General features: G+C 47.3%; 57 protein-coding genes and 1 riboswitch (2 of these 58 cut by a window edge). Of the genes, 44 read left to right on the forward strand and 13 right to left on the reverse strand.

What is annotated here, in order from left to right:
- The 4 genes from MKY35_RS06005 to MKY35_RS06020 form a co-directional block, all read left to right on the forward strand.
- Window positions 1-1,010: the 3' portion of a sugar phosphate nucleotidyltransferase gene (locus MKY35_RS06005; protein WP_029516201.1), read on the forward strand. It extends 367 nt beyond the left edge of the window; the window shows 1,010 of its 1,377 coding nt (coding positions 368-1,377); its start codon lies off the left edge, out of view; its stop codon occupies window positions 1,008-1,010.
- A 156-nt stretch (window positions 1,011-1,166) separates the two neighbouring features.
- Window positions 1,167-1,247, forward strand: a riboswitch (cyclic di-GMP riboswitch).
- A gap of 13 nt (window positions 1,248-1,260) precedes the next feature.
- Window positions 1,261-2,862: a glycosyl hydrolase gene (locus MKY35_RS06010; protein WP_342445876.1), complete on the forward strand. Its 1,602-nt coding sequence runs from the start codon at window positions 1,261-1,263 to the stop codon at window positions 2,860-2,862.
- A 48-nt stretch (window positions 2,863-2,910) separates the two neighbouring features.
- A complete protein-coding gene (locus MKY35_RS06015) occupies window positions 2,911-5,208 on the forward strand; it encodes a hypothetical protein (protein WP_322251289.1) in 2,298 nt (765 codons plus the stop codon).
- A gap of 309 nt (window positions 5,209-5,517) precedes the next feature.
- Window positions 5,518-5,700, forward strand: coding sequence for a hypothetical protein (locus MKY35_RS06020; protein WP_029516204.1), 183 nt, complete (start codon window positions 5,518-5,520; stop codon window positions 5,698-5,700).
- A 53-nt stretch (window positions 5,701-5,753) separates the two neighbouring features.
- On the opposite strand, the gene MKY35_RS06025 is transcribed toward MKY35_RS06020, so the two are convergent.
- Complete coding sequence (locus MKY35_RS06025) at window positions 5,754-6,122, reverse strand: helix-turn-helix transcriptional regulator (protein ID WP_025720479.1); 369 nt, start codon at window positions 6,120-6,122, stop codon at window positions 5,754-5,756.
- Window positions 6,123-6,448: 326 nt separating this feature from the next.
- Here MKY35_RS06025 and MKY35_RS06030 point away from each other — a divergent pair, with 326 nt between their 5' ends.
- From MKY35_RS06030 to MKY35_RS06105, 16 genes are all read left to right on the forward strand, one after another.
- Window positions 6,449-7,198, forward strand: coding sequence for a Wzz/FepE/Etk N-terminal domain-containing protein (locus MKY35_RS06030; RefSeq protein ID WP_029516205.1), 750 nt, complete (start codon window positions 6,449-6,451; stop codon window positions 7,196-7,198).
- A complete protein-coding gene (locus tag MKY35_RS06035; RefSeq protein WP_342445877.1) occupies window positions 7,179-7,865 on the forward strand; it encodes a CpsD/CapB family tyrosine-protein kinase in 687 nt (228 codons plus the stop codon). The genes MKY35_RS06030 and MKY35_RS06035 overlap by 20 nt, the downstream gene beginning before the upstream one ends.
- Before the next feature lie 85 nt (window positions 7,866-7,950).
- Window positions 7,951-8,649 (forward strand): sugar transferase, encoded by a 699-nt coding sequence (locus MKY35_RS06040; protein WP_029516207.1) that lies wholly within the window; start codon window positions 7,951-7,953, stop codon window positions 8,647-8,649.
- Between the two features lie 36 nt (window positions 8,650-8,685).
- Entirely contained in the window at window positions 8,686-9,624 is a 939-nt protein-coding gene (locus MKY35_RS06045) for a GDP-L-fucose synthase (RefSeq protein WP_069012566.1), read from the forward strand.
- A 21-nt stretch (window positions 9,625-9,645) separates the two neighbouring features.
- A complete protein-coding gene (gene gmd, locus MKY35_RS06050; RefSeq protein WP_029516209.1) occupies window positions 9,646-10,635 on the forward strand; it encodes a GDP-mannose 4,6-dehydratase in 990 nt (329 codons plus the stop codon).
- A gap of 78 nt (window positions 10,636-10,713) precedes the next feature.
- Window positions 10,714-12,057 (forward strand): flippase, encoded by a 1,344-nt coding sequence (locus tag MKY35_RS06055; protein WP_039269547.1) that lies wholly within the window; start codon window positions 10,714-10,716, stop codon window positions 12,055-12,057.
- Entirely contained in the window at window positions 12,044-13,306 is a 1,263-nt protein-coding gene (locus MKY35_RS06060) for a hypothetical protein (RefSeq protein WP_029516211.1), read from the forward strand. Before MKY35_RS06055 ends, MKY35_RS06060 begins: the two co-directional genes overlap by 14 nt.
- 698 nt (window positions 13,307-14,004) lie before the next feature.
- On the forward strand, window positions 14,005-15,237 hold the full coding sequence (locus MKY35_RS06065; protein WP_342446613.1) for a glycosyltransferase family 4 protein: 1,233 nt from the start codon (window positions 14,005-14,007) through the stop codon (window positions 15,235-15,237).
- Window positions 15,234-16,475 carry a glycosyltransferase family 4 protein gene (locus tag MKY35_RS06070; protein ID WP_342445878.1) on the forward strand — a complete coding sequence of 414 codons (1,242 nt, stop codon included), beginning with the start codon at window positions 15,234-15,236 and terminating at the stop codon, window positions 16,473-16,475. The genes MKY35_RS06065 and MKY35_RS06070 overlap by 4 nt, the downstream gene beginning before the upstream one ends.
- Entirely contained in the window at window positions 16,453-17,262 is an 810-nt protein-coding gene (locus MKY35_RS06075; protein WP_342445879.1) for a WecB/TagA/CpsF family glycosyltransferase, read from the forward strand. Before MKY35_RS06070 ends, MKY35_RS06075 begins: the two co-directional genes overlap by 23 nt.
- A gap of 51 nt (window positions 17,263-17,313) precedes the next feature.
- Complete coding sequence (locus tag MKY35_RS06080) at window positions 17,314-18,654, forward strand: UDP-glucose/GDP-mannose dehydrogenase family protein (RefSeq protein WP_342445880.1); 1,341 nt, start codon at window positions 17,314-17,316, stop codon at window positions 18,652-18,654.
- Between the two features lie 14 nt (window positions 18,655-18,668).
- A complete protein-coding gene (locus tag MKY35_RS06085; protein ID WP_342445881.1) occupies window positions 18,669-19,646 on the forward strand; it encodes an LCP family protein in 978 nt (325 codons plus the stop codon).
- Window positions 19,647-19,777: 131 nt separating this feature from the next.
- Window positions 19,778-20,269, forward strand: a complete 492-nt coding sequence (locus MKY35_RS06090; RefSeq protein ID WP_029516217.1) for a hypothetical protein — start codon at window positions 19,778-19,780, stop codon at window positions 20,267-20,269.
- Window positions 20,270-20,377: 108 nt separating this feature from the next.
- Window positions 20,378-21,298, forward strand: a complete 921-nt coding sequence (locus tag MKY35_RS06095) for an ABC transporter ATP-binding protein (protein WP_029516218.1) — start codon at window positions 20,378-20,380, stop codon at window positions 21,296-21,298.
- Window positions 21,291-22,073, forward strand: coding sequence for an ABC transporter permease subunit (locus tag MKY35_RS06100; protein ID WP_342445882.1), 783 nt, complete (start codon window positions 21,291-21,293; stop codon window positions 22,071-22,073). Before MKY35_RS06095 ends, MKY35_RS06100 begins: the two co-directional genes overlap by 8 nt.
- Before the next feature lie 240 nt (window positions 22,074-22,313).
- Complete coding sequence (locus tag MKY35_RS06105; RefSeq protein WP_029516220.1) at window positions 22,314-23,399, forward strand: AI-2E family transporter; 1,086 nt, start codon at window positions 22,314-22,316, stop codon at window positions 23,397-23,399.
- A 39-nt stretch (window positions 23,400-23,438) separates the two neighbouring features.
- On the opposite strand, the gene MKY35_RS06110 is transcribed toward MKY35_RS06105, so the two are convergent.
- Entirely contained in the window at window positions 23,439-23,900 is a 462-nt protein-coding gene (locus MKY35_RS06110) for a polymer-forming cytoskeletal protein (protein ID WP_039269562.1), read from the reverse strand.
- A 45-nt stretch (window positions 23,901-23,945) separates the two neighbouring features.
- Window positions 23,946-24,977, reverse strand: coding sequence for a M23 family metallopeptidase (locus MKY35_RS06115; RefSeq protein ID WP_029516222.1), 1,032 nt, complete (start codon window positions 24,975-24,977; stop codon window positions 23,946-23,948).
- A 122-nt stretch (window positions 24,978-25,099) separates the two neighbouring features.
- On the opposite strand from MKY35_RS06115, the gene cls reads away from it, so the two are divergent.
- Both cls and MKY35_RS06125 read left to right on the forward strand, forming a co-directional pair.
- Window positions 25,100-26,530 (forward strand): cardiolipin synthase, encoded by a 1,431-nt coding sequence (cls, locus tag MKY35_RS06120; RefSeq protein ID WP_342445883.1) that lies wholly within the window; start codon window positions 25,100-25,102, stop codon window positions 26,528-26,530.
- A 192-nt stretch (window positions 26,531-26,722) separates the two neighbouring features.
- Window positions 26,723-27,667, forward strand: coding sequence for a YitT family protein (locus MKY35_RS06125; protein WP_029516224.1), 945 nt, complete (start codon window positions 26,723-26,725; stop codon window positions 27,665-27,667).
- 69 nt (window positions 27,668-27,736) lie between these two features.
- Here the strand turns inward: MKY35_RS06125 and ligD are convergent, their stop codons facing one another.
- Window positions 27,737-28,639: a non-homologous end-joining DNA ligase gene (ligD, locus tag MKY35_RS06130; RefSeq protein ID WP_342445884.1), complete on the reverse strand. Its 903-nt coding sequence runs from the start codon at window positions 28,637-28,639 to the stop codon at window positions 27,737-27,739.
- Window positions 28,640-28,852: 213 nt separating this feature from the next.
- On the opposite strand from ligD, the gene MKY35_RS06135 reads away from it, so the two are divergent.
- From MKY35_RS06135 to MKY35_RS06170, 8 genes are all read left to right on the forward strand, one after another.
- Window positions 28,853-30,121: a sulfotransferase gene (locus MKY35_RS06135; RefSeq protein ID WP_342445885.1), complete on the forward strand. Its 1,269-nt coding sequence runs from the start codon at window positions 28,853-28,855 to the stop codon at window positions 30,119-30,121.
- Complete coding sequence (locus MKY35_RS06140) at window positions 30,118-32,043, forward strand: asparagine synthase-related protein (protein WP_342445886.1); 1,926 nt, start codon at window positions 30,118-30,120, stop codon at window positions 32,041-32,043. Before MKY35_RS06135 ends, MKY35_RS06140 begins: the two co-directional genes overlap by 4 nt.
- Before the next feature lie 53 nt (window positions 32,044-32,096).
- Entirely contained in the window at window positions 32,097-32,225 is a 129-nt protein-coding gene (locus tag MKY35_RS06145) for a paeninodin family lasso peptide (RefSeq protein WP_134902123.1), read from the forward strand.
- Between the two features lie 207 nt (window positions 32,226-32,432).
- Entirely contained in the window at window positions 32,433-33,443 is a 1,011-nt protein-coding gene (locus MKY35_RS06150) for a serine kinase (protein WP_342445887.1), read from the forward strand.
- A complete protein-coding gene (locus MKY35_RS06155) occupies window positions 33,430-33,732 on the forward strand; it encodes a lasso peptide biosynthesis PqqD family chaperone (protein WP_039269571.1) in 303 nt (100 codons plus the stop codon). Before MKY35_RS06150 ends, MKY35_RS06155 begins: the two co-directional genes overlap by 14 nt.
- Before the next feature lies 1 nt (window position 33,733).
- Complete coding sequence (locus MKY35_RS06160) at window positions 33,734-34,219, forward strand: lasso peptide biosynthesis B2 protein (protein WP_342445888.1); 486 nt, start codon at window positions 33,734-33,736, stop codon at window positions 34,217-34,219.
- Between the two features lie 28 nt (window positions 34,220-34,247).
- The gene (locus MKY35_RS06165; RefSeq protein ID WP_342445889.1) at window positions 34,248-35,741 is read left to right on the forward strand and encodes a nucleotidyltransferase family protein; all 1,494 of its coding nucleotides are present in this window, start codon (window positions 34,248-34,250) and stop codon (window positions 35,739-35,741) included.
- Between the two features lie 142 nt (window positions 35,742-35,883).
- Window positions 35,884-37,734 carry an ABC transporter ATP-binding protein gene (locus MKY35_RS06170; protein WP_342445890.1) on the forward strand — a complete coding sequence of 617 codons (1,851 nt, stop codon included), beginning with the start codon at window positions 35,884-35,886 and terminating at the stop codon, window positions 37,732-37,734.
- Between the two features lie 22 nt (window positions 37,735-37,756).
- Here the strand turns inward: MKY35_RS06170 and MKY35_RS06175 are convergent, their stop codons facing one another.
- Window positions 37,757-38,671 carry a Ku protein gene (locus MKY35_RS06175; protein WP_342445891.1) on the reverse strand — a complete coding sequence of 305 codons (915 nt, stop codon included), beginning with the start codon at window positions 38,669-38,671 and terminating at the stop codon, window positions 37,757-37,759.
- Window positions 38,672-38,881: 210 nt separating this feature from the next.
- Here MKY35_RS06175 and MKY35_RS06180 point away from each other — a divergent pair, with 210 nt between their 5' ends.
- Genes MKY35_RS06180 through MKY35_RS06190 form a run of 3 tightly spaced genes read left to right on the forward strand, consistent with a single transcriptional unit; the run spans window position 38,882 to window position 40,337 of the window.
- Window positions 38,882-39,121, forward strand: a complete 240-nt coding sequence (locus MKY35_RS06180) for a hypothetical protein (protein WP_029516234.1) — start codon at window positions 38,882-38,884, stop codon at window positions 39,119-39,121.
- Window positions 39,122-39,173: 52 nt separating this feature from the next.
- Window positions 39,174-39,353 (forward strand): H-type small acid-soluble spore protein, encoded by a 180-nt coding sequence (locus MKY35_RS06185; RefSeq protein WP_029516235.1) that lies wholly within the window; start codon window positions 39,174-39,176, stop codon window positions 39,351-39,353.
- Between the two features lie 3 nt (window positions 39,354-39,356).
- A complete protein-coding gene (locus MKY35_RS06190; RefSeq protein WP_342445892.1) occupies window positions 39,357-40,337 on the forward strand; it encodes a hypothetical protein in 981 nt (326 codons plus the stop codon).
- A 197-nt stretch (window positions 40,338-40,534) separates the two neighbouring features.
- Here the strand turns inward: MKY35_RS06190 and MKY35_RS06195 are convergent, their stop codons facing one another.
- The 5 genes from MKY35_RS06195 to MKY35_RS06215 form a co-directional block, all read right to left on the reverse strand.
- Window positions 40,535-41,191, reverse strand: a complete 657-nt coding sequence (locus tag MKY35_RS06195; protein ID WP_029516236.1) for a 3-oxoacid CoA-transferase subunit B — start codon at window positions 41,189-41,191, stop codon at window positions 40,535-40,537.
- Window positions 41,188-41,853, reverse strand: coding sequence for a CoA transferase subunit A (locus tag MKY35_RS06200; RefSeq protein ID WP_029516237.1), 666 nt, complete (start codon window positions 41,851-41,853; stop codon window positions 41,188-41,190). The genes MKY35_RS06195 and MKY35_RS06200 overlap by 4 nt, the downstream gene beginning before the upstream one ends.
- Before the next feature lie 41 nt (window positions 41,854-41,894).
- Window positions 41,895-42,635: an acetoacetate decarboxylase gene (locus MKY35_RS06205; protein WP_342445893.1), complete on the reverse strand. Its 741-nt coding sequence runs from the start codon at window positions 42,633-42,635 to the stop codon at window positions 41,895-41,897.
- A 55-nt stretch (window positions 42,636-42,690) separates the two neighbouring features.
- Window positions 42,691-43,875 (reverse strand): acetyl-CoA C-acetyltransferase, encoded by a 1,185-nt coding sequence (locus MKY35_RS06210; protein WP_209949652.1) that lies wholly within the window; start codon window positions 43,873-43,875, stop codon window positions 42,691-42,693.
- Between the two features lie 589 nt (window positions 43,876-44,464).
- The gene (locus MKY35_RS06215) at window positions 44,465-44,995 is read right to left on the reverse strand and encodes a cysteine hydrolase family protein (protein WP_342445894.1); all 531 of its coding nucleotides are present in this window, start codon (window positions 44,993-44,995) and stop codon (window positions 44,465-44,467) included.
- A 134-nt stretch (window positions 44,996-45,129) separates the two neighbouring features.
- Between MKY35_RS06215 and tsaE the strand changes: the two genes are divergently transcribed.
- The 4 genes from tsaE to tsaD are packed head-to-tail and all read left to right on the forward strand — an operon-like array spanning window position 45,130 to window position 48,043.
- Window positions 45,130-45,609 (forward strand): tRNA (adenosine(37)-N6)-threonylcarbamoyltransferase complex ATPase subunit type 1 TsaE, encoded by a 480-nt coding sequence (tsaE, locus tag MKY35_RS06220; RefSeq protein WP_071639895.1) that lies wholly within the window; start codon window positions 45,130-45,132, stop codon window positions 45,607-45,609.
- A gap of 3 nt (window positions 45,610-45,612) precedes the next feature.
- A complete protein-coding gene (gene tsaB, locus MKY35_RS06225) occupies window positions 45,613-46,449 on the forward strand; it encodes a tRNA (adenosine(37)-N6)-threonylcarbamoyltransferase complex dimerization subunit type 1 TsaB (protein WP_342445895.1) in 837 nt (278 codons plus the stop codon).
- Between the two features lie 17 nt (window positions 46,450-46,466).
- Window positions 46,467-46,982 (forward strand): ribosomal protein S18-alanine N-acetyltransferase, encoded by a 516-nt coding sequence (gene rimI, locus MKY35_RS06230; protein WP_029516243.1) that lies wholly within the window; start codon window positions 46,467-46,469, stop codon window positions 46,980-46,982.
- A complete protein-coding gene (gene tsaD / locus MKY35_RS06235; protein WP_023987471.1) occupies window positions 46,979-48,043 on the forward strand; it encodes a tRNA (adenosine(37)-N6)-threonylcarbamoyltransferase complex transferase subunit TsaD in 1,065 nt (354 codons plus the stop codon). The genes rimI and tsaD overlap by 4 nt, the downstream gene beginning before the upstream one ends.
- 548 nt (window positions 48,044-48,591) lie before the next feature.
- Here tsaD and MKY35_RS06240 read toward each other — a convergent pair.
- Entirely contained in the window at window positions 48,592-50,556 is a 1,965-nt protein-coding gene (locus MKY35_RS06240) for an ATP-binding cassette domain-containing protein (protein ID WP_342446614.1), read from the reverse strand.
- Window positions 50,557-50,826: 270 nt separating this feature from the next.
- Here MKY35_RS06240 and MKY35_RS06245 point away from each other — a divergent pair, with 270 nt between their 5' ends.
- The 7 genes from MKY35_RS06245 to groL all read left to right on the forward strand — a co-directional run bounded on the left by MKY35_RS06245 (window position 50,827) and on the right by groL (window position 56,184).
- Window positions 50,827-51,480 (forward strand): 5-formyltetrahydrofolate cyclo-ligase, encoded by a 654-nt coding sequence (locus tag MKY35_RS06245; RefSeq protein WP_029516246.1) that lies wholly within the window; start codon window positions 50,827-50,829, stop codon window positions 51,478-51,480.
- A 38-nt stretch (window positions 51,481-51,518) separates the two neighbouring features.
- The gene (gene moaC / locus MKY35_RS06250; RefSeq protein WP_029516247.1) at window positions 51,519-52,007 is read left to right on the forward strand and encodes a cyclic pyranopterin monophosphate synthase MoaC; all 489 of its coding nucleotides are present in this window, start codon (window positions 51,519-51,521) and stop codon (window positions 52,005-52,007) included.
- 114 nt (window positions 52,008-52,121) lie between these two features.
- Window positions 52,122-52,604: a MogA/MoaB family molybdenum cofactor biosynthesis protein gene (locus MKY35_RS06255; protein WP_013309212.1), complete on the forward strand. Its 483-nt coding sequence runs from the start codon at window positions 52,122-52,124 to the stop codon at window positions 52,602-52,604.
- A gap of 103 nt (window positions 52,605-52,707) precedes the next feature.
- Complete coding sequence (locus MKY35_RS06260; RefSeq protein ID WP_209949648.1) at window positions 52,708-52,965, forward strand: twin-arginine translocase TatA/TatE family subunit; 258 nt, start codon at window positions 52,708-52,710, stop codon at window positions 52,963-52,965.
- 109 nt (window positions 52,966-53,074) lie between these two features.
- Window positions 53,075-53,842, forward strand: a complete 768-nt coding sequence (gene tatC, locus MKY35_RS06265; RefSeq protein ID WP_103048885.1) for a twin-arginine translocase subunit TatC — start codon at window positions 53,075-53,077, stop codon at window positions 53,840-53,842.
- A gap of 358 nt (window positions 53,843-54,200) precedes the next feature.
- Window positions 54,201-54,482 (forward strand): co-chaperone GroES, encoded by a 282-nt coding sequence (gene groES / locus MKY35_RS06270; RefSeq protein WP_007429271.1) that lies wholly within the window; start codon window positions 54,201-54,203, stop codon window positions 54,480-54,482.
- A 73-nt stretch (window positions 54,483-54,555) separates the two neighbouring features.
- The gene (gene groL, locus MKY35_RS06275; RefSeq protein WP_013309215.1) at window positions 54,556-56,184 is read left to right on the forward strand and encodes a chaperonin GroEL; all 1,629 of its coding nucleotides are present in this window, start codon (window positions 54,556-54,558) and stop codon (window positions 56,182-56,184) included.
- Between the two features lie 98 nt (window positions 56,185-56,282).
- On the opposite strand, the gene MKY35_RS06280 is transcribed toward groL, so the two are convergent.
- A complete protein-coding gene (locus MKY35_RS06280) occupies window positions 56,283-56,960 on the reverse strand; it encodes a site-specific integrase (RefSeq protein ID WP_342446615.1) in 678 nt (225 codons plus the stop codon).
- Between the two features lie 280 nt (window positions 56,961-57,240).
- Window positions 57,241-57,671, reverse strand: partial view of a sugar O-acetyltransferase gene (locus MKY35_RS06285; RefSeq protein WP_342445896.1) — the 3' portion only. The gene runs 199 nt beyond the window's last position; only the last 431 of its 630 coding nucleotides appear in the window; its start codon lies beyond the right edge, outside the window; its stop codon occupies window positions 57,241-57,243.

Genomic DNA, 57,671 nt, shown 5'->3' on the forward strand with positions numbered 1-57,671 from the left:
CTTTCTTCGCCTCCGTAGCCCAACTGGAACATACGCTTCAGGAGAGTGAAGGCAAGCTTGCATTAATCGGGGTTGTCCCTTCCTATCCTTCAGAGAAATATGGTTACATTATTCCGAAAAACGATGCCACCCAAGGTAGCACTGGCTACCGCGAAGTGAGCCATTTTCAAGAGAAACCCGACCGGGAGCAGGCGGAGCGTCTGATTGAACGCAATGCTCTATGGAACTGCGGGGTTTTTGCGTTCAAATTAAGTTATTTGCTGGATATCTTGGCATCCAAGGGATTGCCGCTGAATTATGAAGAAATGCAAAAGCAATACGCATCTCTGGAAAAAATCAGTTTTGACTATGAAGTAGTCGAGAAGGAAAAGGATATTGTAGTTCTTCCATATGATGGTTTTTGGAAGGATTTGGGCACCTGGAATACGCTCACAGAGGAAATGTCTAATCAACAAGTGGGCAGAGGTGTAGTAACGGAGGATTGCGTCAATACGAGTCTTATTAACGAGTTGGACATTCCTGTGGCGATCATTGGAACGAATGATCTGATTGTAGCCGCTAGCCCGGATGGCATTCTTGTGACCAATAAGGCAGAAAGTCCTCGCATTAAAGAAGTGCTCAAGGCTCATGATCAGCGTCCAATGTATGAAGAACGTCGTTGGGGGCAGTATCGGGTTGTGGATTATGTCAAATATGACGAGGGTAACGAGGTATTGACCAAACGAATCCGCGTACGAAAAGGCAAAAATATCAGCTACCAGCTTCATTTCAAACGGAGTGAAATCTGGACCATTATTAGCGGTGAAGCGGAAATTATTTTGAATGAGAAGCTACACAAAGTAAAGGCTGGTGATGTAGTCCGCATTCCTGAAGGGACGAAGCATAGCATTTTGGCTGTGACCGATGTGGATTTTATTGAGGTGCAGACTGGCTCTGAATTGGTTGAAGAGGATATTGTCCGCTTTTGTATGGATTGGAATGAAATTTCCCGTCACCAATTTATCTCATAATTATTTTCGTAAAAACGAAAAAAAAGACGAATTCATGAAAATTCATGGCCCAAACTGTCGAATTTGGGCGAAAACCTGTAAATTCATGAACATGACCTATTAAATTTTGGTAAAATAAAGTCGATACTTAGGGTAAGAAGGAATCCAAACTCCTTCCAACGATAAACGCAGCCCTGTCGAAAGGCAGGTACGCAAAGCTAAAGGGCCTTCCACAAGGATGGCAGCCTGGCTACCGAAAGGAAGAGCGAAAGTGAGATTCAATTTTATTCCTCTGTATCGACTGATACGTCATGTACTCCCCGTTGTTATGCTTTTTTCATTGTTGCCCGTCGGTTTTGGTGATTCTCTGTCTGTGGCGAATGCCGCTTCATTACAACCTGTTAATTTGGACGCTTCTACTCAGGCCCGTGAACTATACAATTATTTACTCAACATCTCAGGGAAAAAAATAGTCACCGGTCAGCATGATTATTTGGAAAGTCCGGATGAATTAAGTAACAAGGTCCAAAAAATCAGTCAGGCATATGTAGGTGTACACGGCTATGAGATGGGAGCTATCTCTGGTCAATCTGACGCTACGGAAGCAGCACAACGTAAAAATGTCGTCGATAGTGCTATCCGTTGGGACAGATCCGGTGGTATTGTGACGATGACTTTTCATGAAGCGCTACCAGGTAGGCCACTGACTTGGGCCAATGTACAGGCGAAAGTAAGTCAGACAGAGTTCAACAAATACGTGACCCCAGGTACTACGCAGTATAACCTCCTCATTGCCGATCTGGATAAGGTAGCTGTATCGTTAAAGCAGCTTCGTGATGCAGGGGTTCCGGTTTTGTGGAGACCTTACCACGAGATGAATGGCGACTGGTTCTGGTGGGGAAACAAAAATAATTTCAATCAGCTATGGAATATCATGTACGACCGTTTTACCAATACACATCAATTGAACAATCTGCTGTGGGTATGGAGTCCGAATGCGCCCAATTCGTATACTGTCCCGTACACCCCGAAATACCCGGGGGATGACAAAGTGGACATCTTGGCAGTAGATATTTACAACAATGATTTTAAGCAAAGTCATTACGAAGGTCTGCTTGGGCTGGCACGGAATAAGCCGATTGCCATTGGGGAGCACGGTGAGATGCCTAGTTCTGAGGTGTTGCAGGCTCAACCTAAATGGGTATATTCCATGACTTGGGGCAAGATGCTGACTGAGAATAACACAACAAATCAAATTCAGGATTATATGAATGATTCGAGGAGTTTGACGCGGGATGATGTGAAGAATGGATTGGAAACGATTCAACCACCTGGGACAGATATACCGACCTTACCGGACGAGGGACAAAGTGAGCCTATCCCGGCTCCGCCAGTAGTGATCGTTCCCCCAGCTCCGACTCCTCCTTCTGTTCCTGATGTGGTATATGTGAATGGGTTGCGTGGCGAATATTTTAACAATATGAATTTGAATGGAAGTCCTGTTTTGATCCGTACAGATAGCAAGCTGGACTACAACTGGCGTGCCAATGCAGCTGACCCTAAGGTGAATGCCGATCAGTTCTCGGTTCGCTGGACGGGTAAAATCAAACCGCAATATAGCGAGACCTATACGTTCACCACGATATCCGATGATGGTATCCGTGTATGGGTAGACGGCAAGTTGGTGATTGACAGCTGGTTCAAACAAAGCTGGACAGAGCGTAAAGGCAGTATGACTTTGGAAGCAGGCAAAATGGTAGATTTAAAAGTAGAATACTATGATGAAAAAGGCGACGCGATGGCACGTCTAATGTGGGAAAGTCAGCATGAAGCGAAAGCGGTGATTCCCGGAAACGCTTTGTTTCTTCCTTGATTAATACTCTTTCCCGGTCCAAAAATTTGAGGAGAGAGGGTCGATCATATGATAAAAAAATGGTTATCCCATAGGTATACAGTAGTTTTATCTGGACTACTAGCGATCGTAGCTATAGCGATGATCGCTTGGTTTATATACACGCCTTCAAGAAGCGCAGAATTGCAGACGGATAAAGTAGCAGCTGCCAGTCCAGTATGGAAGCTGGGGCAGAGGGATGACTCTTCAGCGGAATTCAAAGGTGTGGTCGGCAGGGATAATATCGACATTTCTACAGCAGCTGCCTCTACCGAATCATCTGCTAAAGGAGCAATGTCAGCGTTGTCGGTAGCAGAAGAGAGTACAACAGTTCCGGTATTGCTCAGCAGTGGAGATATTCCTCCCGGTTTGAATGCGTCCACGAACCCTGAACTGACACTCCAGTATAAGCTGAATCAGATTCCTCCCAATGGTATGATATTCCGTGTTCGGATTTTAGATGCGGGCAAAGCAGTCCCACAAATGGCTGTATTTTCAAATCAACAGCTGTCCGGTATTATTCAGATTGCCGGAGTATCCGGTACTGGGAGTGCTTATAATTTCAAAAACAACTACGAGCTGTATATACCCAAAGAGCAATTGCAAAGCGGTGTTAACGTACTCAAGCTAAAGACAGCGCGCTGCCTATACTGCTCCTCTGCAGAAGATAAAAATGTGTGGTGGACTTGGGATGACTTGAGCTTGGAGACGTTAGCTTCACCTGCGACCGAACCGGTACACGGTAAATATATACTGACCGGAACAAATGTGAACAATAAAGAATTTTATTATGATCAGGGTGCAGTTAAGCATTTACCATACGTTCTCAAATGGCTGGGAATTGCTTATAGTGGCAATGTCATGAGGGTCACCTGTGCCAGCAATGTGGGCAAGGCATGTACAGACGTGGATGATTACTATCAAACGTTAAAGCAGTATAATATGCAATCGTCTGCTTTGTATTTATATACAGGTGATATCAAGCTGCAAAAAGATGGTTCTCTGCCAGAAACGGCCAAGCAAAAGTTGCGCGATTATGTAAAAAAATACGGTTCTTATCTTCAATATTATGAAGTAGATAACGAACCTGGATTATTTAATCGCTCCAAGGCGGTAAATCTGGCTGTAGCTAAGTGGTTGAATACGGAAGGGAAGCAATTGGCACCGCATCTCAAAACGGTAGCGCCGGGTTGGGCCTACTGGCCGACGTACTCTACCAAGGCGTGCAAAAATCAAACCGGAGGTACGCAAAAATGCGGTGATCCGGATGGATGGGAGCGAGACCCGGCGCAGCGTAAACAGCTGGAGGAAGTCACCGACCTGACCAACGGACACGCCTACGGTGAATCGTATAATGAAGAGGGCGGGGGCAGCTTCATTCAAAATTTGAAAACCTTCGGCGGTTCGAGCGACGGACTGGCGAAGAAGATGCTGAACACGGAGTTCGGTACCAATGATACGCATCGAGATAATCCAGATTACGGGGCTAGTCAGCCACAAGCAGCCGCATTCGACCGGATTATGCGTTCACAAATTGGGTTTGCCGATATGTTTATCCAGCACGCTGCTTTTTATAAAGATTATACGCTGTTTAAAACAGACTTCGATCTGCAAAGTCATAACCCGGCCAACACAGAAATTTATCCGTTCGGGCAGGGACAGGACACTCGTGTTAAGATCATGAGACGCTTGAGTCTAGCCTATGCCACGCATGGAAAACCTCTGACTTATACAGTGCTGAATCCAGAGGATACCAAGGATAAAATGGTGTATGTGCGTGCGGTGGATACGTCCAAGCTTAAACCGCTGGCAGGTAGCGGCGCTACTTCAAATAAATTGCTGGTGAATCTAGTGAATTTCGAATCCACCACGCAGACCGTTCGTGTACGGGTGACAATGCCGAATGCCGGTTTGTACACGGGTGAACGTTTTGGAGCGGGTTCCACTTACAGTCAGGCACAGCGTTCCATATCAGGGCTCAAGGCTTCTCCTGCCCTTGATTTTGAAGAAAAGCTGGGTCCTGGCGAAGCGGTACAATATATTTTGGAATTAAAAAGTACAGATCAGACCGCAGCTTCAGCTCCAACAGGGGTGAAGGCTGCCTCTGTTCAGGATGGAGCGGTAGAGATTAATTGGCTTCAGGCAGAAGGCGTATCTTCCTATGATGTGCTGCGTGCTGACGGAACCGACGGGGCCTATCAGGTGATTGCCTCGCAAGTAGCGGGAAGCACGTATACAGACCGCACGGTAAAAGCCGGAGGCCACTATGTCTACAAAGTCCGAGCGACCGGAGGTACTCAGGTTTCCCAGGCAGCCGAGGCCGCTTAATCAGATCGGAATGCATATAGGACCTTAGAGTTCGAATACCTAACATCATTTCGAAATAAAACAAAAAAGAACCTATCAGGAGAAAATAGGACCTGACAGGTTCTTTTTTGTTGGAAAATCGTTCTGATTTGCCAATACTTTACGTATAATGAAGAAAAAAATAAGAAAATCCTTTTTTATTCTCGTCATAAGACGACAACATTGCAGGTGTGTATTCATATATAATAGTTTTGTTCATGACTATACATACAAGGTTTGTGGGAAATTTCTTTCCGGTGACCAAGAATAATAAAGTGAGGTTAGTGCTGAATGAACAAGGAGACAGAATTAGGGGGGAACAACCCTCTTTTTCAAAACAACGTACAGAAAGCAGACAAAGCTGCCATCCACTTGGACATCCGGGACATTTTGCTCCAATGTGGGTTCACGATGCCAGAATGGCTAGAAAGCGACGCGGATGGAACCACATACCGGAAGGACAAGCGCGTGTAAATTCCAACGGCTGGTCTTACTTGAGCGAGACGTGAAGCAGTCGGCCGCTTTCTTTATTCCATCATTCGTTCCATTCGGACAAATGCAATAAAACGTTTGGCTTCTTCCTCAGACAAGGTGCGTCCATCAATGGTCAGGTTGAAACGTTGCAGAATATCCTCATCGGACAGTTCAAGCTGGTCCACAAATTCCCTCACATCTGAATCCAATATTGCCGCCGGATGGCTCGTACGTCCCACCAAGTAGTCAATCGTTACCCCGAAAATATCAGCGAGCTTGGTCAGGATCTCGAAATCTGGCTTGCGCCTATTTTTTTCATAGTGAGAAAGAGCTGCCCGCGTAATTCCGAGGGATTGTGCTAGTTCCTCTTGTTTTAATCCCTTATGTTCTCGTAATTCAGCGATGCGGGTGCCATAATTCATCCGTTTTTCCTCCTGAAGGCAAGGTTAAGAAAGGTAAAAAAGCAAGTTTACGCTTGACAAGATACGTTTTGTATCATAAATTAGTTATGTAAGTTACATAACGTATCTTTATTTAATAGTTTTCACTGATGTCTTCGTTTATATACCCTAAGAGGCCACCGATGATGAGCATTTTGTGCTTATTCGCTGGCTAGACCTTCTATGCGCTATTATACAACATTTTACTATAGATTAGAGGGTCATGCACCGTTCTTTTCCCCGTTATGCAGAGGATCAGTACAAGCGTTATTGCATCGAAAACAAGTCAATCAGGGAGGACTGGTCTTGTGCAGTTGAAAGAGTACATCCGTTTGATCCGTAAAAGAATGTGGTTGATTGGTAGCATCGTACTGCTAGTATGTACTGTAGTGGGCATAAAAAATATGTATTTTACCCCGCAGATTTATGAAGCTACCGCAAAGCTCATTATCAACCAGACGCCACGACCGGATCGTGCAGGTGTCGTCGATTACAGTGTAGTTCAAACGAATATAGCCTTAACGAACTCCTATAAGCAAATTATGATCTCCTCGGCGATTATGGATCAGGTGGTCGCCAGCTTCCCCGACCTTAAGGTCACTCCGTCAGCATTGGCGCAAAAATTAAGAGTGAACACCGCAGGTGATTCACAGGTCATGGATGTAACAATCCGCGATTTATCGTATACGAAGGCTGTGAAAACCGTCAATGCGGTAGCCAAAGTATTCAAACGGCAAATCCCCTCTATCATGAAAATGGACAATGTCACCATCCTAAGCGAAGCCAGTCTGAATGATCCAGCAGTTCCCGTGAACAGTAATGCCACTATACAGATATTTATTGCTTTTGCCACCTCTTTATTGTTGGGAATAGGCTTGGCGTTTTTGCTGGAGGTACTGGATGATACATTTAAGAATGAAGAGGATATTGAAATAGAACTCGGTCTGCCTACCCTAGCCCTGATTACGAAAATGAAAAAAGAAGATAAACGCTCTGACAGCTCCACTACAACTCCTAAACAGGTAGGTGAAGGGCAATATGCCGCGATTAATCAATAATCAGCTCGTTACATCCCTACATGCTCAGTCTTCCGTTTCGGAGGAGTACCGCATGCTTCGCACTAACATCCAGTTTTCTTCTATAGACGAGCCGATTGAGGTTATGATGGTGGCGTCCGCTCAGGCGGGTGAAGGCAGAACGGTCACAATTAGCAATTTGGCTGTAACCTATGCGCAAGAGGGGAAAAAGGTGCTGATTATGGATATGGATCTGCGCCGTTCCTCCTTGCACCATATGTTTGGTTTGCGTAATCATACAGGGCTGACACGGGTGCTTACCAATCAACAGGCATGGCAGGATGTGGTTCAGGAAACCGGGATTGACCATCTGCATGCAATTACAGCCGGACCGAACCCGCCCAATCCGTCCGAGATGCTCAGTTCCCGCAGAATGAATGCTCTGCTGGTTGAGCTGAAAGAACATTATGACGTGATCCTAATGGATACACCGCCGTTGCTGTCCTTTCCGGATGGCTTCATTATAAGCGCCATGTGTGACGGAGTCATTCTGGTGGTGCAGGCAGGGAAGGTCAAAAAGGATGTCGTCAAGAAAGCAAAAGCGAATTTGGAAAGAGTAAAGGCGCGCATTCTGGGCGTAGTACTTAATAATGTGAAGCGTTCGAATACCCGTGTCGAGCGGGGGATGGAGGAACGCAATCTGACATGAATAAAAAGGAGGAAAATGAGAGTATATAAAATTCTTTTAACAATGTATAAATAATACTTATTAATAAGGAGCGAGGTGATGAGACGTGTCTTCTTCCCGCTCGAATGAGGTCGAAGTGCGGGGTGCGTCAGTGGATGTTTATTCGGTCGCTCATGGGCTTGAACGGCGGCAAGGATGGAACGTATACCCGTTCGTGAAGCGAAGCATGGACATTATATTGTCTTTCATTGGAATCATCGTGCTATGCCCGGTATTTCTGCTTGTCATTTTGCTGATTAAGCTGGAGGACCCCAAAGGAAGTGCAATATTTTATCAAGTACGTATTGGAAAAAATGAGCGGCCGTTTCGCATGATCAAATTTCGTTCCATGGTGTCTGATGCCGAAGCCAGATTATCTGCACTGCTGGTGGAAAATGAAATTGAGGGTGCGATGTTCAAAATGCGGGACGATCCCCGAATTACCCGTGTGGGTCGCTTTCTTCGCAGAACAAGCATCGACGAGCTGCCACAACTGTTCAATGTACTGCGTGGGCAGATGAGTCTGGTAGGACCCAGACCCCCATTGCCAAGAGAGGTCCATGATTACACAGTGAGGGATAAGCTGCGTCTGACGGTTACACCGGGCTGCACTGGTTTATGGCAGATCAGCGGTCGTAATCATCTAAGCTTTAACCAGATGGTAGAACTGGATTTGGAGTACATATCCAGACGCAGTTTCCGCACAGATATGATTATTATGCTGAAAACATTTCGTGTGCTGCTAGGCTCCAAGGATGCGTATTAAAGTCTTTCATTTTCACGAAGAGGGTAGGGGATAAGTATGGATCTTCATTCCAACATATATGTAGCAGGGCATCATGGACTGGTGGGTTCCGCTATTGTCCGAGCGCTTCAGGAAGCGGGTTACCGTCATATTATTACTCGCACAAGCCGTGAGCTGGATCTACGCAATAAAGAGGCAGTAGATCATTTTTTTGAAACAGAGCCTGTGGATTATGTATTTTTGGCAGCGGCCAAGGTTGGTGGGATTTTGGCGAATAACGAATATCCGGCTGATTTTATCCGTGACAATCTGCTTATACAAACAAATGTGATTGATGCGGCATACCGGGCGAATGTAAGTAAGCTATTATTCCTAGGTTCTACCTGTATCTATCCTAAATTTGCTCCACAGCCGTTACGGGAAGAATATCTGCTCACGGGTGAACTGGAGCCTACTAATGAGGCCTATGCGATTGCTAAAATTGCCGGGATTAAAATGTGTCAGTCTTACAACCGTCAGTATGGAACCCGGTTTATTTCTGTGATGCCGACGAATTTATACGGTCCGGGCGACAATTTTGATCTCCAGACTTCTCATGTGTTGCCTGCGCTCATCCGCAAGTTTCATGAAGCCAAGCTGAATCAATCTCCGACTGTAGAAGTATGGGGTTCTGGTACGCCGCGGCGAGAATTCCTTCATTCTGATGATTTGGCTGAAGCCTGTCTATTCCTAATGAACAATTATGAGGGAAATGAAATTGTAAATATCGGCGTAGGTGAGGATATCTCCATTCGTGAGCTGGCTGAGCGAGTGAAGAATGTAGTCGGCTATGAGGGAGAAATTACCTTTAACACCTCCGCTCCTGATGGAACGCCGCGTAAGTTGGTAGATGTATCCCGAATTTCCGGGCTGGGCTGGTCGGCGCGTATTTCACTAGAAGAGGGATTAAAGTCTGTGTATCAGGCATTTCAAGGTCTGGATCTGGTTGAACAATAAAAAAACGGTGGGGGAATTGGAATGAAAAAAGCGCTGATCACAGGAATTACCGGGCAAGACGGGTCCTATCTGGCTGAATTGCTGCTATCCAAAGATTATGAGGTGTACGGGATGCGCAGACGAACCAGCACACCGAACTTTGAAAATGTAGCGCATATCCAGAATGACATCCACTGGCTTTCCGGTGATATGACCGATCTGGCTTCATTGATTGAAGCCGTCCGGCAGTCCGACCCGGATGAGGTCTACAACTTGGCTGCTCAATCCTTCGTAGCGGCCTCGTGGCCGCAGCCGTTGGCTACAGGGCAGATTACAGCATTATCTGTCACCAATATGCTGGAGGCGGTTCGAATTGCCAAACCGGAAGCGCGCTTTTACCAGGCGTCAAGCAGCGAGATGTTTGGTAAGGTGCTGGAGACACCGCAGACAGAAACGACCCCGTTCTACCCACGTAGTCCCTACGGTGTTGCCAAAGTGTACGGCCATTGGATTACAGTGAACTATCGTGAAAGCTTTGATATGTTTGCTTGCTCTGGCATTCTGTTCAATCACGAATCCCCACGTCGAGGATTGGAATTTGTAACGCGTAAAGTGTCGGATGCGGTAGCTCGTATCAAGCTGGGGTTGCAGCAAGAGCTGCGCATGGGAAATTTGGATTCACTGCGAGACTGGGGTTTTGCAGGGGATTATGTAAAGGCGATGTGGCTGATGCTTCAGCAGGATCAACCGGATGATTACGTCATTTCCACGGGAGAAATGCATTCTGTGCGTGAACTGCTGCAAATTGCCTTTTCCCATGTAGGTTTAAATTATGAGGATTACGTCGTGATCGATCCTCAATTTGTCCGTCCGGCAGAGGTAGATCTATTACTCGGCGATTGTGCCAAGGCGAAAGAAAAGCTGGGCTGGCGATTGGAAGTAGGCTTCGAGCAGCTCATTCGTATGATGGTGGATACAGACTTGGAGCGGGTAAAAAGGCAGGCTGCAGTTGAAGCTTCTGTTGTCGTGTAAGAGATGGAGAGGCCATCCGCCTGGGCGGGGGGTCTCTTCGCTGTACGCAAGGTCATTTTTCAAGATGGAGTAAAACCTATGACATTAGTCGAAAAACGCGCCAAACCGCGCAGAAGTTTGCTGGTGAATACATCCTGGCTGTTCGGTGACAAAATGATTCGCATGGTGTTCGGCCTGGCAGTCAGCATCATCATGGCGAGAGTGTTGGGACCAGAGGAACTGGGAAAGTGGAATTATGCGGAATCCTTTTTCGGGATGTTTCTGATTTTCACGACCCTTGGCTTTGATTCTATATTAGTACGCGATCTTGTCAAAGACCCCAAGGATGAGCATGAGCTATTGGGTACGGCGGTTCTGTTGAAATTGTTAGGTACTCTGATAGCCATTGTACTGTCCTATTCCTTCATTTCACTACTCAGACCGGAAGACAGTTCGGTGCGGTTGATCAATCTGATCTTGGCTACGGCCTCGGTATTTCAATTGTTTGATATCATCGACTACTGGTTTCGTGCGCAGATGCTGTCCAAATACACGGTCGTTGCCAAGAATACCGCTTTTGTTCTCGGCTCCACTGTCAAAATCATTTTGTTGTTATCGGGTGTTCCGATATGGATGGTGGCGTTGTGTGCTCATGGAGAGTTTCTGTTGGGAAGCCTACTGCTGCTGTATTTCTTCCGTAAGGAAGGACGACGCGTGAACCAATGGACGTTCCGTTTAGCCACAGCTCGGCGAATCATGAATCACAGCTGGCCGCTCATATTGTCATCCTCCGCTGTATATGTACAGGCACGGATTGATCAAGTCATTATCGGTGAACTGCTGGGAAACGCTGCGGTTGGGCAATACTCCGTTGCACTCCGACTCATCGAAGTGTTGGGCTTCATTCCGGTCGTTCTGACAACGGCTTATGCTCCGGTGGTGACGCGTTCCAAGCAGAAAGGAAGCGACGAATACAGACAGACATTGTCCAAGGTGTATCGGCTGATGTTTATATGCTTTCTTGTGACCTCGGTACCTTTATTTTTTCTATCCCAATGGGTAGTGGTTGTGCTGTATGGGAGAGAATTTACCGAAGCAGGTTCGCTGTTGTCTCTATTCGCGATTCGTCTGTTTTTCACCAACTTCAGTGTTGCTAAAAGCTTGTTTATTACCAATGAAAATTTGTTCAGATACACGCTGCTGACCTCGGTGGTGGGGGCGGTCACGAATATCGCTTTCAATTACGCGCTAATCCCGTTGCTTGGTGTCCGAGGGTCGTTAGTGGCGACGATTTTGTCCTTTACGATATCTGTATTTCTATTAGATTTGCTGTTTAAGGAAGTTAAATCTAATTTGGGTTGGATGATGAAGTCCATCCTGACCTTCTGGCGTGTTCATATTACAGTACCGAAAGTTGGAGAGAACAATCATGATACCCATTAAACCGTTTGTTCGGCATGAGGAACAGTGCCCGCATTGTGGAGGTAAGGTACGTGGTGGAGAGGTGCTGTGGCAGGGAATCCATGTATGTGTCAGCACTGTGTGTGAGGGGTGCGGACGCGAGTATCTTGAGGACATGAGGGTCGGTCATGCCACGTATTCACCTTATCGTGTAGAAATGCCTGACTATATTCTGACCGGTGATGCGAAGTCGAGAAAGTGGCTCGGAGAACCTTTGCGGCAATCGTTGATGAATCCTTCCTATGACTTAGCAGTCGGCATGACCGTGCATAAAATGAAAGCTTCTACACGTGTAATCATCGTCAACACAATGGATTATTTGTATGGTCATGCTTTGCTCAAGCTGCTCAATGTGCAACGCGAATACGAGCAATCGCCGGACCTGGGCATCATCGTCATTGTGCAAAAGTCGCTGGAGTGGATGGTGCCAGCATATGTGTCTGAAATTTGGACGGTTGATGTGCCGTTCAGCAGGGCACGAAACTTTTATCCTGTACTACATCATCGGATGATTGAGGAACTGATGCGTTTTGATGAGGTGTATGTCAGCCCGGCGTATTCACATCCCAATCAGTTTGATATTGAGCAGTTTACAGGTGTCTCCCGTTATAACGAGGATCGTGAACCGGAGCCGCGCATTACCTTCGTATGGAGGGAAGACCGCTTGTGGAGCGGCAGCCATCATATCGCAAGAGCGGTACAGAAATTTCCGCAGCTCAAACGTGGGCTAAAACCGCTAATTTATCATCAGCGCAGTAAAATCATACGGTTGTTCCGCAGGCTGAGAGAAAGCTTCCCGGATCATCGCTTTACAGTCGCTGGACTTGGGCGTACCGGGAGCTTCCCGGCATGGATTTCTGATGAGCGTGTCACACGCTTCGACCGGGAAAGTGAGCTGCGGGTCTGCAAGGTATATGCAGCCAGCCGATTAGTGATCGGCATCCACGGCTCAAATATGCTGCTGCCCTCTGCGCATGCCGGCATGACCATTGATTTGATGCCCAAGGACCGATGGGGGAATTACGCTCAGGATATTTTATTTCACGAAACCGATCATCGGCTTACAGCCTACAAATACCGCTTTGTGCCGATGGAATCGAGTGTAACTCTAGTGGCAGATATGGCAGCTGCCCAGCTCAAAGGGGCAGATCATTTTAATATGCAGATGACGGAGGAGAGGCAACGGGAACATTCAAGTTGGAGGGGGGAGGCCGCTTCGGGACGGATTTGATCTTTCGATCGCTGTTGACGTGGGATCCTTGGATTGAATAGGCCCTGTAATAGGGCGGAATCCCACGTCAAAGGCGAACGCTACGCTTCTCCAGATTCAAATCCTACCCTCCGCTACGTTCCGCCGTCACCAAAAAGAATTTCCCCCAGCCTATTGGGTGGGGAAGGTAAAAGCCGCCTGGCGATAGCTTCGCCCTATCGCCTAGAACTTCTATGCCGGGCATGCATCCCCGCGTAATTAATGCTCTGTACAGTTCTCTGTCAGGGTGACAGGGTCCGGTGGATAACAATCTGGACAGGCGACAGTCTAGCCATAGTTAAGGCATCTTAGTCAGCTAGCGGTAGTAGTTCCATGTTGTTTTGTGAGCTTGCCATAACCGTACCAAGCTCACAAGCTGTTCGACGAGGTCAGCGCCCTGCATGCATTTGCTCGCGTATCCACGCAGCGGGGCACTTCATGCGCAGCATTCCCTTTTTTAAAATGGGGTGACTTTATGGACACGGCGGTCAGCAGCGGAGCGGTCCATTTGAATCTGAAGAAGCGCTAGCGTTCGCCTTTGCAGTGGGATTCTTACCTCGGAATGTTTATATATCCAGGAATCCCACTGCAACAGCGATCGGAAGATCAAATGGAACGCGCAGCGGTCTCTAAACCCCACGCCATAACTCACTCAATATGAAATGGCAGGAGCCCTGATGATGATTCAAAAAATATTGTATCTCCGCAATTTTGCCAGCAAGGTGAACGGGGACTCATACAATTTACAGGAAGTCGGCTTGGGCAAAGCACTCGTTCGAAAAGGCTACGATTGCGACATTGTTTACTACAACGACCGTAAGGAAACCCATCTGGAACAGGTCTACCGTCACGAAGGATGCACCTTGCGTATTATCTGGCTCCACGGGTTTAAGTTCTTAAGCAACAGCATCTACAGAGATGTTCTCAAAGATTCTTTTCTGGATGCTTATGGTCTGGTCATTACTACAGAATACAACCAGATCATGACTTATCTGCTTTCCCGCAGATGTCCTGATAAGCTGGCGTTGTATCACGGCCCATACCGGGATAATACGCATGCGCTGATCCGCAAACTGTACGATATTATGCTGCTGCCGAAGGTAACAAAATCTCTACGCCGTACCTATGTCAAATCCGATCTCGCCAAGCGCTATCTGGAGAATAAAGGTTTTGACAACGTGGTTACGATTGGAGTCGGACTGGATCGCAGTAAAGTAGAGAGAGCATTCAACAGTGATACCAGTAACAACAGTGGAAACATAAGCCGAGAACGTGAGGAAAACCGTGAGGTCGCGAATGAGCTGCGTCGAATCGGAGATCGCCCGGTACTACTGTATGTTGGTGTACTGGAGGAACGGAGAAATATACGTTTTATGCTGAGAACGTTCAAAAGGGTGCTCCAAAAGAATCCTAGCTGCCTTTTGTTAATGGTCGGGAATGGACGGAAGACGGACACAGACCGCTACTGGACATATGCTCATGAACTGGGAATAACGGACAGTATTATACATTTTACAAGAGTGGAGCAACGTCATCTGTGGCAGGTTTACGGAGCGGCGGATGTGATGCTGTTTCCGACCCAATACGATATTTTTGGTATGGTGCTGCTGGAAAGCATGCTGTTTCGCGTTCCGATTATCTCTTCGGTAAACGGGGGCTCGGTTACCTTGATTGAGGACGGAGTGAGCGGAGTGATGCTGAGAAGCTTTTCAGAAGAGGAATGGTCTGGTCGAATAGGCGCTTTGCTGGATAATGCTGAGCTGAGACGAAGTATGGCGGAGGAGGCTTTTCTTACGGTCGAGCGTATGTCGTGGGATCGCATTGCGGATGAAATCGTAAGCCATCAAGGGATCAAACCTACGAGTTCGAACCACGCTATGCAATCAACGCAGGAAAGAGGGGCAACCACGTGAGCCAACAGGTCAGCAGACAGATGAGCCCTCCTGTGAGCAAGGTGCTGATCATCCATAACTTTTATCAGCAAAGCGGGGGAGAAGACAAGGTTGTCGAACAAGAATCAGCTATGCTGCGTTCCAGAGGAATAGAGACAGAGCATTACTATGTGCACAACGACAGCATTCAAAGCAGAGGGCTAGCGAACATGGCAAAGCTGGCGGTAGAGGCGGCATGGTCCCTGCCGGAATTCAAAAGAATCAAGAAGCTGCTTTTACAGGTGAAGCCAGATGTGGTACATGTGCATAATTTTTTCCCGGTTATATCCCCTTCGGTCTATCATGCTTGTGAACGGCTGGGGATTCCGGTTGTCCAGACCCTGCATAATTACAGGCTGATTTGTCCGGCGGCAACCTTTATGCGAGGGAATAAGGTTTGTGAAAAATGCCTGCACGGCACGCTGCTGCACTCCATCCGTCATGGATGCTATCGAGGTTCACAGCTTCAGACGATTCCGGTAGCGGCGATGATTAAGTTCAACGATCTGATCGGCACATGGCAGCACAAGGTAAGTCGCTATATTGCGCTGACGGAATTTGCACGGGACAAATTTGCCGAAAGCGGTATTCCACTGGATCGTATCGCGGTAAAGCCGAATTTTATCCATCATAAAACCATGAAAACCCAGTATGACCCGAATGATCGTTATTTGTTGTTTGTGGGGCGGATTTCAGCTGAAAAAGGGGTTCGCAATCTACTGCAAGCCTGGTCACAGTTGGAAGATCGGGATGGATTGAGCCTGGTCATCATTGGGGATGGTCCGGAGAAGGCTGAATTGGCCGCTGCTTATCCGCAGGAAGATGTTCGGTTTCTTGGTAAGCAGGATGGAGACACGGTACTCGATTGCATGAGCCGGGCCATGTATGTCATGGTGCCTTCCATTTGGTATGAAGGATTTCCCATGACCATTGTAGAGTCTTTTTCTGTTGGAACTCCGGTATTATGCAGCCGGCTCGGCGCACTGGAGGAAGTCGTGGAGGACGGGGTGACGGGTTTCCATTTTCAACATGATGATTTGGAAAATATAAAGACTGTGATTCGCTGTGCAGTAGCCTATGAAAACTATGCAGCTATGAGACAGAAGGTGTCAGAAAACTACGCTGCACGCTATACGGAAGAAGTGAATGTGAAGCAGCTGATGGCGATATATAGCGAGGCGATGGAGGAGCGTGATTATGAAGCAGCTGCCCCAATATAGAGTTGGAAGGATTGCGGATGCAGATATTGCAGCACTTACGTTTCAGGAGACGGTACACATGCTGGAACAATGGGCAGTCGAACGAAAGGACGGCTATGTTTGTATTTGCAACACGCATTCCATTGTCACGGCCGGGAATCATCCCGAGTTCAACGAAGCGCTCACTCAAGCCGATTTGTGTACTCCGGATGGTATGCCGTTGGTATGGGCGCTCAAGCTGTACGGATTTGAGCGTCAGGATCGGGTAGATGGTCCCAGCCTGATGCTCAAGTTGTGCGAACGTGCGCCACAGACGAAGGTGAGTGTATATTTTTTCGGCAGTACGCCGGATACGTTGGATAGCTTAAAAGAGAGAGTAGAACAGGATTACCCTGGAATCCGCATCGCGGGCAGCTTTTCACCACCATTTCGTGAGCTTCACCCAAATGAGGAGGAGCGGATCATTGATGAAATTAATGCGTCCGGCGCGCATATCATATTCGTCAGCTTAGGCTGCCCGAAGCAGGAAATATGGATGCATCGAAACAAAGACCGCATCCGTGGTGTGATGATTGGAGTAGGGGCGGCCTTTGACTATATCACTGGAAAGGTTCGTAGACCGCCGCTAACGATACAAAAGCTGGGGCTGGAGTGGCTGTATCGTCTGATCTGCGAACCGAAGCGATTATGGAAGAGGTATGCCTATAACAATCCGATGTATGTATACCGTTTTCTAAAATCTTATCGGCAAAACAAACGGCTTACGCTTTATCAAAATCGGCTTGCAGGAAGAGATATAGAGAAGTGAAGTCGGTGATAGCAGGATGCAATGAGACATCATGTAAAAGGGGGAGTTGCTTTGAAGCTATGTGTAATAGGTGCAGGGTATGTGGGGCTGGTGTCGGGGGTCTGTTTTGCCGCACTCGGGAATACCGTCGTCTGTGTAGATCAGAATGAGGACAAAATTCTTCAGCTGCGTGCAGGTGGGGTGCCGATTTATGAACCGGGATTAAAGGCACTAATTAAAGATAATGTAGAACAAGGCCGACTAAGCTTTACAACAGATACGGCAGCTTCGGTGGAGGCGGCTGAAATTGTTATTTTGGCGGTCGGCACGCCTTCGCTGCCGGGCGGAGAAGCGAACCTGTCCTATATTGAAGAAGCCGCCTGCGAGGTGGCAGACGCCATGAATGGCTACAAAGTCATTGTCACCAAAAGCACGGTACCGGTCGGCACGAACGAACGCATTCAAAATTGGATTGTGAGCCGCACAAACTATTCTTTTGGTGTGGCTTCGGTTCCTGAATTTTTGCGCGAAGGTTCAGCAGTCATAGACACCCTACAGCCAGATCGAATCATCATCGGAGCTTCCGATCCACATGTGTCCGCTGTGTTGACTACACTGCACGAGCCGCTGACGACAAATATCGTAACCACAGATATCCGTTCGGCGGAGATGATCAAGTATGCGTCGAATGCTTTTTTGGCGACCAAAATTTCGTTTATTAATGAGATTGCAAATATTTGCGAAAAGGTGGGCGCAGACGTTACACGCGTGGCACACGGTATGGGACTGGATCAGCGGATCGGTTCCTCCTTTTTGTCTGCTGGTATCGGCTATGGGGGTTCCTGTTTTCCCAAGGATACACAAGCTCTGATCCAAATTGCAGGTAACGTGGACTATGAATTCAAGCTGCTGAAATCTGTGGTAGAAGTGAATCAGGGGCAACGTTTTAACGTGATTCGTAAGCTGAAAGAGGCGCTGGGTGATCTGGAAGGAGCTACGATTGGTATATGGGGACTGGCCTTTAAACCGAATACAGATGATGTAAGAGATGCCCCAGCGCTGGATATTATGCAGTCGCTGCTGGAGGCAGGGGCGCAAATCCGTGCATATGACCCGATCGCTACCGCTAACTTCCGCAGACTGCTGGACAGCTCGGAAGTAACGTGGGCAGATAGCGCACGGGAAGCAGCAGAGGGATGCGACGCACTGTGTCTATTGACGGAATGGGAGGAGTTTGGTGAAATCGGGCTGGGTGAGCTGAATGAGCTTATGAAGTATCCCATTATGATCGATGGACGCAATGTGTATAGCGAGGAGCAAATCAGACAATCCGTCTTTGCATACTATTCTGTCGGTAGGCCACAGATGAACAATCTGGATGTAGATCGTCATCAGTCTGTAGTAAATCCGTAAAGGGGAGGCTGCATATGAAACGGTGGCTGAAGATAACATTGGGGGCTGCGGCGTTATTGGTCATAGGGGCTACTGCCTACACCGCTTATGTGTATCATTCTTTTAAAACAGCGGCGAATGCGATGTATCATCCGCGCAGCATCGTGCAGCCTGGGGCGGTTTCTACCCTTGCAACGGGCGGAGCAGGGCGATCCGTAGATACAGACTCTGGATCAAGTACACCCAATCCGGCAGCCATCTCCCAGTTCAAGCCGTTCACCGTGCTGGTGCTGGGCGTAGATCGGCGGTCTCACGATCCAGGACGATCGGATACGATGATCGTCTTGTCTGTTAACCCTGCCGAAGGCTCTATGTTGATGTTCAACATTCCGCGTGATACGCGAACAGAGTTGATCGGTAGGGGGCGTGAGGACAAAATCAATCACGCTTTTGCTTTTGGGGGCGTGGATATGTCGATCCGTACGGTAGAACATTTTTTGAACTATCCGATAGATTACTATGTACAGATGAACATGGAAGGGTTTGCGAAAATGGTGGACCTTGTGGGGGGAGTCGAGGTTCATAATCCACTTGATTTTCAATATGAGGGTCATCATTTTGCACAGGGTAATTTGAACTTGAACGGGGCTGAGGCGTTGGCCTACGCCCGTATGCGTTTCGATGATCCACGTGGGGATCTCGGAAGAAATGCTCGCCAGCGGGAGCTACTCAAGCAAATTCTTGCCCAGTCCATCAGCAAGGAAGGGCTGTTGAGGGTAAAACCGATACTGGAGGCAGCGGGGGAGCAGATTCGCACAGACATTACCTTTGACGATATGACCACCTTCCTGACCCGGATCGGTCCGTCCCTCAAGCAGACGGATACCGTTGAACTGAAGGGACATGGGCGTAAAATCAACGGGGTGTATTATTACATGGTGGATGAACAGGAACGCCAGCGTATCCATGGAGTGCTGGAGAAGCATATGCTTACCACTGCCATATCGCCTTAGGTAAGCCTTATGTAGGCGGGTGCCCTGTTGGGAGGTCACCCGTTATTTTCTTCTAAAGTCTTCTAAAAAAGGCTTGTCCCACATACATCTGTAGAGAATTCGGTATAGTCCAACAGAGGGAGGGGCAATGTGTGCTGTTTAGAAGGAGAGCGGCTTCGGCGTTCGTTCGTAAGCTATTATATTTTGCCATCATAGGTGGATTGTTATGGCTGCTGTGGCTGGGCCTGCGTGGGGTGATGTCTACAGGCGAGGGCGATCAAGCGGTAGAAGCACTGAACGAGTTCTACACGATGGAGCAATCGGGAAATTTCGGAGGTTCATGGGAGCTTTTTCATTCGCAAATAAAAAAGAAATTCGAGAAATCTACGTATGTACAGCAGCGTGCGCACGTTTTTATGCAGGATATGGGGACGGATACGTTCACGTTTGAACTGGGGGAGCCGCAGACTGAATATGACATTCGTACCGATCAGAATGGAGAAGAGTTAGGGAAAGTTTACCGTATTACGGTCACTCAGCATTACAAGACCCGATTCGGTAATTTTGATATTGTACAGCCTTGTTATGTGACGCAGGAAGATGAGAAATGGCGGGTGCTTTGGATATACAAGGACAAGGAATAGAGGTTGCGAGGTGTTTCTAAAAGGTTAAATATGGTACAATACTTCCAAAACCGGAAATGTACAGTAAATTGATAACAGCTTCACTCCGGATGGAAGGAGTTTCATAGCATGCAGCAAGCGACAGGACAGGTTCCCGTCATACGTATGGAGGGTGTGAGTAAAATCATTTCCTCCAAAGCGATCGTGGATGATCTGACGCTGGAGGTTCCGGCGGGGCAGGTATTTGGTTTCCTTGGACCCAATGGTGCGGGAAAAACGACAACCATCCGTATGATGGTTGGCCTGATTTCGATCAGCAAGGGCGATATTCATATTTGTGGAGACAGCATTAATACTGATTTTGAAAAGGCCGTTTCCCATGTCGGCGCGATTGTTGAGAACCCGGAGATGTACAAGTTTTTGACAGGCTATCAAAATTTGCAGCATTTTGCGCGAATGTCTCCTGGGGTGACCCAAGAACGCGTGGATGAAGCGATTCGTTTGGTGGGACTCGGAAACCGGATTCACGATAAAGTAAAAACCTATTCGCTCGGGATGCGACAGCGACTTGGAGTAGCTCAGGCGATTTTGCATCGACCCAAGCTGCTTGTGCTGGACGAGCCGACCAATGGTTTGGACCCGCAGGGTATTCGTGAACTGCGGGATTATTTGCGTCAATTGACCCGTACGGAGGGAATTACCGTATTCGTATCAAGTCATTTGTTGTCCGAGATGGAGCTGATGTGCGACCGTGTAGCCATTATTCAGAGCGGACGGCTGGTTGATATCAAGCAACTGAAGAATACAGGGGAGGAAGTGCAGACGGCGGAAATTGCTTTTGAGGTAAATGATGCCGAACAAGCCTATGCGCTTGCTGGAGCAGGACGCGTTGAAGGTAATCAACTGCTGCTTCACCTGGAGCGGGAACAGATCGCAGAGATGAACAGCCTGCTGGCTGCAAACGGAATTAAAGTATATGCGATTCGCCCGGTTGCCCGTACGCTGGAAGATCAATTTTTGGAAGTGACGGGAGGCGGGTTCATTGGGTGATTTCTTCAAACTGGTACATAACGAAAATCTGAAAATTTACCTGCGTGTGCGCACATGGATTATGCTGGGGTTGCTGGCGGTCATCACTGCTGCGATTCCGATGCTGATCTCCCTGGTTTCCGATCAGGTCAGTGTGTGGGATGGGATTGCATTAACGACGTTGTTTACGTTTTTCCTCAATACGACGTTTACGGTCATTATAGCTGCTGATTCGGTGGCTGGTGAATTTACTTGGGGAACGATTAAGCTGCTGCTCATCCGACCTTGGACTCGCAGCAAAATATTGTTGTCCAAGTATATATCCGTGATTTTATTCAGTTTGCTCGGAACGATCATTTTGATCTTGATGGTTACGCTGTCCTCATGGCTGATGTTATCCAAGGATGCACCAGCGGGTTCTGTTCCGCTGTTCAGTGATCCGATATCTTACGTAACGTTGAACTTCTTGTATAGCTATATTGCCTTGTTCGTGACGATGGCCTTTGCTTTTATGCTGTCCGCTGTTTTCCGTTCCAGTGCCTTGGCGATTGGGCTGTCGCTGTTCATGATGTTCACCAAAACAATCTATAACTCTATAGGCTTGTTCAGCACAGATCGTTTTGAATGGACCAAATACGTACTATTTACGCATATGGATCTGAAAAAATATCTAGATATGCCGCCGGGTACGGTAAGTTCCAGTCTAACCTTTTCGCTCACCGTGCTGGCCGCTTATTATGTAATTTTTATCGCCATTGCCTGGGTGGTTTTCGTAAAACGGGATGTTTCAACCTAAATCGCAGTGTCTTAGAGTTACACAAAGGACGTTCAAATGCTCAGCATTTGGACGTCCTTTTGTTATTTCAGGATTTTGCAAAATCCTCATTTAACACTGTTTTATCCAGTATCTATGTCATTTTTGTTGCATATTCTGCGTGCAGGGGTATATTGTAATCTATTTTCAGCAAGAATCAATCAATAGGGTCATTTTGCGTTTAAAGAGTAGAGAGAAATAGAACAGAGGGGGCCGCATGGTATGCTGCAAAATAATCGTTTTTTTCGTGTAACTACAGGTATCGTCATGCTATTACTCATCATTTACTTGGGTACCAAAGTAAGTTTTATATTTAGTCCTCTCGTATCCTTGGTCAGCTTGCTGGTTGTACCGTTAATGCTATCTTTTTTCCTCTATTATTTATTAAGGCCGATTGTGGATGTAATGGAACGGAGAAAAATCAAACGATCGATCTCCATCTTGCTGATTTATTTGGTCATTGGAGTGTTATTGTTTGTTTTCTCATGGGGTGTGTGGCCTACGCTGCGTGATCAAGTAACCAATTTATTTGAAAATGCGCCGAAGCTCATTAAAAGTCTGGTTGATCAATTGAGCCAATGGCGGCATAATCAATCCTTGAGACAAGTGCTGCCTCCGGGTGAAGACCCGCTGTCACAACTGTCAGATACGTTGAACGAAGCCTTTTCGACGCTATCTGATTATTCGGTAAAGCTGGTATCGTTCGTGTCCTACTTTTTTATCGTATTGGCTACCTTTCCCATATTGCTCTATTACATGCTGAAGGAAGGGAGCAAGTTTGGCCCTAAAATGCTAAACTTCTTTCCTAAAAAATATCACAAGGACGCATTGGAGGTTATGGAAGATATCGATAGTGCACTCAGCAGCTTTATCGTCAGTCGGGTGCTGATCAATGTCGCGTTGGGTGTGATGATGTTCCTTGGTTTTTTGATTATTGGTTTGCCTTATGCCTTGCTGCTCGCCGTTATTTCGATTTTCCTTAATTTTATTCCCTATGTGGGGGCAGTGGCTGCTTCTATACCCGTGGTTATTATTGGATTTCTCGAATCACCTTCGATGGCGCTCTGGTCGCTGGTCGTGGTGATTGCTGCACAGCAAATTCAGGATAATTGGCTGTCACCTATAGTTTTTGGTAAACAGCTGGATATTCATCCGTTGACTGTCGTTATTTTACTGTTAGTTGGTGGCGACCTGCTCGGGATTCTGGGTATCATTTTGGTGATTCCATTGTATATGTGCGGAAAAATCGTCATACGCAAGGTATACCAATTATTTTTGGAACGCAGAGTGGAGGATATTATGGAATGAATGGAGAATGCACTGGATTTAAAGGAGTATATACTGACTTTACCCTGCTTCGGATTGCAGAGCGGCTTGGCTGTCCTCCCTGTCTTTGCTGAAACTAGATTGGGTTTCGTCGTTTGGCTCATCCGTAGAAGTTGACAACTTTACATCCTTTGTTCGGTTCATTTGACTTGTGCCGTCCAGTACACCGCCTTCAGAAATGACCAATGCAGCGGTCGCGGTATTTCCGTACAGCTCACCTGTCGGCGTAATGGTCAGTCGTCCTTCTGTAGTAATGCTGCCGAACACCTTACCGGCAAGAATGACGTCTTGTGCGAAAATGTCCGAACGTACAACAGCAGATTCTCCAATGACGACAGTACGAGTGCTACGGATATCGCCCTGAAAATGACCGTCAATCCGAATATTGGCCTCTGCTTCAACTGTACCTTCAAAGCTGGTGCCATTAGCGAGCAGTGTATCCATAGCTGGGGTGGAGAGCTTTTTTTTGGATTCCTTAAACATGATGGTTTTCCCCCAATCTTTTATTGTGAAAATTTTGCAAAATCCTCATTGTACATACAGTAATGGATCTACAGGTTGGTTATGCTTGACGATCTGAAAATGAAGATGAGGTCCTGTGCTTCTCCCGGTACTTCCCAGCAGACCGATGGTCTGTCCTTTGTGGACACGATCTCCTGGAGCCACCTGCATGCCGCTCAGGTGCATATACCAGCTCTGGAGTCCGTCAGGATGCTGGATGATGATGCACTTGCCGCGGGCTCCACTAGAAGCAGCCTCCAAGACGGTGCCTGCTCCTGCTGCATAGACAGGATCACCGGTTTGTCCGGCAATGTCCACGCCTGAATGAAAGGCAGATCTACCCGTAAAAGGGTCGCTGCGATAGCCGAAGCTGGAGGTCATTCGCCGTGAACCTACAGGCCAAACGGAGGGTTTCCCTTGCACGGCAAGAGCCAGCCTACGAGTCTGGAGTAACTGTGCGGCTTGTTTGCGCTCCAGATTTTGCTGGACGGCATTTGCTTGCTGAATAGAGCGAGGAACCGTACGTTCCACCGTGTCCAACAGAGATTCGATCTCCTGAAAATCATCCATTGCCTGGCGAGTTAGGAAGGCAGTATTTTCATGTACTGCGATCAGCTCACCCCCAATATGGCCGGAAGCATCCCAGGAGAGCGGAGTCATGGTCTTTTTATGGTTACTTGTGGCAGATGAGTTTCCGTGTTTACGAATGAATTGTTGCATTTGCTGTTCCAGCTCCGTTACGCGCTGAAGGCGTTCACGAATATGGGTGGCTTGATTTGTCAGCTCCATGACTTCCTGCCGTAGTCGCCCAATGGCTGCATCCTTGTCCGCTACCGTGACCTCCATCTGCAAACTCTGGACAGCAAGATTCGTTTCCATTTGGGAAATAATATGGGAAGAACGGATTTGCAGCCCGATCACGAGCGTAGAGATAGACGCGATCACAAGAGTCGGGACGAGAATGACAGCGGCTGTAGAGCATTGTAGCTGCTTGGGCGGTTGCTGTGCATCCCGAATAACAAGCAGGGTCATCCGGCGATTTAGGCTTCCTTTTTTCATAATCGCTCCTTTCCGGACATCGCTCCTATAGTGCTTGGTTACTATCTATTCAGCTTAAGAGGCAAACATGTCAAAAAAATTGGAGCTTAGATATAAAACGTTTTATATAAGGAGGCTTAGACATGCTGTGGTTGCTGTTGGTTTTAATTGTTTTTATTTTTCAGACCGGGACGATCCTGCTCTTTGAATTTCGCAAGCCGTCCAAAGCGGTAGCCTGGCTTTTTATTTTGTTTTGCTTCCCGCTCATTGGCTTTATCGTGTACTATTTTGTTGCACAGGATTATCAGAAGCGTAAAGTGGTTCGAAAAAGGGGATCGCAGCTGTTTCGTGAATTCCGCGAGCGTCTATGGGCGCAATCCAAGGTGATTGAACATGTGGAGCAAATGCACAATCCCCATTTCAAGCATCAGGAACGTTTGTTTAACCAGTTAATTCGTATGTCGGAAAATCCGTTGACTGGATGCAATCGCACACGTGTGCTGACGAACGGAGAGGAAACCTTCGAGGCCATGCTGGCAGCGGTGGAACATGCGCAACATCATATCCATGTGGAGTTTTACATATTTCGGGCCGATGAAATCGGAAGAAAGTTTCAAGAGGTCATGATCCGCAAGGCACGTGAGGGAGTAAAAGTACGATTCGTTGTAGACGGTGTGGGGAGCTACAATTTACCCTATTCCTTTATTCGCACCTGTAGTGAGGCGGGAGTGGAATTTCATTATTTTCTACCTCCGTTTTTCGCCACACTGGACCGCCGGATTAACTATCGCAATCACAGGAAAATCGTGGTGGTAGATGGCATGGTTGGATTTGTAGGAGGGATTAATGTAGGCGACGATTATCTCGGAAAATACCCCAAAGTAGGATTTTGGAGGGATACGCATTTGCAGATTGAAGGAGATAGCGTCTATTTTCTACAAAATGCGTTTCTTAGTGACTGGAAGCTGGCCTCAGGGGAGAGACTGATGGATGTGAATTTATTTCCTCCACATACCTGTACCGGGGATGAGGAAGTACAGATTTTGAGCAGCGGTCCCGATCAGGTATGGGATACGATTCAGGAAATGTGCTTTGGGGCGCTCACAGTTGCCAAAAAGCGGATTTGGATTACGACGCCGTATTTTATTCCCGATCCGGGCATTTATGAGGCGCTCAAGCTGGCGGCAGTCAGTGGCGTAGATGTGAAAATTATTATTCCCTATCAGTCCGATTCGAAGTTAGTTCATTTGGCGTCTCTGTCCTATGTACAAGAACTGCTGGAGGCAGGGGTGGAGTTCTACCAATATCGAAAAGGATTTATTCATGCCAAAGTGGTGATTGTCGATGATTTACTCGGCTCGGTCGGGACCGCCAATATGGACATGCGCAGCTTTTTCTATAATTTTGAGTTGACCGCTGTCGTTTTTGCTAATTCAGCGCTGGAACGGCTTTCGGCAGATTTTGTAGAGGACATTTCCAACTCCTCACGCATAGATTTAAACGTGTTCCGCAGACGGCCTAGATCTCAGAAAACAGCTGAAATTCTAACTCGCATGCTCTCTCCACTCCTTTAAAGGCGATTTTCGTCGTTTTTATCGGTATAATCCCGCTTTATTGTGATTTATGTGCTCTTTGCTAACTTTTTTGCGCGAAATCACAGTTTTGTGATATACTATTTATATAAATAGCGCGGTAAAGAATAGGGGACTGCGGATAGCAGCCCCTTTTTTGTCCAATATATCATACTGTAACGGGGGGATTTATATATGAGTGTAGTGAGCAAGGAAGTTCAAAGTTTATCTGAGATTACAGATGTGACCGGAGAGTTGACCAAGATCAGCAAAATTCCAGCTAATCCGAAGAACAAAGTAAAACGCCTGTTTCAGCGTGCCGCCATGATAGTAGTTGGTGCAGCTCTGATGGCAGTGGGATTGGAAATATTTCTGGTTCCTAATGGCGTTATTGACGGAGGCGTTACAGGTATTTCCATCATGGCCTCCAAGATTACTGGCTATCCGCTCGGTATTTTCCTGACCCTGTTGAACCTTCCATTTTTACTTATCGGCTACAAACAAATCGGTAAAACCTTCGCTTTATCCACATTATTCGGTATCGTCGTAATGTCCATTGGAACCGCGTTACTTCACAATGTAAGTGCGTTGACTCCTGGCGAACCGCTCCTCGGCGCTATTTTTGGGGGCGTCATTCTCGGTGTTGGGGTGGGTCTTGTGATTCGGTCCGGCGGTTCGCTGGATGGAACAGAGATCGTAGCTATTCTCGTCAGTGAAAAAACTCCTTTTTCGGTCGGTGAGATCGTGCTGTTCGTTAACATATTCATTCTGGGAAGTGCAGGTTTTGTGTTCGGTTGGCCAAATGCCCTGTATTCCATGATTGCTTATTATATCGCCATGAAAATGATTGATATTACGATTGAAGGTCTGGATCAGTCCAAATCGGTCTGGATTATTAGTGACAAATACCGTGATATCGGGGATGCCCTGACGGATCGTCTTGGACGGGGCGTAACTTATCTGGAAGGTGAAGGTGGCTTTACAGGCGAAAGCAAGAAAGTGATTTTCGTCGTCATCACCCGACTGGAGGAAGCGAAGCTGAAGAGCATCGTTGAAGATTGGGACCCGCACGCTTTCGTTGCGATCGGTAACATTCACGATGTGAAGGGCGGACGCTTTAAGAAAAAAGGAATACACTAGCGCAAGGGGACAATTTCTCAGCCTAATGGCTGCGGGGTTCGTCCCCTTTTTTGTTCTTCCAAGCATGGATCAGGTTCGGTGTGCCTTGGTGCGCATATGCTTGAGGACATCTTCTACAGGTTGGGGAGGAACCTTGTCGATCAAGTCGCCTACCTGATTTAGTCGTTCCTCAATATTCAGCAAATGGTAGTCAAGTGGTGATACATCTTGCCGCACCTCTTCCCATGTTAGCGGAGTGGAGACCGTAGCGCCGGGGCGTGCCCGCGGGGTATAAGGAGCGGCCAGAGTTTTCCCCTGATAATGCTGCAAATAATCAAAATAGATGGCTGTTCCACGATCCTTCTTTAACCGTTCGAGTGTGAACAGATGCGGGTGCTTTTCTGTCACAAACTGTCCGACTAATAGCCCGATGCTGCGAAGTTCGTCGAAGGTTATGCCTGTACGGATCGGAACGATAATTTGTACACCTGTGGCCCCGGATGTTTTGGGGACGGAATCCAAACCAAGCGAAGCCAGTACTTCACCGACAATAGAGGCTGCCTCCATAATACGTGGCTCCACCTCTCTGGATGGATCAAGGTCAATCATCCATTCACAGGGCAGCTTGCTTCCCGCCTCGTGCAGAGAGGGGTGGAATTCCAATGCAGCTTGATTACCAAGCCAGAGGAGTTGTGGCAATTTGCCGAGCACGATATATTCAATGCCATCATGCAGGGCGGTTTCAATATAGTCCGGCCGAGGACGTGGGGCATTTTTCTGATAAAAAAAATCACCGTGAATCCCATGTGGCCAGCGGATGACGGTCAGCAGACGATGATGACAATATTTGAGCAGGAAGGGAGCCAATACCGCGAGCTTGCGAAGATACAGCGCCTTAGTTACGCCTGCTTCAGGCCACAACGGTTTATCCGGGTTGGTGATAGGAATTTCATGACCTTCAATGGTAATAGTACCTTTAACAGCTTGTCCCATAGTGCTATCCTCCTTTGGCTAATATGCAGCAAAATCTTTATTTACAGGCTGATTGTTAAGCTTTTAGATCTACATAGGGTTTAACATGAACGTGAAGTGCTGAATTTATCCATCAAAAGGATTGACAAGATACATTATGTATCATAAATTTATAATAAAAATACGATATGTATCTATTAAAGTGTCTTGAGCAGAGGTAGAGGAGGAGTTTGCTTGATTGAAAAGCAAGGCGGAGGGCTGGTATTCCTGTTAAGTGTCCCTCGGAGTGGAAGCTCGTTGCTTACCGCCATTTTGCAAAACCATTCCCGCCTGTTTGCCACGCAGGAAATGTGGTTTCTGCTCAGTTTATATGATCTTCCGCAGTCACATGCACGTCCATATGGAGGAACAGGGATACTCCGGCAATTTTTTAAAGGTATGGTCCCCTCCGACGTATTGGAGCAGGCCTCCCGTTCGTATGCACTTGAAATATATAATGGTTTGCTTCAAGGAACAACAGCAGATATGCTTATCGACAAATCCCCGCGTTACTATACGGTGCTGGAATTTATAGACCGTTTATTCCCTGCTGCCCGCAGGTTGTGGCTTATCCGAAACCCTTTGGCCATTGTGGCCTCATTCAAAAAGGTCAATCAGCTACGGAACGGACGTTTTCAACTACTGGAGGAACTGGGGAGTCCGCATTTTAATATGAAAATGACGGATATTACGGTTGGTTTGTTCCGTTATACTCATTATTTTGCTACACCTCATCCACTTGCATACCCGCTTAGGTATGAACAGCTCGTATCCAATCCAAAGATGGAGATTGAGAAGTTGTGCGGTTTTCTGGGAATCAAGTATGAGTCGGGGATGGAAAAGTACGGAGACTTTGCGGATACACCCAAATCCAGTCTTTTTTATAGTATGGGAGCGGGCGATCCATTCGTAGGAGAGCATGAACAGGCGCATCAGGATTCGGTACATAGCTGGCAACATGTGTTGAGTAAAAGGGAAATTGAGCTGTATTGCAGAAGCATTGGGTCCCGCATGTTTAAGCAACTTGGTTACGCGGAAGCGCTGGAGCAGGCTGAACAGATGACTGGAGTTCGCTTTGAAGATGAGCCAGATATGGAGCTGCTGAGTCGACGTACACAACAATTCCTCCAGCAAAGCGGCTTTGAATGGAAGGCAGCTTATCGGATGCTGGAAGAACAGGATACAGATAACAGAGAACTCATGACAAATGCAATCCATCATACTCCACCCCAAGATCCGACATGGATGCATGTGGACCAGAGCGTGAACGATCGACGGATCCAATCACTGGAAAACAGGTTGGCACATAGCTATGAGGAGCGGAACCGTCTTATCGCTCAGCTTCAAAGCTATCAACGCCCACATCAAGGTCTCCGATCTCGCAGCCTCTTGGCCCGTAAGCTCAGGTACTTGGCGTCTGTAGCGTTATCAAGTATAGGAAAAGAAAAAGGGGGAAGAACGTGAGTGCGATTGCCGGAATCTATAGCTTTGGGCATGAGTCCGTATGCACCGAAGAAGGCGGGAAAATGATGCAGGCCCTGCGGAAATATCCCGCTGACCGCGTATGCGCTTGGTGCGAAGGCTCTATTTTTTTAGGTTGTCATGCCCAGCATGTGACTCCGGAATCTGTTCATGAGCGTCTTCCCTTCTATGATGAGCTAAGAGATTTGGCAATCACGGCGGATGCGATTATTGACAATCGTTCCGAGCTGTTTGAACGGCTGGGAGTTGAGCAGGAACGGCGGCAAGATATCACGGACAGCGAGCTGATTTTGCTGGCATATGACAAATGGGGAGTGGAGGCAGCCAGTTATCTGATAGGTGATTTTGCCTTTGTCATTTGGGATGCCAAGGAACATCGATTATATGGTGCTCGAGATATGACAGGCAATCGTACGCTGTACATCTACCAACATGACCGAGGATTCGCGTTTAGCACGGTAGTCGCTCCGCTTTTGGCCCTGTCCTCTCTGCGAAAAGAACTGCATGAACCGTGGCTGGCCGAATTTTTGTCCATCCGCACCATGCAGGAATCCGTCGATATCGGGACGACCGCCTACAAGCATATCAACCAGCTTCCTCCTGCACATTGGTTCACTATGGAGGAGGGGAAGCGAACCCTTCATAAATATGCATGCCTGGATGAGGTAGAGCCACTGCGGCTCAAAACAGGAGGTGAGTACATAGAAGCTTTCCACGAGGTGTTCACACAGGCGGTCACTGCCCGATTACGGACGCATCGCGCTGTAGGGGCTGCCTTGAGCGGAGGGCTGGATTCCGGAGCGGTTGCCAGCTTTGCCGCGCCAGCGCTGCACTTGCAACAAAAGCCGCTACATGCCTACAGCTATGTGCCTGTTCAAGATTTTACAGACTGGACACCGCCTACATTGCTGGCGAACGAACGAAGCTACATTCATTCTACGGCTCGCTATGTGGGCAACATTCACGAGAACTATATGGATTTTGAGGGAAAAAGTCCGTTTTCAGAAATTGATATTTGGCTGGATTTGATGGAGGCTCCCTACAAATATTTTGAAAACTCCTTCTGGATCAGAGGTTTTTATGAAAAAGCGCAGGAACACAATGTCGGTGTACTGTTGACCGGGGCACGAGGCAATTTTTCCGTATCGTGGGGCCCTGCACTGGACTATTATGCCCGTCAGTTTCGTCATTTGCACTGGTTGCAATCCTTTCAGGGATTGAGGCGGTACAGCAAGCTTACGGGCAGGCGTATGTCTCATCTACTCCCCGTGATGTTGAAGAAAGCGACTTCACTTGAACCTCGTTTATGGCTGCGGCGTGGCTATCGCAGTCCCGTTCCTTCACTGATTCACCCAGAGTTTGCCCAACGGATGAATGTAGAAGATATTCCTGTATTGAGCGGAACAGGTTGGATGAAAAATGCCGATCAGACGAGAAAAGAGAAGTTCTCAAATTTGGCGATTGCCAACAAAAATGGTGTGGTCGCGACCAAACTTTCACTACGTTATGGCCTATGGGAACGTGATCCGACCGGGGACAGCCGGGTAATTCGCTTTTGCTTATCGGTGCCTTTTGAGCAGTATGTACAAAACGGTCGGGACCGTGCCCTCATTCGTACGGCCATGCGTGATCATCTACCTGATGATGTTCGGTTGAACCAGCGGGTACGCGGCGTGCAGCCTGCAGATTGGCTACATCGTATGCTTCCTTGTTGGGATACGTTTATGGGGGAGCTGCAACTGATGTGTCATGATTTACGAGCCGCCGAATATCTCAATATTGAGTTTATTAAGACGGCTATGGCAAAACTTCACCACCCCGGCCCTGAGCAGGCGTCTGATCCGAATATAAGACTACTCATGCATAGCCTGATTGTGTACCGTTTTCTCTGTAGATTCAACTGATCGAATCTGTCCGGTCAGACAGTTCGCCATTTCGTTGGAGGGGAGGTGATGAAATGAGTAAAAAAGAATGGCAGGAACCGACGATAGAGGTGCTGGATATTAGCCAGACCATGGCGGGTAAAGGCTGGAGACAGATTGATTGGGTGTCCGACCACGATGCCGATATCTATAATCCAAGCTAATAGATGTTATACATGTTATACATGTTATACATGCAGCCAATGTTGAACTGGAAGCCAGACAACTGGGCCGATAACGATTGAATGAACGAAAATAGCATGATCCATTGGACTCGTATTCAATACACAGCCGTCTTTATTTCTTTCGGGTTAGAGGTGTTGCCCAAGAAATAAAGACGGGATTTTTAAAGACAGAGGAGTGAGTCCTACGTGCATGACAGGAGTGCAAATGTCAGTTGGACGAAATATACAGCCTTTGGACTCAGGATTGCGAGTGAGCTGAATCTGCCTGAGCTGATGCTGGCAGCACCAGGAGTGGTAGAGGATGTAGTCATTCGACAGGCTGATTTGACTGCATGGAGTGGTCAGCTGGAGCAGGCCAATTTTGTGATGCTGGATGAGCGATTTATGTTCCGAATACCGGGCACGGCCATTTATGCCGTCAGGGAAGGCAAGGAGATCGAGGTAAGTATATTCTCCGGGGCTGATCCTGACACCGTGCGGCTGTTTGTGCTGGGTACATGCATGGGTGTTCTGCTGATGCAAAGACGAATATTACCTATTCACGGAAGTGCGGTCGTCATCGGGGGGAGGGCCTACGCATTTGTGGGTGAATCGGGTACGGGGAAATCGACATTGGCTGCTGTTTTTAGGCAGGCAGGTTATCAGATGGTTAGTGATGACGTGATTGCTGTAAAAGCTACGGGTTCCTCTGCCATCGTGTATCCAGCTTATCCGCAGCAAAAGCTGGGGCTTGAAAGCTTGCTCCAACTGGAGGCTTTACGGGAGAACAAGCATGTACGCAATTCTGTAATGCCACAATACACAGATCTGCGTACGCTTGCAGGTGAGCTGAATAAATATGCCGTACCCGCCGTAGATGATTTTTATAACGATCCGCTGTCCTTAGGGGGCGTATTCGAGCTGGTGGCAGATTCTCCAACCCGCGCGTTGATGCGCGAAGGGGAGCTAGTGGCGGTTACGGAACAGCCCTTGAACGTTCTGGAGTGCTTGCATACATTATTACAACATACATATCGCAGGGTGATTATTCCGCGAATGGGTTTGAGTGAATGGTCGTTTGATACAGCGGCTAGGATGGCTCGGAAAGTGGAGGGCTGGCGGTTGCTGAGGGATAGTTCCGTCTTTACTGCGTCCGAGGTTGTACAACGGGTACTTGAACTCATTCGTAAGGAGGAAAAGAGTTATGGCAGCCACTAATCCAGCTAAGGATCATTATCGCATCATTTACAATGAAGAGGTCTACGTCAGTGATATGGACGGAGAAAAAGTGATGATGAGCATTAACACTGGTAAATATTACAATTTAGGCTACACAGGAGGACGAATCTGGGAACTGGCAGAATCCGGTCCTTCACTTGGCGATATCGTAACTGTCCTGACGAAAGAATATGAAGTGGACGAGGAACAGTGCAGACAGCAGGTACATACCTTTGTGGCTGAGTTGGAGCGGGAAGGACTGTTAAAGCTTCTACGGGAGCCGGTATAACATGCGGATACAACGGCTTCTTCTCCTGTCTCCAGAAGTCAGAAAATTGTTGCCGGAAGCCTGGCTGGAGCTGGGATGGGCGAGGCTGCGCCAGCGTCGTTCTTTTTGGGATTACTCAAGGGCTTGGGGCATACGTATGGAAGAAACCCCATGGCAGTGTGACGTTGGGCAAGAGAAGTCCATTCGGCAGATTTCACACGCTGTAGAGCTGGCAAGCCGTTATACTCCTTGGCGTAGTAGTTGTCTTGTACAAGCCGCTGCGGCGATGACGTTGCTGGGGCGCAGGAAACTGGACTGCACGCTGTATCTGGGTACAGCCAAAAATGCCGCTGGACGCTTGGCTGCACATGCATGGGTACGTAGCGGACCGATTTATGTTACGGGGAAACGGGAGATGGAAGCATTTACGGTGGTGGGGATATTCGGAAGACGTGCTGTGACGGATACAAATAAGAATATGGAAGATAAAAGTAGTTATATGCTTTAATGCGATGAGACAAGAAGGAGAAGAATGCATGCCCACCAAGTCTGTTTTGGAACTTGCGAATTGGAATGAGGATCAAGAATTAACGTTGTTACTCTCTCTATTGGGGAAGGACGTTATTCATTGGCAGGATACGACTGCTGCTACCCAGCTGCGTGAGATGGATTGGGTCCGCTTTTTACGTCTGACCGAGCACCATCGAGTGGTACCTACGGTGTATCTCCAGCTAAAAACATTGAATCATCCATTCATTCCCGCAGAATTGTTGCGAAACCTTCAGGCGCAATATCATCGAAACACGCTTCGCATGCTTCATCTTCAAGCAGAAGCCGAGCGTCTGACCAGGCTGCTCATAGCTCATGGAATTCGTGTGCTTATGTTGAAGGGGCCTGCTCTGGCGCAGCAATTGTACGGGGATGTTTCTCTGCGTACTTCCAAGGACATAGATTTACTCATTGCCCCTGACGATATGGATGAGGCTGAGCATTGGATGCAGGAAGCCGGATATGCATCTAAAAGCGGAGAAGTGCGTGTCCTTGGCAGTTGGAAATGGAAGGACCATCATGCATCCTATTTACATCCGCAAAAACGGGTAGAGATAGAGTTGCATTGGCGGCTTCACCCTGATGGGGGTGGGGAACCCTCTTTTAACGAGCTGTGGAACTGCCGGAAAAAGGGCAAAGCTGCAGGAGCCATTCGGCAGGTACCGTTGGGACCTGCCGACAACAGGACTGTGATGACGTCCTGTATGTATACGCTTGGCAGCGAGCATCAATTTCTGTACTTGAGTGCGCATGGTGCGCGTCACGGCTGGTTCAGGCTGCGCTGGCTGGTTGACATCGACAGGCTTTCGATATGTGCTGTCGATTGGGAGGCGCTACTGCCGATGATGCGCCGCTACGGGGGCTTGCCTGCTGGCGGGCAGGCTTGGGCACTCGCCGCTGCGCTGTTGGGTACGCCGATACCGGAGCCGATGCGTCCGGTATCGGCTACCCGGCAGGCGCATAGGCTCGCGCTGAGCGCGCTGGCCTTCATGCAGGCCAGCGTACCCGCACCGTACCCGATCACCAACGGGTCGGGTACAGGTAGGCTTGCTCCATCAGAGCTGCTGCACAGCAGAGCCTTGGCGGAGCAAGCGGAGACCGCCCCTCCAGATGGCGGTCCTTCAGTATGCAGTACCTCTGGCGAAGCAGCCATGCTTGCCACCCGTGGCGTTACTAGCATCACGGAAGATGCCAGTAACGACGATCATAGCCCGATGAGCACCGCTACCAGTTGTGCCCCGATGACTCCAGCTGCTGCCTCCAGCCAAGTCATGACCAAAAACAGGGCTGTCTATCAGCCGGTCAGCCGCACTTACTTGCTTTCCTTAAAAGAGCCCAGACACAGACTATGGTATCTCATCAGCCGTTTGTTTCCTTCTACGGGCGATTCGAGCGTTTTTCCATTGCCTCGTCAGCTGCATTTTTTGTATATCCCTTTACGTCCATTTCTCTGGCTGAAGCGGCGATTTTCAAAGCACTGACTCGATAGAGGATTTTGTGAAAATCCAATAAGCGGCTTTCAATGAACAATATATAGATCGAAATGGTCTAGTTCGTCTATATATTGCACTTTGGAGCGATTGGGATCGAATTTTGCAAAGTCCTGAATAAGGAGTGTGCATTATGGTTCACCTGCGATTATATATGACAAAGCTGTATAGCGTGAACGGCTGTGCGTTATTTCTCAATATTGGGTGTATGATCATTGTCAGTCTACTGGAGGGTTTTGGCATTTATATGCTTGTTCCTATGCTGGCGGCCATCGGCGTATTTGTCGGTCATTCAGGGATGCCATTTCTGTCTGATGGATTGGATCATTTTTTGCCGTTCGTTCCTAAAAGCTGGCTATTGCCGGGGATGTTGATGGTTTTTGTAGTGCTGCTTACAGGGCAGGCTTTGCTTCAGCGTTACCAATCCATCCTGAATTCGCGGATTCAGCAGCGTTTTATGCGTTCTCTTCGAATAGACGTGTACACTTCCTTTATGAAGACGCAGTGGGCCTTTTATTTGCGTCAGCGTAAATCTGATTTTAGCCATGTGATGACGACCGAGCTGGCGCGTGTCAGTCAGGGAACGAATTTGCTTCTTCAACTGACTACAGCCGTCATGTTTACGCTGATCCAGATTGCGCTGGCTTTTTGGTTATCCCCCTCTTTAACCGGACTGGTATTTCTGAGTGGATTGGGGCTGTTTGTCGTGTTCCGCCGCTCCATTCGAAATGCCAAACAATTAGGTGATCGTACGACTGAACTGTCACAGGTTTATTTTGCTGGAATTACGGATCACATGAACGGTATGAAAGATATAAAAAGCAATCTGTTGGAAGCGGCGAATATCCATTGGTTTCGCTCCCTGACGCAACGCATGGAGGATAATACGACTCAATTTGTCCGGCAAAATGCGACCACACAGTTTTTTCATCGTGCAGTGGCAGCTGTTTTTGTCGCTTGTGTCATATTTATATCGCTGCAGTGGCTGCATGTTACACCTGAAAAACTGATTGTGCTGATTCTTATATTTTCCCGCTTATGGCCTCGATTTGCTCTTATTCAAGCGAGTCTGGAATACATCATGTCTATGATCTCCGCTTTTGAAAGTGTCACCAAGGTGCAACAAGAGTGCGAAGCTTTCACAGATCCGTCATTGATTGCACTTGCATCCTCTGAGACTCGCGATCCATCGGTGGTCAATCTATCATCTGCATCTGAACGGCAACCCCTGTCCCTTCGTCATGGGATTGAATGCAGCCATCTGGATTATCGCTACGAGGGTGCAGCAGAGCCTGCACTGCGTCATATTAATTTGTTCATACCCGCCCGGGAAATGACAGCCATTGTAGGGAAATCGGGAGCAGGTAAAAGTACAATGGTCGATGTCCTGATGGGTTTTTTACGTCCAACTGGGGGGCAGATTACAATAGACGGGCTTGTTCTGAGCGACGAATTATTGCCCCAGTGGCGGCAGTCGTTTGGCTACGTGTCACAAGATCCATTTTTATTTCATGCGACTGTCCGCGAAAATTTGATGCTAGCGGATAAGGATGCTAGTGAGCAGCAGCTATGGGAGGCGTTACATTTTGCAGCAGCAGACAACTTTGTATCCAGACTGCCCGAAGGGCTGGACACGATCATTGGAGATCGCGGGATTCGTCTGTCTGGAGGAGAACGTCAACGGCTAGTATTAGCACGGGCTATCTTGCATCATCCTCCGATACTTATACTAGATGAAGCGACAAGTGCGCTGGATGGTGAACATGAAGCCGCAATTCAGGCAGCACTGGAACGGATGAAAGGTCAAATGACGCTGATCGTCATCGCTCACCGCCTGTCAACCATCAGACATGCGGATCAAATTGTCGTACTGGATCAAGGCGAGGTCATACAGCAGGGGAACTACCGCCAACTGGAACAAGAGGAGCGGGGGGCGTTCAGTCAGCTACTATCGTATCAAAGCAGTGTCACCGCCACCCCTTAACCAGACTTTTCTGTAACTCAGCTTAAGTTTCTTTACGTTTGGCAGTGCTTCTTTTCTTTTTGACTGGAGTCGGAGAGAGGTTGTCGCCTGCCACCGCCTGCTGTGCTGTTGGGGCTGCTGGTTTACGCGCAGGGCGTTTTTTCGCAGAAGGGCCGGGATCGGTAACGACAGGTTGCACTGCCTCGATGCTGGCCTGAAGGGCGGCCATTAAATCTACTACATTGGTCTGAGGCTGTGTTGGGGCGATTCGCACCTCTTCACCAGCCACTTTATGCTGAATGAGATCCAGCAGACGCTCGCGGTACTGATCCGTATACTTGGCTGCATCAAAAGGTGTAGATAGCTGCTCAATCAGCATTTTGGCCATGGTCAGCTCCTTCTCTTTAACCTCCTCCTGTCCGGGTAAGTTGGGAACTTGAGCAATGGGGCGGATTTCGTCCGGGTAAAACATCGTCTCCACCGTCAAACATTCATCCAACACCCGAATCGCCGCCAAGCTGCTTTTAGAGCGGATGGAGATTTGGGCAATCCCGATTTTCCCGGTATCTTTCATTGCATTCATGAGCAGCTTATACGCATTGGAGCCAGCCTGATCCGGGGATAAATAATACGTTTTCTGAAAGTAGATCGGATCAATTTCTTGCAAATCCACAAAATCCAAAATCACGATATTTTTATCCGCTTGTCCGCTAACTTGCTCCAGTTCCTCCTTGTCGAACATAACAAATTTTCCTTTTTCATACTCGTAGCCTTTTCCAATTTCCTCCCACTCAACCTCCTTGTCACAAACGGGACACTTTCGTACATAGCTAAGTGGGCTTCCACACTCCTTGTGAATGTAACGCATGGAAATGTCCTTATCCTCCGTAGCTGAAAACATTTTAACGGGCACATGAACCAGCCCGAAGCTGATCGCGCCTTTCCAGACCGTATGCATACCGCCAGTCCTCCTTTTCTTTAATCCGCATTTTGCATCCTTCGATTCCGGGCACCCCGGGATATGAGCATATGATTTTCACTTAGTATGCTTCGTATAAGTGATTGTATGAGGTGTAGATGAAGACTGCGAATTGCTGCCGCTTGCGCATGGTTACAGCAATTTTGGTACATAGTAAGGCATATCCGATTCAAAGGGGGTACACAATTTATGTCCGGAAAATCCTATCCTCGGCAGATCAGTCATCGTGTGGGTCAAAGCCATATCGCCTTTCGGGGTCCCGCCGCAGGCGAACAAGATGCATTGCCGCCCGAGTTTGCCCTTTCACATGGAACTCAGCCGCCTTTTCCCGTTGCTGTGGCTCATGTGGATTTGGAGGCTGTAGTTTCAACCTCGCCTTCCCATAGCTTTCCTTCATTGGACGTTGAACGACTTATAGATGAAGACTAGGTGACCTACATTTCTAAATTAATGCACCAACAATCAGCAGGAGGAGAACAGCATGAACGTGGAACGAGCAAAAGCCATTTATGATTCATCTGAAAATATTGCCGTACAATTGGATGGCAAACCGATTTGGATTGAGCATGTGGATGAAGCAAATGGTATGGCTACCGTACAGGTGGGCAGCAACCCCGGCAATACTCAAACCGTCCGTGTGGATCGTCTGGAAGAGCGGTAGGAGATGGGAACCAAACATCTGGTCATTATCCATGGCCGTGACAAAAAGCCCAGATGCGACGAAATGCTTCGTCTTATTAAAAAAGCACTGATCGCAGGATTGCGTCGAGTGAACGAGGAAGCGGCACAAAAACTGGAGCAAGAGCAGATTTTACTGACATTTAGTTATTATGGTGACATCAACAATCGACTTTTATTAAAGAGTCAGCCTCGGTACAGAAAACTTTTTGAAGAAGACGATGGAGATTTCTACGTTCCAGACCATTATTACGACGAAAGTATGGAACAATTAGTTAATCGACCAACGGATCATATGACCCCGGAGGAATACGAGCGTCTGATAGCCAATGAACGCACTATACACTTCTATGATGATGCTGCAAAACTACTCAGCCCTTACCTCTCTTTGTTTGGTATGAGTACCCGTGCGATCAAAAGGATTCTCCCTGATCTGGGAGCGTATTTAACCAGTCGTGTAATAGGCTCCCAAATTCGCGAAAGGCTACAGTGCCCTCTAGCCGAGGTTTTAAGTAGTGGAGGGGATGTCATGCTGCTTTCCCATAGTATGGGATGCATGGTGGCTTACGATGTTTTATGGAAATTTTCACGTATGAGCGAATACAAACATCTATGGGAACACAAAGTTAACGAATGGCTAACATTGGGTAATCCGCTAGGCGAGCCAGCCGTAAAGCGCAGCTTGTATGATTCCAATGAGCCTGAGGACGGTATGTATCCCGCAAATATCAGACATTGGACCAATATTAACGCCGAGGATGACTACATTGCGCATGATGCAACGGTTGAAGATGATTTCCATCTGATGCTGAATCGAAATTTAATAGAAAGTATTGATGATCAGCCGCTTATTCAGACATTCTGGAAAGATAGTCACACTGGGCGTGCCAATCCCCACAACTTCTTTGCTTATCTTAACCATACAAAGGTGGCTGAGCATGTAGCGGATTGGATTTTACGCTCATAAAAAGCGCATTTTATTTGCACAGCTGTAGGCTTTCATCGCAGATGCTGCTTGAAAGGTCCCGCTCAACAAAAAAAGGCTCGCAATTGCTCAATGAGCAATTAGCGAACCTTTTTTTGTAATAACAAGTGCAGTCGTAGGGACGAGTTAAATGCCAGACAAGTTAATTTGAAGATGCAGCTGGTTCCTTTCTATGACCTTCACACTGCAATGGCCCTCAAATGTGGTGAAACTATCAGTTTAGCCTCTGTTGCTAATTGAACGTCTTCCACCGTCAAACCCGGAGCAATTTCTTTTAGCATCAGCCCTTTACCCGGAATAACATCAATGACAGCCTTTTCGGTTACTATGGTCTTTACAACATTTACAGCAGTCAAGGGTAGCTTGCATTGTTCCAGTATTTTCGGCGCGCCATTTTTGTTCACATGCTCCATGGCTACAATCACTCTCTTGGCTCCAACTACCAAATCCATGGCTCCCCCCATACCCGGCACCTTTTTCCCAGGGATCATCCAGCTTGCAAGGTTGCCTTTCTCGTCGACCTCCAGGGCGCCTAGCACGGTGATATCCACATGCCCTCCGCGGATGATGGAAAATGAAAGTGCACTGTCAAAAAAGCATGCTCCTTCCATGGTTGTAACGTAGTTTCCGCCTGAATCGATACAATCGAGCCTTTCTTTTCCCTGAGCCGCTTTGGGGCCTACACCGAGGATTCCGTTCTCAGCCTGCAGCATAATATGAATGTCCTCGGGGATATAGTCCACTACCATTGTAGGCAATCCGACACCAAGGTTGACAACTTCACCACTTTTGAATTCCTGGGCTATTCTTCGAGCAATGAATTCTCTGTTATTCATGCGTTTTCACCCACCTTTACAATTGCGTCGACAAATATTCCGGGAACGTTGACATGATTGGGGTCAATTTCACCCGTCTTTACGTATTCGTCTACCTGAGCAACTACATACTCTGCCGCTGTAGCCATAACCATATTGAAGTTACGTGAAGAGCCGTTGATGACAAGATTCCCCGCTTCATCAGCCTTATGGGCTCTGATTAACGCCACATCCGCTTTGAGCGGGAGTTCGAGCAAATATTCCCTTTCATCAATTTTGATTTTCTTTTTTCCTTCCTCTACAACGGTGCCTACACCTACAGGTGTTAAAACCCCGCCCAAACCGGCTCCTCCCGCGCGTATTTTTTCAGCGAGCGTGCCTTGCGGGAAGAGTTGGACCTCAGCTTCTTTCGTCATCAGGAGCCTTCCCGTTTCCGGATTGGAGCCGATATAGGATGCAAAAATTCGCTTTACTCTGCCGCTTTTTACAAGCTTATAGATAGATAATTCTGGTGTGCCTGTGTCGTTGGAAACAATCGCAAGATTGCTGGCGGGATTGGTGTCGACAAGCGCACGAACCAGCTCCTCCGGAAAGCCTCCTGCCAGAAAACCTCCGACCATCACCGTGTCTCCGTCTTTGACCTTCTTAACTGCTTCTTCAGCGGAGATTACTTTGTTATTCATGGTTCCTTCTCCTTATATATATATTTTTAGGAAAGCAAACTTTATTGAAGATAATCGTAGAGGACTCTTCCATATGGAAGCGTTAAATCAGCAATAAAATGTTTCCCGCCAATATAAGATTTAACCGGCAAATCTGCCACAGGAGCGTTGACATGAGGGATCAGGCTTAATCTGGCAGGCCCTGACCAGGCTCCTTTTACAGTAATGTTCTCAAGATTATACGCTACTAACTGAGCGATTTTGGGGGTACCGTCAACATCAGGAATTAACTTTAAATTAACTTGTGTTTTTGCGATGGCTTTTGCCGTTTCCTTTTCATCAAGAATGTTATATTTGAAAGGCATAGTTCCCGTGGCCACCAGGACGTTGTTATAATGCAATGTACCCGTCAGCGTCTCCGTCTCCTCAACGATCAAGCGAGGCTTTGCCCATTTTTTCGGAAAACCCCAGACTTCGCGTCCCCCCAGAATAGCAGGCGCGTTATCCAAATACATTTGGGCGACAAAATTGCAGGGTTCTCCTTGAAAAGTACACGGAATGACAATACCGCTTTCCTCATAACTTCCTAACCCGGATGAATCGGGCATCTTGATCCATTCATAGGAAACCGTATTGCTTCCATCCGGCTGAAGAGGTTCCGGGACCGCCTGTCTAATCGAAGCGGGATCGGTCTCATAGGTAATGATAAAAAATTCCCGGTTGATGAATCGGTATGGCGGGCGCCCGTAGCTGCCGCTAGCCGCAGGCATGGATTGGAGTGAAAGTACATCTTTTTGATTCATAACGGTCTCCCTTCCTTTTAAGAGATAGTTCTAAAAATCATCTTGAAAATGCACTTTAAATGAGCGCATTTTCAACCAGCATCGCTATGCCCATTCCTGTTCCGATGCATAACGAGGCGATGCCGTAACGTGAAGATCTTCGCACCATTTCATGAACCAACGTAGCCAATATTCTAGCACCACTGGCCCCGACAGGATGCCCGATCGCGATCGCGCCCCCATTGACATTCACTTTGTCCAGACTGACCCCTAGCTCTTTCACTACCGCTAATGCTTGTGAGGCAAACGCTTCATTAATTTCAAAAAGATCAATGGCATCGATGGATATACCTTGCTGCTTCAGAAGTGTCGAAATGGCTTTCACTGGCCCCATTCCCATATATGCAGGGTCAACGCCAACAAGGGAATAACCCTTGATATATGCCAATGGCTTTAATGCATGTTCTTTGCATTTGTCTTCCGACACTACAAGTACGGCCGCCGCGCCATCATTGATTCCCGAAGCATTCCCGGCGGTAACCGTTCCGTTCTCCTTAAACGCAGGTTTTAATTGAGAAAGTTTTTCTTTCGTTGTATTTCCTCTTATGTGTTCATCCTCTGTGAAAGAAATAGTTTCTTTTTTGTTTTTGATCATGACTGGAACAATCTGCTCTTCAAAAAGTTTCTTGTTTTTTGCTTCTACGGCCTTTATCTGGCTTTGATAGGCAAATTCGTCCTGCTCCATTCTTGAAATTCCATATTTATCGGCAACATTTTCTGCGGTAATTCCCATATGGTAATGGTTGATCGGGCATGTAAGGCCGTCGGCCACCAGGGAGTCTACCAACTCACCGTTACCAAGTTTGTAGCCGTTTCTTGCATTTCTTAGCAGGTAAGGGGCATTCGACATGCTCTCCATGCCTCCGGCCAAGACGATGTTGCCTTGTTCAGCCAATATTGAATTGTAAGCTAAAGCAACGGCATGAAGTCCTGAACCGCAAACCGTGTTTATCGTTGTTTCGGGTACATCAATAGGGATACCGGCTTTTAATGCCGCCTGTCTAGCAGGATTTTGTCCATTGCCCGCCTGAAGAACATTCCCCAAATAAATCTGATCAATCAAAGAAGGCTCTAATTTACTTTGCTGAAGGCATGCTGTCATCACGGTTGCTCCCAGTTCGGAAGCGCTTAGAGGCGCAAGGGTTTTGTTAAAAGAGCCGACCGCTGTTCTTAACGGGCTTACTAAAGCTACTTTTTTCATTAAAAACTCACATTCCTTTCGCTGTGTTCAAAACACAATACATCCATGATTGCACTTCAATTGGTAATTTCCGCTCTTAACCTACGAGACGCAGCGATTGCAAGATATATTTGCATGCGGGCATATCATGGTGCCTAAGACAGTAAGTGTGACGGTTCGATCGCCTTCTCCCATTGGAAATTAAAACCAGTTTTATCATAGTTCTAATGCAGATTTTGCTCAATGTCCAAATATTTACACATATCTATGTACAGATGTTTATAGGGTCATATAGGCCACAATAATTAGGCCATTCTAACGTTTTCTGTTATTTTCTTGTTTTTTCTGAAAATCATGATCATAAATTGAATTTTATGTTAAAAATGAAAGTTACAATCCATACGTAAAAAAGTTTTCCTCGCAAATATCATCTAACTCAGCTGGAAAATAAAAAAAGCCTCCAGAATTTTCTGAAGGCGGCTTTGTTTCTGACCAATCTGGTCTTGAAAAAGCTAGGCAGATTGCCAATCCAATTGAATACATTTGGAATTCCAATAAAAATGATGACGTCTTTGCGAGATAGTGAAAACTTGTGAATTGGATCAATAACTCACGAAAAATGTACATCTGCTGTCGCGAGTAAACGCACAAAACGATTGCCAAGCATCTCATTATGATGAGCTACAATTTGTTCACTGCTCAGCACCTTGCTATCAAATGTACTATGCGCATCCAATACGAGCACGTTGTTCTGGTATCCCAGACTATAGGCGCTTCGGCAAGTCGTGTCGAGGCAAAACTCGGTCTGCATCCCCGCGATTACGAGCTGATCGGCCCCCAGTACCTTCAGCACATGGCCCAATTCGGTTTGGTAGAAGCTGTCCCAGGACGATTTGCGGACAATTCGTTCATGAGGAAGAGGGCGCACCACATCGGCGATGGCCCAGCCTACACTGTTTTCCCGGAAATCCTCATCCGCTTCATCGGTATGCTGTACAAAAATCACGGGTGTATCTGTAGCTCTGGCTTTGTCCAAAAGCTGCTGTAAATGCGATACAACTTCCTGCTCGCGATACAGCTTCTCATCATACATGAACATCGCCTGCTGAACATCAATCAAGAGTAAAACGGTTTGTCCCATCGTTTCGATCCCTCCCTGTGTGTATCATCTAACTTACAATAGCATGTCTTCATGCCTTGCGGCGACATAAGGTGAACTATATAATAAAGAACAAGTTGGAACGGTCCGATTCGGACGAAAGGTGATTAAAATATATGACAATTTCGCAGGAACAGTTTACGTTCCGTTCTGTCTCAGAGGCACAGACCGGGGCATTGGCAGGTTTTTTGGCAGCCAAAGCGGTTCCCGGAACAGTGATTGTGCTGGATGGAGATCTGGGGGCGGGCAAAACTGCTTTTTCCAAGGCTTTTGCCAGCCATTTAGGTGTGCCGGGTATCGTAAATAGTCCAACCTTTACCCTCATTAAGGAGTACGAGGGCCGATTGCCTTTGTATCATATGGATGTGTACCGGATTTCCCAGGATGAGGCGGAGGATCTCGGGCTGGACGAATATTTTTACGGGACAGGAGTATGTCTGGTGGAATGGGGTAGTATTATACCGGATATATTGCCGGAGCAGCGGCTTCATATGTATATAGAAACAACGGATGTGGGGGAGCGCCTGATCCACCTGACCGGGTACGGCGAGCCTTATGAACAATGGTGCCGCAGTTTGCGGGAGAATGGAGTTTGAACCATGCAAAGAGAGCATACAGATGTAAATGTAAAGCCGCGTGAGCGGTTTTTGACGTTAGATACAGCGACGACCGTGATGGCGGCCGCTCTGATGAACGGAAGAGAATTGCTGGGAGAAAGCAACGTCTATGGCGAACGTAATCACTCCGTGCATGTGATTACCGAGCTGGAACGACTGCTGAATGAAGAAGGGCTGACACGAGATGATGTAGATGGTATTGCAGTTGGTGTTGGACCGGGGTCTTATACCGGTATCCGGATTGCGGTGACTGCAGCCAAAACACTCGCTTGGGCCTGGGGTATCCCGGTGACGTCCATATCGACTTTGCACGCTTTGGCGTGGGGTGGTTGGAATCGCGGCATCGAGATGAAGGGACAAGAAGATAAAAATGAGTCTGTGAATAACGGTTCGTCCGGAGCGCAGGCAGCAGACTGGATTGTGCCTGTGCTGGATGCGCGCCGTGGTCAGGTTTACACGGGGCTGTTCGCCGTGAATACAGTTGACGACGTCGAGAGTCCGCAACGGCTGGAGCCAGATGCAATTCGCTTAATGACTGCTTGGACCGATGACCTGCTGCAACGGCTGGAGGCTTTGCCCTCTGAAGAGCGTCCTCCAGTCATTTGGCTAGTCGGTGAAACGACGGTTCACGCCGAAACAGCTGAGTGTCTGCGTGCTTGGAGCGAGCTTCGTATTGTACCTTATGAGCTGGAAGGAAGATGGGTTGGCCGCCTTGGGGCGGATAAGCTACTTCGTCAGGAACATGACGAGCTACATACGCTGGTTCCTAATTATACCCAGCTGGCGGAGGCGGAAGCCAATCTGCTTCGTCAGCGCTGAAGAGAGCGGTGAACAACATGGCAAAGAACATACAGCGGGAAGAGAAACTTGAGTTTCGCTTGATGCAACTGGATGATATTCCCGATGTGCTGGAGATTGAGCATGAAGCGTTCACGCTACCGTGGACGGAGGAAGCATTCCGCAATGAGCTGACGATGAATCATTTCGCTAAATATATGATTATGGAACTAGACGGACAAGCCATTGGTTACGCAGGCATGTGGACGATTATGGATGAGGCCCATATTACGAATATTGCGATTCGTGAGGCTTATCGCGGACGCAAGCTTGGAGACAAGCTGTTGAATGAGCTGATGCAGACCGCATCTTATTTAGGGATGGAACGTATGACGCTAGAGGTGCGGGTAACGAACCGGATCGCTCAGGGCTTGTATGAGAAAAAAGGCTTTAAGCCCGCGGGTGTGCGCAAAGGCTATTATTCGGATAATAACGAGGATGCCGTGATCATGTGGGCGGATCTTCCCGCGCATGGGGCATCCGGTGAACAGGAAGGAAGCGTGCAGAAGCAATGACGCAAGAGGAAAAAGCAGGTACAGGCTCCGCCTCCGGCGAGCCTTGCTATATACTGGCAGTGGAAACGAGTTGTGATGAAACGGCTGTTTCTGTCGTGAAAAATGGCACAGAGGTGCTCTCGAATCTGATTTCCAGTCAGATTGAAACACACAAAGCCTTTGGTGGTGTTGTGCCAGAGGTGGCTTCACGCAAACATGTGGAGAGCATCACCTATATGCTGGACGAGGCCATGCAAACATCGGGAATTACCCCTCGTGAGATTTCGGCGGTTGCCGTGACACAAGGACCAGGACTGGTTGGCGCATTGCTGGTTGGTATTGTCGCCGCTAAGAGTGCTGCTTTGGCATTCGGCAAACCGTTAATCGGGACGCATCATATCGCGGGACATATTTATGCCAATCAGTTGGAGCATGATATCGTATATCCGTGCATTGCTCTCGTTGTGTCAGGAGGACATACAGAGCTAGTGCTGATGGAGTCCGAAGGTCATTTTCAACTCATTGGTCGTACAAGGGATGATGCGGTTGGGGAAGCCTACGACAAAGTAGCGAGAGCCATTGGATTTCCGTATCCCGGCGGTCCGCATGTGGATCGTGTGGCTCATGAATCGGAGGAAGTGGTTACTTTGCCGCGTGCATGGCTGGAGCCAGATTCTTATGACTTTAGCTTTAGTGGTTTGAAATCGGCGGTGCTGAATGTAATTAACCAGACGAAAATGCGCGGAGAAACCGTTCATGTCGGAGCGATCGCAAGAGGTTTTCAAGAGTCGGTCGTCGAGGTGCTGGTGGAAAAGGCGATTCGCGCCATGCGTGAATACGGTGCGAAGCAGCTCCTGCTTTGTGGCGGTGTGGCTGCTAATCGCGGACTGCGTACAGCATTGCGGGAGCGCTGTGAGCGCGAAGGAATCGAGCTGCTTGTACCATCGATGAAATATTGCACAGATAATGCAGCGATGATCGGCGCTGCGGCCTACGCCAAATGGAAGCGCGGAGAATTTACCTCATTGGATATGAAGGCTGATCCAGGGCTGTCTCTGGAAGAATGGTCTGTCCAAACTTAATTGAAGAAGAATGAGCAAGACATGGCACAGTTGAGCCGTGTCTTTTTTGTTCCGCACCATAACGATCATAAAAATATAAATTCAAGAGGATAAAATACAGGAGTTTGAGCAAAAGAATGGCAGCATCTCAATCACTCGCATAATTCGTCACAATGGTCCACAATTTTTCATAATCCATCAAAAAAATCTGGGATTTTGATATTGCCCGAATAATGATGTGATTTGTCAAGTTGTGAACAAAGTTATCCACATATACCGCTTCGAATGTGGATAACCGAGTCCGAAGCAAGCAGGCTAAGACTTTTTGGAGATAGCAAGTTGGGGGATATGTAACACCTTTAGTTCTTGTGAATTCTGTGGATAATGTGGATAAAAGGGTGGATAAATTTGGTTTTTATTTGAAAATGGCTCTTTATCAATAAAAAAAATGGCCTAAAAGGCCATTTTTCAATCTCATTCATACACATAAGCTGTGGATAATCTTGTGTACAAAAATATAGAAGAGGAAAATGTGAAATTTTTAAGGCTGAGATTTTATGCAGTAGTGTTTATTCTTCTAACAGCTCTTCCCAAGAGGTATAGGTTTCAGTCAATTCCTGTTTACGGGTGTCGAGCTGTGCCTGAATATTCTGAAGCGCTGTGTAATCCTGATAAATCTCAGGTAGGGTCATTTGTTCCTCCAGCCCTAAAATTTGTTCTTCCAGCGTTTTGATCTGGTTTTCCAATGCCTCCAGCTTGCGTTGACGGCTACGTTCCTCGCTTTTGGCTTGTTTGTCTGCAGCATAGGTGGCGGCGCGTGATTTGGATGTGGTCTCGTCTGTCACGGATGCAGAGGTAGCCGATGTTTTGCCGCGTGCGGCCTGATTTGCCTCCAAAGCTTCCTGCGCAATTTCCTCCAATTCCTGCTTTTTGGCTACATAGTCATCATAATTCCCCAGGAAATGTTCTATCCCTCCAGGATGAAGCTCGATGACACGTTCCGCCATTTTGTTCAGGAAATAACGGTCATGGGAAATGAACAACAGTGTACCGTCATAGTCCATCAAAGCCGCTTCCAGCACTTCCTTGCTAAACAGATCCAGATGGTTGGTAGGCTCATCGAGAATTAATACGTTGGCTTCGCGCAGCATGAGCTTGGCCAGAGATACGCGAGCTTTTTCCCCTCCGCTTAATGAAGCTACCTTCTTCAGTACATCGTCACCGCTAAACAGGAAATTACCCAGCACTGTACGAATACGTGCTTCTTCCATATGAGGATACTCGCTCCACAACTCTTCCAGTACGGTATTGGCAGGGTTCAGGTTCGTCTGCTCCTGGTCATACAGACCGATTTTGATTTTCGTGCCCCAGTGGATGGAGCCCGCAGCAGGTTTAAGTGATCCGGTCAGACATTTGAGCAACGTCGATTTTCCGATCCCGTTCGGACCAATGAGTGCCACGGTATCTCCACGTTTTAAGTCGAACGATGCGTGCTGGAATAAAGGCTTTTTCCCTTCATATCCCACAGAGAGGTCACGGACCTCCAGTACTTCCTTACCTGACATATGGGCTGTTTCAAAGGAAAAATGAGCCTTTTTCAAGTCTCCCATGGGCCGATCCATACGCTCCATTTTATCTAACTGCTTGCGCCGACTTTGAGCGCGTTTGGTCGTGGAAGCCCGCACGATATTACGTTGTACGAATGCCTCTAAACGGGCAATTTCTCCTTGCTGCTTTTCGTAATGTTTAAGATTCGTTTCGTACTCGGCGGCCTTCAGCTCCATGTAGCGGCTGTAGTTGCCTGTATATCGAGTAGAACGATGGCGTTCAATTTCAATAATCGTCGTTACCAGTCGGTCCAGAAAATAACGGTCATGTGATACAACCAGCAGAGAACCGGAGTAGCCGCGCAAATAGTCCTCCAACCAGGTTAGTGTTTGAATATCCAGATAGTTGGTAGGCTCATCAAGCATAAGGACATCTGGTGCGAGCAGTAGGATGCGCGCAAGCGCAAGCCGGGTTTTCTGTCCTCCGCTCAAGGTAGCTACAGGCGTTTCAGGTGCAAATGAGCCAAAGCCCATGCCGTGCAGCACGCTGCGAATACGGGTCTCCATTTCATAACCACCGTGATCCTTGAACCAGTCTGAACGACGTGCATAGCGTTCCAGCAGATCTGCGTAGCGTTTTTCGTTTTGAGCATTGGCTAGGTCAGCGATGTCCTGTTCCATTTGCCGCAGTTCCCGTTCCGCTTCAATCAGGGGAGTGAACACCAGCATCATTTCCCCCCAGATAGAACGGTCAGAATTCAAGCCGCTGTTTTGCGCCAGATAACCGATGCTGGTCTCCTTTGCCTTGAAAATTTGTCCACTGTCATAGGATATTTCACCAGCAATGATTTTGAGCAGGGTCGATTTGCCTGCACCGTTCACACCTACCAGTCCAATACGTTCACGTTCCAATATTTGAAGGTTAATCCCGTCCAGAACGGGCTCAATTCCATAAGATTTAGTAATTCCGGTTACTTGCAATAGCATAGCGTATCGTTCCTCCATTACATTTTGCACAGTTCTACCTGCTTTTTTCGCAGGTACCTTCCTTCCAGTTTACATGAAATTACCCACTATTGCACTGCTTTCACCCTGTAAACCCTTGAGCCGCGTGTAGTCAATTTGTATAAACAATGATAAACTTAAGCGAGAAGTGAAAAAGAATGAAAAAAACTTGCAACGTACAGCACTTACTGACAAATGGGACAATAGCAACGTTTTAAAGATTATCGACGATTGTGCGGGAGGGCGGATGTGATGGATGTCTGTAATGTGAAGAACGCGCTGCGTTTACAGCAACGGGAGGCGCGTGACTCCATGGACCCGCTGACAAGGCAGAAGGCATCGGCTGTGGCCTGTCGGCATGCAATCGAGGCATGGGAGCAGCTTAGAATAGACAGAAACGGAGATAAGCTAACCTTATTTAGTTATCTCTCTTTTGGCAGCGAGATTTCGACGACTCCCCTCATTGAGCATTGCTGGTCACAGGGAGATCGTGTCCTGGCTCCAAGAGTGGATTCGGTAACTCGGACGATGGAGCTGAGGGAGATGGATCAGAACGGAGATATTGTACCCGGCGTCTGGAACATCCCTGAGCCTGCTTTGACATGCAAGGAATGGTCGCCTGAAATGTGGACGGGAATTGACTGGGTTGTTGTGCCTGGCTTGGCCTTTGATCGTCGTGGGGGCAGGATTGGCTACGGCGGAGGCTATTATGACCGCTTTACCGTACAGGTAGAGGCAGAGAAGCGTAACAACAGCCACGTAGGTCCGCTGTATGTCTCGCTGCTACTGCCGGGACAATTGCTCACACAGGTGCCTATGGAGCCAAGGGATTTGCGAGTGGACGTGCTGTTTACTCTGGATGGACGCTTAGATTGTGATTATGCAAAATTGACAAATGATGAATGAAGTAAAGTTGGGTATGTGAAAGGAGCTGTGAGGGAGTCGTGGATTCCTTTACTCATTTTAACGAACAGGGACGTGCTCGTATGGTAGATATTTCGGGTAAAACGTCTACGGTTCGTACAGCAGTTGCCGTGACTCAGATTACGATGAATCCGGCTACATTGACGGCTGTAAAAGAAGGAAGAATCGGCAAGGGTGATGTTCTTGCTGTGGCCCAGGTCGCAGGGATTCAAGGCGCGAAAAAAACGTCAGACTGGATACCGATGTGTCATCCACTGGCTCTGACAGGCGTGAACATTACTTTTTCCGATAATGGACATGATGTGCTTCATATTGAAGTTGAAGTGAAGACCGAAGGTAAGACAGGTGTAGAAATGGAAGCTTTGACAGCGGCTTCAGCCGCAGCGTTAACCGTGTATGATATGTGCAAGGCGCTGCAAAAAGATATGATCATCGGCCCTACCATGCTGCAATCCAAAACAGGTGGCAAGCATGGGGATTTTCAACGGGAGGACCACCGGGAACCTTGACATAGATAAACATTGTCGCCGAGAGGGTACTGTGATGTGATGCAGGATGCAGCGTGGCTGTTTCTGATTTTCAGAAGAGAAAGTATTCTTTCATGATAGGAGAAGGGTGATCTTATGGTGTGGAAAACGGCGATCCTAACAGCCAGTGATAAAGGGGCAAGGGGAGAGCGTGAGGATACAAGCGCACAGGTCATCCGGGAACTCATCGAAGAAGAACTGGGCGGAGAGATTGTGGAATACCGGATCGTTCCCGATGAACCGGATGAAATTATTGCAGCTTTAATCGAAATGACCGATTATTTTCATGCAGACCTGGTACTAACTACGGGCGGGACTGAGCTGGCCATTCGTGATGTGACACCCGAGGCGACTCGGCGGGTTGTGGAACGGGAAGTGCCGGGTATGGCAGAGGCCATGAGAATGATCGTGATGCAGAAAAATCCAGCGGCTATGCTATTCCGTGGAATCGTGGGAATACGCGGACGTACACTGATCGTCAATTTGCCAGGAACGCCCAAAGGCGTGCATGAAAATTTGGCAGCGATAATGGACCAGCTTCCAGAAGCGTTGCTTATGGTGACAGGTCAGTTCCGGTAGAAGGCAGCACATCGTGTGTGGTATGATACCTATAAGAATGTATAAGGCCGTATACGGACAAAGATTCTTATTTTGTTCGTCAACATAAGGAGGATTACTACACATGCCCAATATTGGAGCACCGGGTTATATTTTGTTAATTATTCTGGCGCTGCTGCTATTTGGTCCGAACAAGCTGCCTGAGCTGGGTCGAGCTGTAGGGCGTACATTCCGTGAGTTTAAAAACGGGGCACGCGATATTTTATCAGAAGATGAACGGACTGAGCGTAAAGACAGCAAAGATAGTGTGGTCAAAGCATCACAAACGACGTCTTCAGAAGTTCAACCTCAGCCTCAGTCTGAGGATAAACGCTTGCCATAGATTTAGTGATCGATTCTTGATCTTGTACTAAACAAAAGCCTCTTCTTCAGTGAAGGGCTTTATTTTTTAGGAGGCGCTGCTGCGTTCCGTTCAGAAAGGAGGAATGGACTTGACCCCATCAGAGCATGAAATGCCGTTAATGGAACATCTGGGTGAGCTTCGCCGCAGAATAATTTATGTGCTAATTGTATTTGTATTGGCACTGGCTGGTGGTCTGTTCGCGGCGGGTTCTGTCTATGACTGGCTTATTCGCTCCGGTTCGGCGCAAGCTTTTCAGTTAAACGCGTTTTCATTTTGGGACGGGATTGGTATCTACATGAAGATCGCCATGATCATCGGGATTGCGGTGGCGCTACCGTTTGCATGCTACCAACTGTGGAAATTTGTCAGCCCGGGATTAAGGCCGCAAGAACGAAGTGCGACTTTGCGGTATGTGCCTTATGTGCTGCTTTTATTCATCATTGGGACAGCTTTTGCTTATTTCATTATTTTCCCGATGGCGATTCAGTTTACATCGTCTGTCACCAAAAGTATGGGATTACAGGAAACGTACGGGATCGCACAATATTTCACCTTTATGTTTAATATTGTACTACCTGTAGCGCTACTGTTTGAGCTCCCCCTGCTTATCATGTTTCTGACGGGGATTCATGTTTTAACACCAATGCGGCTTCGCAAATGGCGGAAGATTTCTTATTTTCTGCTGGTGTTCGTCGCGGTTGTCATTACCCCGCCGGACTTTATTTCCGATTTTTTGGTGGCGATTCCGTTGCTGGTGCTATATGAAGTGAGCGTGTACTTGTCTTCGGTCGTGTACCGCAGGCAACTGCGTGCACAGGAGGAACGTGAGGCTCAATTGCGTGTAGCTTCAGAATAATAAGGCAGGACCTGAATGGATCAGTAAATAATTTATTCGGGTCGCGCTTCATGGCAATTTGCAGATGATGAATGCATTTGTATATCATGACTATGTACAGGGCATGAACAGTAGCAGCTTAGTCCCCTGAAAAATAACCATTAACCTTGAGTTAACGGTTATTTTTCAGATAGATGGATATAATCGGGAAGGGCTGTCCATAAAAATTCCCATAAAAAATACATTAGGGACTTGAAATTCAATCCCAAGTTGAGTATCATAAAGTTGGTTGTTAGCACTGACGACTGTCGAGTGCTAATACATACAACATAACAACCAAATTACAGGATAAAACACTTAATAAGGAGGCTATTTTTTCATGATCAAACCTTTGGGTGAACGCGTATTGGTGGAAGCAATTGAGCAAGAGACAACGACTTCCTTCGGGATCGTACTTCCTGACTCTGCCAAGGAAAAGCCGCAAGAAGGCAAAATTATCGCGGTTGGCGCAGGCGCATTGAAAGACGGTGCCCGTATTCCTCTGGAAGTAAAAGAAGGCGACCGTGTCATTTTCTCTAAATACGCTGGAACGGAAATCAAATATGAAGGTAAAGAATATTTGATTATGAAAGAAAGCGATATTCACGCGATCATCGGTTAACCGGAACCCGGACAAGACCTGAATATAGGAATTGAAACAAATCATTCATAATCCATAGGGAGGTTTATCACAAATGGCTAAAGATATTAAATTCAGTGAAGACGCTCGTCGCTCTATGCTGCGCGGGGTTGACGCATTGGCTAACGCTGTTAAAGTAACACTCGGACCGAAAGGCCGTAACGTTGTACTGGAGAAAAAATTCGGTAGCCCGCTCATCACTAATGACGGTGTAACGATTGCAAAAGAAATCGAGCTGGAAGACGCGTTCGAAAACATGGGCGCTCAACTGGTTAAAGAAGTAGCGACCAAAACGAACGATGTAGCTGGTGATGGTACGACTACTGCTACTGTTTTGGCTCAAGCCCTCATCACAGAAGGCCTGAAAAACGTAACTGCTGGCGCAAGCCCAATCGGTATCCGTAAAGGGATCGACAAAGCGGTTAAAGCGGCTGTTGCTGAACTGCAAGCCATCTCCAAACCAATCGAAAGCAAACAATCCATTGCTCAAGTAGCTGGTATTTCCGCTGCTGATGACGAAGTAGGCGAACTGATCGCTGAAGCTATGGAAAAAGTGGGCAAAGACGGTGTAATCACGGTTGAAGAATCCCGCGGGTTTGCAACAGAGCTGGAAGTGGTTGAAGGTATGCAATTTGACCGTGGCTACATTTCCCCGTACATGATTACAGATACGGACAAAATGGAAGCTGTACTGGACAATCCGTATATCCTGATCACAGACAAAAAAATCACAAACACACAAGAAATCCTGCCATTGCTTGAAAAAATCGTACAACAAGGCAAGCCACTCGTTCTGATCGCTGAAGACATCGAAGGCGAAGCGCTGGCTATGCTCGTTGTTAACAAACTGCGTGGTACATTCAACGCTGTAGCTGTTAAAGCTCCAGGCTTTGGTGACCGTCGTAAAGCAATGTTGCAAGATATCGCTGCCCTGACAGGCGGTCAAGTGATCACGGAAGAACTGGGTCTGGACCTGAAAACAGCTTCCGTAGACCAACTGGGTACAGCACGTCAAGTGCGTATCACAAAAGAAAATACGATTGTGGTTGACGGTGCTGGAAACAAAGCCGACATCGACGCTCGTGTTAGCCAAATCCGTACGCAACTGGAAGAAACCACTTCCGAGTTCGACAAAGAGAAACTGCAAGAGCGTCTGGCTAAATTGTCCGGCGGTGTAGCAGTCATCAAAGTCGGTGCGGCTACTGAAACAGAATTGAAAGAACGCAAACTGCGCATCGAAGATGCTCTGAACGCAACCCGTGCTGCGGTTGAAGAAGGTATCGTATCCGGTGGTGGTGTAGCGCTCCTGAACGTATACAAAGCAGTTGCAGCTGTTGAACTGCAAGGCGACGAGCAAACAGGCGTGAACATCGTGTTGCGCGCTCTGGAAGCTCCAATCCGCACCATTGCTGCTAACGCAGGTGAAGAAGGCTCTGTAATCGTTGAGCGTCTGAAACGCGAAGAAGTTGGCGTAGGCTTTAACGCAGCTACTGGCGACTGGGTAAACATGATCGACGCTGGTATCGTTGACCCTGCGAAAGTAACTCGTTATGCATTGCAAAACGCTGCTTCCGTAGCGGCAATGTTCCTGACTACTGAAGCGGTTATCGCTGACAAGCCAGAACCAGAAAAGGCTGCAATGCCTGACATGGGCGGCATGGGTGGAATGGGCGGCATGATGTAATTAGGGCCTCAAAACCCTGTAATACCGCTATTTAAAGGGCTCCCGAGAGGGAGCCTTTTTCTATAAAATCACATAAAAATCACATTCTCTGCAACGAGTCAGATTTGAAGGATGTCTGAGAAGTGATTTTTAATCTTCGCATTGGCATTTTTCTTCATTTTCTCCGTAACGTGTGTATAGACTTTCAATGTCGTTTTTGCGTCATCATGACCAACTCGCTTCATGATTGTTTTGATATCAACTTCAGCTTCAGTCAGCATCGATATGTGAGTGTGCCGAAAAATGTGAGGAGTAGCTTTCTTTGTAATTGAGGTTTTCTTGAGAATACGTTCCATACGGATTAATATATTTTTTTGAATGAGTGGGTAGCCGTTCTTGTGGGCAAAAACAAAGTTGTTTTCATGATAATCATCAAATAATTTCTTGCATTCAAGTCTGAAAGCTTGTTGTTTAACAATGTGTCTTTGGAGCAAATTCATAACGTTATCAATTATATTAAATTTACGAATAGATCCTGTAGATTTGGGTGGAGTTAGAATGTATTTACGCATATTATTATCAGGATTGTAAAGTGTCTTGGTTATTCGTAACTCATTTAATTCAAAGTTAAAGTCCGTATCTTTTAAAGCACAGAGTTCCCCAGATCGTATCCCTGAAAAGGCAAGCAAGTGAAAGATTTCAATGTCATCAGCTTGTTCAAGATGAAGGATGCTATATTCAACGAATATTTCTAAATACTTATTAACTGTAAATTGACGTTTTGCTTCGCTAATAATGCATTGCTATTAATTTGATACGATATGCTGGTCATTTTGATGCGCATCTTCATTAAAGTAATGTTCAAACTGTTTTTGCATTTTATCGGCTACCAAGTGAGTGTGGCGTGAATGCACAATTGCTGTAATGACAAAATAAAGGGAAACTATTGTAAGAAAAAAATAAATTATATTCATCGAAAAACTCCTCTCCGGAAGGTAGATGATCGAAGATGGTATGGTTCCATTTGACTTTATGTGAGCCGTATTTTTATTCTATAAAACTACTGGTCACTTTTTCTTACCATTCAACTTGATCAAAACGCATGTCTTTATAGTAAAACTCTCTATCATGATCCGTAATCTCCCGAAGAACCCTGCATGGATTTCCAACAGCTATTACATTCGCCGGGATATCCTTGGTTACCACGCTACCAGCACCAATTACACTCCCTTTGCCAATCGTGACTCCTGGAACAATAATCGCTCCGCTCCCGATCCATGCCCCATCCTCAATGGCCACTGGTAATGCAAACATCCCGCCTTCTTTGCGCTTTTCTGGATGTATAGGATGATTCGTTACAGCAATCGTTACATTCGGGCCAAACATGACATCATTACCAATCGTAACTTTATAGTCGTCAACCACGGTTAGATTGAAATTGATATATACATTATTTCCTACGGTCGTATTTGAACCATAAGACATGCGAATGGGCGGCTCCATCCATA

The sequence above is a fragment of the Paenibacillus sp. FSL L8-0638 genome, from assembly GCF_038593075.1.
Classification (GTDB): Bacteria; Bacillota; Bacilli; order Paenibacillales; family Paenibacillaceae; genus Paenibacillus; species Paenibacillus polymyxa_D.

What these genes read in the sequence shown, in the direction of transcription:
- MKY35_RS06195 (WP_029516236.1), bottom strand. Translation starts at nt 41,191, where the DNA reads ATGAATAACAGAGAATTCATTGCTCGAAGAATAGCCCAGGAATTCAAA.
- tsaB (WP_342445895.1), top strand. Translation starts at nt 45,613, where the DNA reads ATGCAAAGAGAGCATACAGATGTAAATGTAAAGCCGCGTGAGCGGTTT.
- MKY35_RS06035 (WP_342445877.1), top strand. Translation starts at nt 7,179, where the DNA reads ATGCCGCGATTAATCAATAATCAGCTCGTTACATCCCTACATGCTCAG.
- groL (WP_013309215.1), top strand. Translation starts at nt 54,556, where the DNA reads ATGGCTAAAGATATTAAATTCAGTGAAGACGCTCGTCGCTCTATGCTG.
- MKY35_RS06125 (WP_029516224.1), top strand. Translation starts at nt 26,723, where the DNA reads ATGAGTGTAGTGAGCAAGGAAGTTCAAAGTTTATCTGAGATTACAGAT.
- MKY35_RS06115 (WP_029516222.1), bottom strand. Translation starts at nt 24,977, where the DNA reads ATGAAAAAAGGAAGCCTAAATCGCCGGATGACCCTGCTTGTTATTCGG.
- cls (WP_342445883.1), top strand. Translation starts at nt 25,100, where the DNA reads ATGCTGTGGTTGCTGTTGGTTTTAATTGTTTTTATTTTTCAGACCGGG.
- MKY35_RS06110 (WP_039269562.1), bottom strand. Translation starts at nt 23,900, where the DNA reads ATGTTTAAGGAATCCAAAAAAAAGCTCTCCACCCCAGCTATGGATACA.
- MKY35_RS06065 (WP_342446613.1), top strand. Translation starts at nt 14,005, where the DNA reads ATGATTCAAAAAATATTGTATCTCCGCAATTTTGCCAGCAAGGTGAAC.
- MKY35_RS06060 (WP_029516211.1), top strand. Translation starts at nt 12,044, where the DNA reads ATGATACCCATTAAACCGTTTGTTCGGCATGAGGAACAGTGCCCGCAT.
- MKY35_RS06175 (WP_342445891.1), bottom strand. Translation starts at nt 38,671, where the DNA reads ATGCATACGGTCTGGAAAGGCGCGATCAGCTTCGGGCTGGTTCATGTG.
- MKY35_RS06180 (WP_029516234.1), top strand. Translation starts at nt 38,882, where the DNA reads ATGTCCGGAAAATCCTATCCTCGGCAGATCAGTCATCGTGTGGGTCAA.
- MKY35_RS06260 (WP_209949648.1), top strand. Translation starts at nt 52,708, where the DNA reads ATGCCCAATATTGGAGCACCGGGTTATATTTTGTTAATTATTCTGGCG.
- tsaE (WP_071639895.1), top strand. Translation starts at nt 45,130, where the DNA reads ATGACAATTTCGCAGGAACAGTTTACGTTCCGTTCTGTCTCAGAGGCA.
- rimI (WP_029516243.1), top strand. Translation starts at nt 46,467, where the DNA reads ATGGCAAAGAACATACAGCGGGAAGAGAAACTTGAGTTTCGCTTGATG.
- MKY35_RS06105 (WP_029516220.1), top strand. Translation starts at nt 22,314, where the DNA reads ATGCTGCAAAATAATCGTTTTTTTCGTGTAACTACAGGTATCGTCATG.
- MKY35_RS06190 (WP_342445892.1), top strand. Translation starts at nt 39,357, where the DNA reads ATGGGAACCAAACATCTGGTCATTATCCATGGCCGTGACAAAAAGCCC.
- MKY35_RS06255 (WP_013309212.1), top strand. Translation starts at nt 52,122, where the DNA reads ATGGTGTGGAAAACGGCGATCCTAACAGCCAGTGATAAAGGGGCAAGG.
- MKY35_RS06025 (WP_025720479.1), bottom strand. Translation starts at nt 6,122, where the DNA reads ATGAATTATGGCACCCGCATCGCTGAATTACGAGAACATAAGGGATTA.
- MKY35_RS06245 (WP_029516246.1), top strand. Translation starts at nt 50,827, where the DNA reads ATGGATGTCTGTAATGTGAAGAACGCGCTGCGTTTACAGCAACGGGAG.
- MKY35_RS06095 (WP_029516218.1), top strand. Translation starts at nt 20,378, where the DNA reads ATGCAGCAAGCGACAGGACAGGTTCCCGTCATACGTATGGAGGGTGTG.
- MKY35_RS06200 (WP_029516237.1), bottom strand. Translation starts at nt 41,853, where the DNA reads ATGAATAACAAAGTAATCTCCGCTGAAGAAGCAGTTAAGAAGGTCAAA.
- ligD (WP_342445884.1), bottom strand. Translation starts at nt 28,639, where the DNA reads ATGGGACAAGCTGTTAAAGGTACTATTACCATTGAAGGTCATGAAATT.
- gmd (WP_029516209.1), top strand. Translation starts at nt 9,646, where the DNA reads ATGAAAAAAGCGCTGATCACAGGAATTACCGGGCAAGACGGGTCCTAT.
- MKY35_RS06170 (WP_342445890.1), top strand. Translation starts at nt 35,884, where the DNA reads ATGGTTCACCTGCGATTATATATGACAAAGCTGTATAGCGTGAACGGC.
- MKY35_RS06155 (WP_039269571.1), top strand. Translation starts at nt 33,430, where the DNA reads ATGGCAGCCACTAATCCAGCTAAGGATCATTATCGCATCATTTACAAT.
- MKY35_RS06165 (WP_342445889.1), top strand. Translation starts at nt 34,248, where the DNA reads ATGCCCACCAAGTCTGTTTTGGAACTTGCGAATTGGAATGAGGATCAA.
- MKY35_RS06055 (WP_039269547.1), top strand. Translation starts at nt 10,714, where the DNA reads ATGACATTAGTCGAAAAACGCGCCAAACCGCGCAGAAGTTTGCTGGTG.
- MKY35_RS06240 (WP_342446614.1), bottom strand. Translation starts at nt 50,556, where the DNA reads ATGCTATTGCAAGTAACCGGAATTACTAAATCTTATGGAATTGAGCCC.
- MKY35_RS06145 (WP_134902123.1), top strand. Translation starts at nt 32,097, where the DNA reads ATGAGTAAAAAAGAATGGCAGGAACCGACGATAGAGGTGCTGGATATT.
- tsaD (WP_023987471.1), top strand. Translation starts at nt 46,979, where the DNA reads ATGACGCAAGAGGAAAAAGCAGGTACAGGCTCCGCCTCCGGCGAGCCT.
- MKY35_RS06205 (WP_342445893.1), bottom strand. Translation starts at nt 42,635, where the DNA reads ATGAATCAAAAAGATGTACTTTCACTCCAATCCATGCCTGCGGCTAGC.
- MKY35_RS06185 (WP_029516235.1), top strand. Translation starts at nt 39,174, where the DNA reads ATGAACGTGGAACGAGCAAAAGCCATTTATGATTCATCTGAAAATATT.
- MKY35_RS06215 (WP_342445894.1), bottom strand. Translation starts at nt 44,995, where the DNA reads ATGGGACAAACCGTTTTACTCTTGATTGATGTTCAGCAGGCGATGTTC.
- MKY35_RS06210 (WP_209949652.1), bottom strand. Translation starts at nt 43,875, where the DNA reads ATGAAAAAAGTAGCTTTAGTAAGCCCGTTAAGAACAGCGGTCGGCTCT.
- MKY35_RS06045 (WP_069012566.1), top strand. Translation starts at nt 8,686, where the DNA reads ATGGATCTTCATTCCAACATATATGTAGCAGGGCATCATGGACTGGTG.
- MKY35_RS06015 (WP_322251289.1), top strand. Translation starts at nt 2,911, where the DNA reads ATGATAAAAAAATGGTTATCCCATAGGTATACAGTAGTTTTATCTGGA.
- groES (WP_007429271.1), top strand. Translation starts at nt 54,201, where the DNA reads ATGATCAAACCTTTGGGTGAACGCGTATTGGTGGAAGCAATTGAGCAA.
- MKY35_RS06020 (WP_029516204.1), top strand. Translation starts at nt 5,518, where the DNA reads ATGAACAAGGAGACAGAATTAGGGGGGAACAACCCTCTTTTTCAAAAC.
- MKY35_RS06160 (WP_342445888.1), top strand. Translation starts at nt 33,734, where the DNA reads ATGCGGATACAACGGCTTCTTCTCCTGTCTCCAGAAGTCAGAAAATTG.
- MKY35_RS06075 (WP_342445879.1), top strand. Translation starts at nt 16,453, where the DNA reads ATGAAGCAGCTGCCCCAATATAGAGTTGGAAGGATTGCGGATGCAGAT.
- MKY35_RS06085 (WP_342445881.1), top strand. Translation starts at nt 18,669, where the DNA reads ATGAAACGGTGGCTGAAGATAACATTGGGGGCTGCGGCGTTATTGGTC.